Raw genomic sequence first — 57,671 nt, forward strand, 5'->3', positions numbered from 1 at the left:
TCAGCTACTCAGCTACTCAGCTACTCAGCTACTCAGCTACTCAGCTACTCAGCTACTCAGCTACAAAAATATTATCAAAGCTGAAACTTTTATATATTTTATTATAAATAATAAAGCCAATATTCACATTTAAAATGAATCAAAAATAAAAATAACAAAAAACTACCTTAATAATTAATAAACAATATTGCAAATACCGGCAGCAGAATTTCCTCTTCCTTGCGGCACTGCTATTATCTGTTACTATAACCTTCCGCAAAGCCATCATCACAATAAAGTAAAATACATGTTTTTAATTTGTTTTATTTCTTCCTGGTTAATGGTTGGTTTTATTTTATCGCATTATTTTTTCACGGATGAAAAACCCGAGGCGTATAAGGAGTGCCCCTACGAATGAGCCTGTCTCTGTCAGAACTGCCTGGCGCGTTAAAAAGACTTAACCGGCAAAGAAATCGTTACCTTCACGAGCAAAAAAGAAGATTTCGGCTGGTGCTGTCAGCCATGCTTCTGCGTAGCGCCAACAAGCATGAAAAAATCCCTCAGGCGCCGCAGCGCGTGGTTTTTCCTTTTATTAACCTTGGGATTGGCGATGCGGTATGCCATACCGGATTATGGCGAAAATTAAAGGATTTGGGCTACAGAGTACAAATCATCGCCGAGACCAGAAGCGAGGTATTTTTTAAAGGGCTGGACTGTGTCGATGACGTGTTTATCGTCGATGTCAATCATATTGACCGGCTGGAGAAAATCGATAGCGATATCGTTATCAGCATGTACTCCTGGATGCAGCGCAAGGAGCTTCTGGAGATAAAACTGCTGTCGCGGATTAATTATAGCTATGCCATCAGCATCGGTGGCTGGTTGAAGCGTCCTTATCATATCACGCTGGATTTAGCCGATAACTTTCATATTACCGATCCGCAAAAACAGCTGCTGGCAGCGCTGGGACATCCATGTAATACACTGCGCTATTGGCTAAACCCCTCGTCTTTTAGCGATGCGTTTATCAAAGACTGCCTGCAGAAATATGCTAAAAAAACCCTGATTGTGCTGAGTCCTTTCGCCAGCGTGAGCGAAAGAACCATGACGCGACAGCAAATCTTCGATCTTATTGCAAAGCTGCAGCATAGTGTGGATTGCAACATTTTTATTACGGGTGAGAAGCACCAGCTGGCGACGCTTGATCATGCCTCAGACAATGTTTTTATCTGCGCCTTCGATTCCTTGTGGCATACCCTCTCGTTGGTCAATAAGGCCGATCTCGTTATCTCGGTGGAAACAGCTATTGTCCATGTCGCCTGCGCGCTAAATAAAAAACTCGTCAGTATCTTTTATTCTACCAATATAAATTATAACGATGCGTTACAGAGCAATACTATCTTCAAGCCCATTGGAGAAAACGTACGGCAAATAATCGTTAACAGAACCACCCTTCCTTTCGATACGGATAAAGTTCTCCAGGCGTCTTTAGCTACGCTGGCCGCCGATCGTCTCGCTATTAATCCTGCTGGTTCTGGTAACTGTTCATCTGAACCGCTTGAGCCTGCCATCGTGGCGGGCTCGTGACTTTTGCTTAAAACCCAGGCGAAATGGAACGTATTTCCGGTGCATTATTTGCCATTCGCCTGTTTAAACGCCAATGCGTTCAATTTGCCACCATATGTTGCAAAGACCGGTACAGGGAAAAACGTGTTGAGAAATGAAGGCCTTGAGGCGCAGCCACACTTACGGTAACATACGCAACTGGATGAACGCCCCCGTTTATCCTGCCGCTGTCTCCTTAGTTAAATGGATATAACGAGCCCCTCCTAAGGGCTAGTTGCAGGTTCGATTCCTGCAGGGGACACCATGTACACATCTCGTGTTATGTACCGAATTCAACAAAACCCCTTGTAATCAGTGATTGACCATTCGCCCTGGCTATGTGACATCAACTGATGTTTACCCACTTCAATGTGAATCAATAAGCGCCTGGGGCCTAAGTGAGAGCTTGTCCTGTTCAATGGTTCCAAAATGCCCTTAAAGTTACCAGCACCTTTGAATCAATAGCCTGTATCCCCGCTGGGGCAGCGATGTATTAAATCAGCCTGTTGCTGAAAGGCTCTTTATCCTACACCCTTTTAAAAACGACGGCTTACAGGGGATTTTCATGATGTAATACCTTAAAAATTAACGTTAAAAGCATACGGGGATTCAAAGTCATTTGAGTCCTGACTACTCAACCTGAAATCTTGTAAATGATCATGCACGATGAAAAAAGCCACAGCATCAACAATGAAAAAATAGCTTTATAAAATAAAATCTTAGCCCCGTACCAACGCTCAACCAGAGAGCGAGTGCTCCCCTTTCTTTTTGCCCACAAATGCGCAATCCCGTTATCAAACTCAATGAGGTCGTTTTCACTCTCAATGAGCTGAAAAAGTCGTTCATCCAGCCATAGACGCCAGCAGTAGTAATGAGTCAGCAAAAAGAGTCCCATCAGCAACACGCAATCGGCTGAAAACAAAAGGTTAAAAATCAGTGCTAACGGCGGCAGCGTCAGAGCAGCGAAATAGCGCCAGCTCGACAGATGAATTTGCATGATTTTTCTGGTCATGGTGATACCTGATGACATTGCAGCTCCCTGCTGAATCTTTCCAGAACCTGGATATGAGCGGGCGTCAGTACCACCTGAGGGCGCCGGGATTTGATTAGCGCCACAGCCTGCGTTACAGACCTGGCATGCCCTTCATTCAGCAACCAGGCCGCAACAACGGTTGCGCTGCGGGATAAGCCTAAGGCGCAGCACACAAGGACACTTTTATGTCCTTGCCGCAACCGGCGGAGCCTGGCGACGGCCTGCCGGATACTCTGAATTTCCGGTGCAACTAAATCCATCATCGGATAAGCTTCCCAGCACTTTGTCCTGCAACTGATTTTATGAAATTCAGCCGTCAGGTCGAGGACAGCGGCCTGCGCCACGGTATTGTCCGGAAACCGGCCCAATGCCATGCCGTCATAAATAACGTTGCTCAGGGCTATTCGTCGGGAAAACCATTTTTTTGAAAGCCATGCCCCGGCTAAACAGGGAAACAACAGCCAGCGGGCAGAGAGGCTTAACTCGCCGTTTTTGTCTTTCTGGAACACCGACACGCCGAGTCCGGCATAGCCCGCTGCCACCACCAATAATGCCACAGCAGGCCACAGCAAAATGAAGCCCTGTGAGCGCCATAATGCCGCCAGTAAAAACACCATCCCACCAGCACAGTATTTCATGGCGAGCAGCAAGGCGTGAGCAGACGGGCGCCGCCATCGCCAACGGCCTTCAACCGGAATGACATAGCTAATCATCACCCCGACAACAAACCCGCTAATTACATCAATGACATGGTGCTGCCAGGTGGTGATTACAGACGCAGCTATCAGTAAAAACCACGCACCAGAAAGCAGCCCTGCGCCTTTTCCCAGATGCTGACGAAAACGCAGCCATAGCAGCCATGTCAGGATGATATGCAGCGATGGAGCCTGGTTATAAGGCAAATCAAATTGTTCGAGCTGTTGAAACAGCCAGCCAAACATCCCCTGCGTTTCCGGGCGAATAAAGGTGTATCTCAGCGGGAACAGAAGAAAGCCTAAGCAGGCAATTAGCGATGCGGCAAGCAGCCGCCAGCCATGGCGAGTCAGTTCCTGCTTTGATGTACAGATAAACAGCGAAATACCATACAGCAGGTCTATGCTCCAGTAAGGCACAATGGTCCACGGCATAAACGGGATGGCATGTTCCCAACCCAAGACCACACTCCCCACATCATGACGCGTGGCCGTGAACTGATTCACCTGCCCATAGCTAAAGAAAAAAAGCGGTCCCAACAGCACCAGCCAGCACAGCCCCTGTTTCCAGAGGCTGCATTTGTTCTGCATTAGCGGCGACTCAACCATGCTGCTTTCTCACGGCCAGTGAGACGGTGAAAATACCAAATTCATCAATCGCCTGATGACATTTCTCGAAGCCCGCCTGTTCCACCAGCGTATCCATTTCTTTTTGACTACGCACACGCATCATCCGCGGAATGCCGTTCTGATGGCTGGTTAAGGTATAAGCGATGGTTTTTAACTGCGGGTGCCAGGGCTGCCCGGTGTAGACCAGTACGCCGCCAGGTGGTATTGCTGCAGCCAGCCCGGCGAGTGAGGCTTTAATCAAGGCGTTATCCGGGAAGAGTTCGTACAGCCCGGAAACGATCCCCAGTGTCGGCGCGGGATCAAGCGTGGCAAGAGAGTCATAGTCAAAGGCATTACCCTTTTTGAACTGAGCGAGGTGGCTCAACCTACGCCCTTCAATCAAGGCCTGCCCTTTTTCAACGTTCAGGTCGCTATAATCGCGCAGTAGAATGCTTTCGATATCCTGATGTTTTTCCAGTGCGTCGAGCACATAGCGCCCGTGCCCAGCCGCGATATCCACCACACGTACCGGCATATCACTCTCTTTCAGCCTTGTGACCGCCTGCTCTATGACCTGCTGGATATTGACTTTTCGTACCCGGATCCCCTGCCAGCCGATACTGTTGAGGTAGTGCCGGTCAATCATGCGCCCCAGAATACCTTTGCCTTCCGCATAGTTACGGTACACATAATCCAGCGTACTGCCGGAATCAAAGCCCGTTTCATAGCCTAGCCGCATACCTTTTGAAAGTCTGCCGATCGTTTTCATGCCATAGTTCAATGAGGAATAGAACATGCCCTCCAGCGAGTGTGCTTTGGGCGGTGCCTGCAGCTCACGGTACGCGTCGCCGCTCGGGCTCCACTGGTCTTCATGGCTGTAATCGAAGGTGTAAGGCTGAACCGCGTAGAGTTTGTCGATAAAGGTTTTCATTTTATCGAAGGCCAGGGCGCGATCTTTTTCGCCCAGCGTATCGTGATAGAAGCCAGGCAAAATATGCTGCTCTTTGATAACGCTGCGCAAACCGGCGTAGAACTGTTTTTGCGGCTTCGCATGCACAACAAAATCATCGCCAGAGATAAGCAACTGAGTCGGCAGTGTAATGGCGGCAGAGTCGGAAACAATGCGCTCAGCCGTTTTGTAGAGATCGAGAAGAATATTCACCGCGATTGCCCGCGTGATGAGTTTATCCTGCTCAAAACTGGCGACACGCTCCGGATCGTGGCTGAGGAATTTCCCTTTCACGTAGGAGTTAACGTAGAACAGACCTCGGAGCCGCTGCATCAACCCAAGGCCCGTACGAGCGAACGGCACATACAGTTTGACTTTAAAAGCCGGAGAAGCCAGCACCATTCCCCGAATTTTCGGCGCATAGTCGTGAACCCAGGTGGATACCAGAACTGCTCCCACGCTCTGCGCAATCACTACGATATCCTCGAGGCTGACCTGCGCGTCCTTCGCCACAAAACTCACAAACTCATCCACGTCCAGAACGGAGCGGGCCAGGCCTGGACTGTAACCACGATCGCCCGGAGACTGACCGTGACCGCGAGCATCCCAGGCGTAAAAATGCGTATCGGGCATGACCAGCTCATCGACAATGTGCTGCAGCCGTCCGGAGTGTTCATGTCCACGGTGAAACAGCACAATCACTTTTTTACCGTTACCTTTCATTGCTGGCCAATGGCGAAAATAGAGCGACTCTCCATCGCTGGTTACGAATGTATTTTCCTGAAATAAACGTGCTTCCTGACTCATGGGACTTTCCTTGTCGCCTGCTGTTGTAATGTGACGAAACGAGTGAATAACGATTGTTTAAACGTGACTTTAGACGCGTCGTAAAAAAGCGGTTCGTCAATGAAGATGTCGATAAAAAACGGGACGGGGATTTTCTGCCCTTTGCCCATCGAACGGTCCAGGCCGTGCATGTAAACGGGGATAATCGGCACCTCCGGACACTGCTGGCTTAAATGCCAGATGCCGGATTTGATCTCTGAGAATTTCCCCGGCTCGCCGCGCGTGCCTTCAGGGAAAATAATCACAATTTTCTTTGCTGCCAGCGCATCAATACAGGCCTGTAGCGGATTTGCCTGATGGGCTCCGCGATAAACAGGAATGATGCCTATGACCTTCAGGGCAAACCAGCCAACCACTTTGTTTCGCAGGAAATAATCTGCCGCCGCCACGGGCTGCACGTTCACCAGCGTTGAAAGTGGAAACAACGTGAAAAGCGTCAACACATCCAGATGGCTGTTGTGGTTCGCCACGATAATTGCCGGGCCTTCCACAGGCAGCTTTTTTCGACCAGACACGCGAACGCCCAGCCAAATCCAGACTACGGGGTACGCGATGCACAGGGTAAAGATCCAGCGCAGTAAACGGTTCATCTGCGCCCCTTATACGTAGAAGTAGTAATAGAAGTGGAAGAACAGCGGCGCGGTGTAAATCAGCGAATCCAGGCGGTCAAGAATACCCCCGTGCCCCGGCAGGAGTTTCCCGGAGTCTTTCACGCCAAAATCACGCTTGATGGCCGACATCACAACATCGCCACAGAACCCGCCCAGACCGATAATCACTCCAGCCCCTGACGAATGGAGCCAGTTCATGGGTGTGAGCTGCGGACCCAAAATGGCAGCCAGTAGCGTAGTGGTCAGCACGCCCCCCAGCAATCCGGCCAGCGTTTTATTCGGGCTGACCTTCGGCGTGACCTTGATTTTACCCAGCGATTTCCCCCACAGGTATTGCGCTATGTCGTTAAGCTCGGTGGTCGCCACCAAAAATATCACCAGTAATGCGCCAGCTTTAGTATCCACGCCTGGCAACATCATCAGGAAAGCTACATGGCTTAAAGCAAAGACCGTAGTCATCATGCCCCAGTGCATGACGGATGCAGAGTGCACGAATCCTTTCGTATCGCCTACCAGCACCATGCGGGCGGGCAGGAATAAAAAGACGTAAATCGGAATAAAGATAATAAACATGCCATACCATGACATGCCCACCCAGATATATTGCAGCGGGATCGCGGCATACATCCACAGCAACGGCACGCTGTCGGAGCGGCGGGTAGGTGCCAGCGTTAAATATTCCTTCAGTGACAGGAAGCTGAGAAAACCGAAGAAGGCGAGCGCCAGCCCTTTGGGTGAAAGCATAGCCAGCGAAAATAAGCCAACAATAACCCACCAGCTATTGATACGTTGCTGAAGCTCAAGCCAGTCGCGCTGCGGGCAGCATTTTTTTAAGACGCAGAGGATAACAGTCGCCAGCAATAAAATGCTGAAGAACCCGCCGAGGCAGTAATACAATGTGTACAGAGAATCAGGCATTTTTGACCACCAGCACGCTATGGCAACGATTGATCGAGGTCCAGGCCAGAAGCACTGCCGAGGCACTAAAGACGATATTGGTCACGATGCTGTACTGCGGCCAAAGCGCGATAAACAAACCTAAAGCCCCCAAAACAAAGGCACGGTCGCTTTTACCCATCGGACCACGATAATTTCGGCTACCCGTCAGCGTCTGGGCGATGATGCCGCAGAACTCCGTCAACCACGACAGCAACACCACCAGCACAACCAGCCACGGTGATACCCCGGTTAAAAATGCAAATGTCAGATAAAGCGCTGCATCAGCTATGATATCCCCGACCTCATTAAGAATGGCTCCGAGCTGACTCTTCTGATTAAACTCTCGCGCCAGCATGCCATCTATCGCATTCAGTGCCATACGAATAAACAGAAAGATAGGTAGTAAAATGTAAAGGCGGGGGTCGGGAAATAGCATCAGCCCTGCGCCAGGTATTACCGAGAAGACTGCCGCACTGACGGTCACCTGATTGGCCGTTACGCCCCGGACAAATAACACGCGGACTAAAGGCCGTAATAAATCCTGAAATTTTGGTTTAATATCGTAAAGAGTCATATTGTAATTTGATAGTCCATTTATCAGAAAAAATTCACCATCTGGCATTTTAATGTTTACTGCCAATGATAAAATATAGTGAAAACACCGCATACTTTAAATATGGTAGCTATGGCGTCAGATGTCATCACCATCAATTTAATGGCGCGCAGGTATACCTGCACATTTCCTCATTAATCCTCCTTGACAGTTCTTTCATTACTCAAGCCGCTGAACTCTCCCACAAAAATAATGGATAACTATTAATGCAGTAGAATAATGCCGTAGACAGATAAAACAGCGACACCGCCAAGAAGGTACAGTGGAGACAGCACAACGTCCGTTGCCACTGCAGCCGGATAGAGAAGTCGTTTCGCGGAGAGAGTATTGCGGGTATAGAATTTCACCTTAATCGGATGGTCAAACCGGAAGACATCAGCAGGAACATGCGCTTTTTGATGTATGGTTCCCTGCAGACCAGAGAGTTTGATTTCGCACTCACCAGCACCTTTATTATTACCGGTGCAATACCACTCTGATAGTTTTAGGATATTTAAGATTAGCATTTTCTCAGCCTGATCCCGATAGCTATATTTCAGGGTAACCTCCCCGCTGAACTGATTTTTTCTTTATTCAGCGTGAATGTACCATCTTCAGATACCCTGACTCTGGCCTTATCAATTTTACCAGACACCAGTGTACGCAAAAAATCACTCGCGCCTGAGGTAAGGGCATAATCAAAATTATTGCCAATAAAAACCCAGCTATAATTTTCTTTTCCCGATTCGGTGATGGTTGCTGCAGTGATCACATCATTGTTATACAACGTCCGGCCATTTTCATGGTGTTTTATGTCATTTTTCAGGTTTTTTGTTGCACAACCCGATAAAGCCAGCACGGTCAGTACTAACAAAAGAACATTATCCATTTTTCTTACAAAATTATTCAAAATTATTCCTTTTATAAACAGTATTAATATCTCAGAACTATCGATTGACGCCGATAACCCCTTATCCGGCCTTGATCGCCATATAAAAGAGGAACGCATATTGGCTGTCGGGTTTTCGCATTTCCGGATCCGTGATTTATTTCGTTATTTCGGGATTTTTTCCTGTCAGCTATTGACTGTTTCGCCAGGTAAATACGCAATGACTAACAGGCAAAAAAATAACGATTACTCATTCCGGTTCCGCTATGCAAGGAGCGCTAAAATCAACCAAGCCTGATTCTTACTGACAAATGAAGCCGCAGCGGGCTGTCTGGCCTGCAATTTTTTGAGAAACTGTGATTTTACTGACATAGTGTTATCTTGCCTTACATACGAGTTGTCGTGTCGAGATACTGCTGTTGCTTAAGATGTCGCAGAAGAACCCGTCCTTCTGGTGCAAATTCTGTTGCATAGCGCACAAGGCCAATACTCTTGAGCTCGACATCAATGGCATAGCGCAGCTCGCCGGGGACGTTCTACGCCAGCAGGACAACAGTTATTTTTTTCAGGCGTGGCCGTATTTGGCACGCGGGTGTGGTAGTAATATTCCGGCGCTTCATGACGCATCATTCCGCCTTTGTGACGAAATCTGGTCGTCGCTTTCACTCTAATCAAGCTCAATCAATTTTGCATTTCTTAATGGTTACCTTTAATAAAAGAAAGCTTTTTAAGACATATATCCTGTTCTTGATCAACCATTTTAAAGTGATTATACCCTGGCTGTATTATTAGCTTTGCAGAACATATATTTGATTTCGATGACAAACGAAAACCTACCCCACCGCCACCATTTGAATTATACTCAAACCGCCCACCGGTTGACCAACCAATACTTAATTCATAATTATCCATTATTATGGATGAAAAAGAGCTTTTTATCCTGACCTCTTCTCCCGACTCGATTATATCAGGACGATCCCTTATTATTTCATCAACTTCCTCAGGAGTTGGTTCGATACCGTAAACACTCTCATTGATGTACAAATACACACGTTCTTTCGTTGTGTTCTGAACGATGACTACCGGCCTTACAGGAATAAAAAAAAAGCACAAGAATTGCAATAAGAAGAAAGATGAATGTTAATATCGCTTTTTTTTCATGGCATCTACGGCTCGATTTTTTTAGGGTTTTTATTATTCCAGCACCAGTGCTTCTGCTTAGAAACTGGAAGTGATTCTTCAGCTGTGCTATCCAAAGCATTCAGAATATCCTGAGTGGTTAGTGTATCTGCCATTTTCCCATGCCGATGATACAACGAAAAACCAATTTTCATGCTAGTCACATCATCCAATGTATCATTTCCGACAGCTCCTGGGGTCATGTTTTGCTCCCATATCGAGCCCGACAACAATAAATTTTCCTTAAACCCAACACTAAGACCGACATACCCATAGTGGATATTTGACCAAATATCATAAAAATAATCATAATGTTTATATTTATGATAATAAGACTTAGATGGAGTATTACCAGGGAGGGGTCGCGCAACAGCTACTGAACCAAACATATCACGAATTTTTGGCTTATGATCCCACACGGAACCTGTTTTCACTGTTTGATACCAAACAATTATAGCTTCAGAAAGATGAGGCTCAGGACGAGGAGCTAATTTCGCGTAAAAAGGTAGATTATTCCATTATTTTAATGTGTTTTTCATGGTTTCATCATCGATATAACCTCTTATAACATTTGCAATCCGACCTCTGACATTGGTTTTAATTTCATTGAGTATATAGTCAGCAACCTTTATAGCGCCGTCAGTATGACGACAATGCAGTTTACTCTTAAGATCTGACGACTGCCCGGTAGTCGTTACTGGTGGAGTAGTTGCTGATAAAGTGGCTGTAGCTGCCGTTGTTCCCTCAGCAGAATTTGCACTACCCCCACTCTTTTCATACGTATCATCCATCATCGACGGAATAAACTTCGCTTTACAAGGACAAGTACTGTAGCTGTCGAGAGTCCCGGCCATCCGCCTGTCGTGAATGGTATCGTTGTCGATGCCACCAGCTATCCTGAAAAGCCCGGCATGTTTACCGCAGGTCACGCTATCCTGTTCCCGAGCTACAGGTTTATCAAACAGCGTGTGATCCTCTGCGCCCGTGGTGATTTTCCCTCCGCAGGTCGTTTTGTCGCCCTGCACCAGATAAAAGCCTTCTGCTGCCATATTTTTTCCTTTAGCTGAATTCTGTCCATGTCACCCGGCATTCGCAGCCACATCCGGGCCACGTTCAGGGTGAAAGCTTCGTGCATCGCACACGCCAGCAGCGCGTCGGCATTGAAACAGAACGAAATATGGCTTAAATCGATACGGTTCCAGTCTGCAAGCTGACTGCAGTTAAAACGCAGCGTGACAACCGAACGGCCATCGATATCGATCACCAGGCTGGCCCGCTCCAGCGACAGCGGCTGAAGCGTTATCTTTTTGGTGGTGGTGTACCGGCAGCGTGTGCCTTTCTCCCCGATCGGCCGCGAGTTCACCTCGAAACCTTTGTCAATGCGCATCTGCTCTTTCATTTCGCGCCAGTCAGGAGTGAACTCCACCACCGACATTGACGGAATGGTGCGCAGATAATGCGGCCACAGCAGGCTGACCAGCCCTTCAGTCAGTTCCGGCAGGTCATCATCGAGCTTCTCACGCAGTCGTCCCATCAGAAAGGCAAAGCCTTCAAACAGGCGCTCCACGTACGGGTCACGCGCACCCGCTTTATCAAGATTGAGCATTGCCGCCTGCTCGGGGTGAGCACGAGCAAACTCTTCACCGGCTTCCAGCAGGTAGCGCATTTCGGCGTCGTAATAACGCAGGGTTAAATCATCCATAATAGTTTCTGTTTAGTTAATTACTGCGTGATGAGCGATTAAGGGAATTCCAAAAACCGACAGGCGACTTCAAATAAAAAAGGTCGCTCATCAATATGGTTTACAGGAGAATATTTCTTTTACATAACAAGTGGTTGTGCCTGGCATCCAGCCCGATGGAATTCCATTGCAGCGTACATATCCTCTGCTAATCAGCTCTTTGGGATAGAGAATGGAGTACAACAGACCCAGTATTACGATAGCAATGCAACCCCATTTTAAATAAACGATATAGTAATCCATCTTCTTGAAAGCAAACTCTTTTCCCCTGAAGAGAACCAGAATAAAATAGGCCAGTGGGAATAGCATCACGAAAGGCAACACAACCAAAGCAACGGTTAACCATGAAAAAACAATTTCATCACCAAAGCTGGAATATTCTTTAAATATACCTTTTCCAAGATAAAAGCTCAGAGCTCACGACCCAAGAATGATCACTATAGCGAAAAATTCACGAATTCTATCTTTCATGCTGCCTACCCGAACTGAAGCATAATTTTTTATCGACCACATACTTTCTGGCCGTTCCGGGTGTCCATCCAGATGGCACTCCTGAGCAAAGAATGTAACCTTTGCTTTTAAGTGCTGACAAATAGCCAAACGAAATAGTACATGACAAAGCAAAAGCAAACACACACATACACTTGAAATGCGGCATAATTTTATTCACTTTTTTAAGTGCGTATTCTTGCTCATATCGGAGCGAAAGGTAAAACCAGTATAAAGGAAACACAAACATAATTGGTATTGATATAAGACTTAATGACATCCACGAAAAAATAATTTCATCATGAAACTTGAGGAAATCAAAGACCTCGCTCAACCAAAAATAAAACGACAGGATAGAAACAACCAACAATATAAGAATTGAAAAAAAAGCATTGATTTTTTTCGTCATATGTTAGTATATCCTCTTTGTAATATCGTCAATTGAGTTTCTCAAAAACCCTCTAATTTCTGACTCTATAATTTTCTTGCCTTTAATTAACATCTTCTCTGCAAACATAGCACCTAAGTCCCAAAAACCATCTTCCATTTCTCTGGCTTTTTCAGCAAATTCTTGTTGAGCCGCATCAATGTACTCAACTACTTTGTCTGTCACACCAAACTTCTGGTCCAGCTTATTTAAACCCCAGGCAGCAAAAAATCCAACGCCAATGACTATTACAAGGTTAAATGCAATCAACGGGGTTACTACGACACTTCCAACAACAAATGTGACTACTGATACAATACCGATTTTCATTACATCAGTAGCCAGAGATCCTATAAATTCAGCTAAAGATTTCTCATCGTTCAAAATGAAATCAAGAGTCCTGTAAGCGGCTGCAACATAAAATGTCAGCCGTGCTCCTTCAACAACAGATTTTGCAAACCCATATTTACCAATTCCCAAATCAACAATCTTTGGATTTTTAGCCGCAAACACAGGCGCATTCAATATCTTCCTTACACCAGGATAACCACTTATTTTTATCAGTTCTGTACCGTTGCGGTTTACATATGTTGTTGCTTTTATGCTGAAGCTTCCCAATTGGTTGATCAACATAGATGCAGTCACAACATCCTTGATATTGGTTCCATAATTAACAACTATTTGTCCGGGGTCACTTTCTGTTATTGCTACCCATCCGTGTTTCCATGCCCCCCACGAGGACAATATTTCGAAAGCTTCTGGAAGAGTGAGCAGCATCACATCCTGATTACTTTGCCTTAGCATAGCCCTCAAATTACCATCGGGAAAATCATGAGTATTTCGTAAAACTGGATAATCAGGTACAAATCCAGTTGGCTTTTGCTTACCGGTCAGATAACTCGGCAATTCTGGCGAAGTTTGCACAGGTGTTGCAAAACCTGCTGCTGGTTCTGCAGCGGAAGCTCCGCTACTCTTCTCGTACGTATCATCCATCATCGACGGAATAAACTTCGCCTTACAGGGGCAGGTGCTGTAGCTGTCGAGGGTTCCGGCCATCCGCCTGTCGTGAATGGTATCGTTGTCAATGCCACCGGCTATCTTGAAAAGCCCGGCATGTTTACCGCAGGTCACGCTGTCCTGTTCCCGGGCTACAGGTTTATCAAACAGCGTGTGATCCTCTGCGCCCGTGATGATTTTCCCTCCGCAGGTCGTTTTGTCGCCCTGCACCAGATAAAAGCCTTCTGCTGCCATATTTTTTCCTTTAGCTGAATTCTGTCCATGTTACCCGGCATTCGCAGCCACACCCGGGCCACGTTCAGGGTGAAAGCTTCGTGCATCGCACACGCCAGCAGCGCGTCGGCATTGAAACAGAACGAAATATGGCTTAAATCGATACGGTTCCAGTCTGCAAGCTGGCTACAGTTAAAACGCAGCGTGACAACCGAATGGCCATCGGTATCGATCACCAGGCTGGCCCGCTCCAGCGACAGCGGCTGAAGCGTTATCTTTTTGATCTGCGAACATTGCGTCAGGATCTGGCAAGTCGCTTTCAGTCTCTTTAATTTGTTCTCTGTCTTTATTTGCGAGTGCCTGTTGTACTGATTATATATAGGCCACAGCCTTGTCAGTCACACTAAAGTTTCCATCCAGAAAATTTAAAGTAATGGCAGCTACAGCTCCAACTTTTTTTTAAATTTATATACACACCCAAAAAAACCATTAAACAGCGTTTTTATAGTCTGACGTCCAGGTATTTTTAAGGCCAGATAATCAATCAGGAGGTTATTGACTGCAAAGTTGGATGTTTTTTACGTATCTTGTTGCCATGCCAGGCACCCAGGCTTTCGGAGCACCTGGACAGGCAACATATCCTTTATCTTCAAGCTTATTTGTAAAATAAACTTTAAATCCAATCTGAAAGGCGACAGTAATAAAGAACACTGCAATCATGTACTTAGTTAAATACCTTTGCATCTCAATTGAAACTCTGCGCCCCAGAAAAATAGGCCATAAAGAAAAAAAGGCGACAGGAGTCAAGATAAACACAGCAGAAAAACCATAAACAAAAAAAGATGAGAATGATAATTCAGATGGAAATGCAAAATACTCTTTAAGCGTAGTCAAGGAAAGTACCCCTCCCCCCAAGGTCAAAGGCACATAAAGACACAGCATACCAAAAAACATTCCAACCCTACTTTTAAATGGAAAGCCCTGCATCAAAACCACTCCTTTTCAAAATTGTATAATGATTGCCTTATGTATTTTTTTACCTCATATTCAATAACCATTTTCCCATGAGCAAGCATACCATCAACATACATTGCGCCCAAATCCCATAAGCCTTTCTCCATTTTCTTTGCTTTCTCAACAAATTCCTGCTGCGCCGATTCAATAAGAGAAACAACTTTTTCTGTAATTTTATATTCATCATCTAATTTATTGAGTGCCCATGCGGATAATGCACCTGCAACCAGCACAACAACTATTGGTGCTGCAATTGTTGAGAATACTCCTACAGCGTAAACACCAGTTCCCCAAGTAATCGCTGATGAAACACCGACCTTAACCACATCAACAGCCCACTTTCCAATGAATTTCGCTAAGGTAGTCTCATCATTGAAAATGAAATCTACAGAATCAGCCACAGACACATAAATCAAACCAAAAAGAAAACCTTCTTTTATCGCGTTATTGAGTCCGTACCTCCCTATTCCATACTTGATCATTTTAGGGTTTTTTGCGGCGAACACTGGTGCATTTAGTATTTTCCTGGCCCCCGAATAACCACTTATTTTTATTAGCTCTGTTCCCTTGTGGTTAACATACACGGTTGCAGTTATACCAAAACTACCTAACTGGTATAATATTTTCGAGGTGGAATACGCGTCTTTTATGCTCGTGCCATAGTTAACAACAAATTCACCGGGTTTGCTTTGGGAAATAAATGACCACCCTGACTTATAGAATCCCATAGATGTCAAATACTCAAACACTTCCCCCAATGTAAGTAACATTACGTTATTGTTATTCGCATTTAACATTGCTCTCAAATTACCGTCAGGTAAATCATGCGTATTCCTTAACACAGGATAATCAGGCACAAACCCTGTCGGTTTTTGTTCACCTGTCAAATAACTCGGTAATTCAAGAGAGGTCTGCGTCGGGGCGGCCGTAAAGCCTGCTGCCGATTCGCCAGCGGAAGCTCCACTGCTCTTCTCGTACGTATCATCCATCATAGACGGAATAAACCTCGCTTGCAGGGGCAGGTGCTGTAGCTGTCAAGGGTTCCGGCCATTCGCCTGTCGTGAATGGTATCGTTGTCACAGCAGTTCATTGAGAGGATAAAGATCGATGTTTTTTGCTCAGCCTGTTAAAAATAAAAAAAGAAATAACATATATTATTATAAACGCAACATTTAACACACCGTAGAACAACCAGGCTATGGAATAGGTTTCGCCAACAAGATAATCCAGATGAGAGCCAATTAACGCTGGTTCATAAGTATATTTTATATCCATAAATGAAAGAGAAAGTACACCTGTACTGACAACTAAAAACAGCGCTACAGGCAGAAAAACAAACAGTAGCTTCTTAATCATTCTCTACTCCCTGGGATTGGGTGAATGTGGTCGGAGCATAGCCGCTTGATCCCTTCCCTGCGAGCCCACTTCCCTTACCTATCGTACCGGCTGTCTCGTTACCACTGCCAGCGCCTTCAATTTTCTTATAATCAGAAGAGTTATGATACTTAGCTATAAATTCATCAGTCATTCTTATCACTCGCATATCAGCAGGATTTTTGGATAAATCCATCAGATAGTCATTCAAAGATGAGGGGATTGCAAAATCCTCACTGTAGCCAAATAAATTAAGTAATTTCACATCGAACATTTCTGTACCTGCCTTTTTAAGGCCTGTCACTGTTGTTGTCGTACAATTGTTGACAGCAAGATTATAGATATCAATGATACGACCATTTTCTTTTATATCAGGGTTAGTGTTCTCACCATCAGGACGAACATCACTGGACGCCCATAAAGAACTAAATATTGATAACGTGTCTGTTTCATCAACGTCTAGTATTTTATAAACTGACGATCCCATTCGATAGAGTTCTTTTGAGTAAAACGTATCAGCTTTTTCACCGGAGTATTTAATTAATACGCCCTCGCCAAAAGGGCTAAACCCTTCCTGATCATACCTACCATATGTAAACACATAAACGGTGCTATTGACGTGAATTGAAACGAAGACATGCCCTGCTCCCTGTGTTTCTGTCCAAAGAAAAACACCATTACGCAATTCATTTGGTTCCGCAAAACACATTCCCGCAAAGTCACTTTGAGCAGCATGGGTGCTATCTATAGCATTGTTAAGCAGCTGCGCCGCATTTTTCGCTAGTGAATTCGTGGAAGGTGATCCCGCCCCCCCATTTTTCTCATACGTATCATTCCACATAGACGGAATAAACTTCGCTTTACAAGGACAAGTACTGTAGCTGTCGAGAGTCCCGGCCATCCGCCTGTCGTGAATGGTATCGTTGTCAATGCCACCGGCTATCTTGAAAAGCCCGGCATGTTTACCGCAGGTCACACTGTCCTGTTCCCGGGCTACAGGTTTATCAAACAGCGTGTGATCTTCTGCACCCGTGGTGATTCTCCCTCCGCAGGTCGTTTTGTCGCCCTGCACCAGATAAAAGCCTTCTGCTGCCATATTTTTCCCTTTAGCTGAATTCTGTCCGGGTTATCCGCAAAGCACCGCACTGCTTGCCGGATCGAGCGCAATCAGACCGGACAGAAGCTGGTCCATCTCCGGCTGAAGCTGTGATTTATCGGTTTCACTGCGCGTGGCTTTTATGGGCAGCAGTCTGAGGCGACGCAATTTCACTTCAAATAGCAGTGCCTGTGTCCACTGCGTAAGGGTGATTGACTGTGCGGCGCTGTCGAGTTCATCCAACAGATGCAGGGCCAGTTCATTTTTGCCCTTTTGCTCGGCCACACCGGCTATCAGCAGACGCAGCAGCCATTTGTCTCTTATAGAGTCGGTTCCTGGCCGGGTCTGCAGCCAGTGGAGCGTGGCATCCAGGCCTTCGCTGTCTGCTTTCTCCAGCGCTTCCGGCTCAAGGGCCAGAATATCGCCTGATGGATATACCACTGCAAATCCAGCCAGAGGTGATTGGCGCCACGCGAGAAAGTGCTGTCCGCCTGCTCCAGAATCTCCAGCCAGCTCTGCTGCAGATAGAGGCATTTGAGCATGGGTCTTCTCCGGTCGGACTGGTGCCACTTACCGCAGCAAGCCAGGGCTGCCAGCTTTCCGTGCGTGTGCCTGTTGCTGTCGTTAGTCTGACAGGCAGCGACCAGATTTTGCAGAGTGCTTATTATTCGACTTCATCCATGTCACTGTTTCCGGTATTGGCCATCAGCGCCTGAGCGGTAGCCGCGCTGTCGACACTGAATATCTGATCCGGTAACGTGAAACCGTGCAGATCCAGTAGCGCCAGCGGACCTTTTCCAAGTTGTGAACGCAGTACCCACTGCAGCGTGCGACCATCTGGCGCGGTGAAACTCATCATCCACTGGCTACGGTTAAGCTGCTGGCGCTTGCCCTGATCCAGCCAGCGAATAAAGCCCCAGGCCCCGCTGTAATCCCCGAACAGACGCGTTCCGGCATTGACCGTGATCCAGGTCAGCATAGTCCCCGGCTTGTAAGTGTCTCCCGGCCAGCGGAAGCTTTGCCAGTCGGCCATCTGGTTGAAGTAGTGCAGCTTTTGTCCATCAATAGTCAGCTGAGTTTCCACCACCTGTGGTACAGGACGCGCCTGCAGCTCAAAGCGGATGCCCTGACTGCCATCGGTGAACAGAATGTCTGACAGCTGGCTCAGCTGGTTAATGGCCCGCAGGAAGGCCGGGTTAAAGGTAAGCCCCTGGCTGTTGACCTTATCCGGTACCCACTGGCTGCCCTCTTTGTGCAACACACCGCTGAGTTCCGTGGTCAGGAAGCGCTCTATACGTCCGCTGTCCTTACGCACAAATTCAGCCATCATGGGTAAAGAAGCATCACTTTTGCTGGCCGCAAACGGGAAACGCCCGTCAAAAGCAGTTTGCCAGTTCGCGACAACCGAGCGGCTCCATTTATCATTCAGACTGGCTGCCGACGGCTGAAGCACAGTCTCCCAGGCCTGGGTCAGCGGCTGCACAAACATCGTGTTGCCAAAACCACTCCACTCTTCGCCAAGGCTTGCCGAAATCAGACTGCCGTATTGCTGAGTGTCTGTCAGATCCACGCTTTTGCCCTGGAATACGGTCTGCGCCAGGATCTGCATCATCGCCTGCGGATCTGAGGCGCTGGCCACCTGTTGCAGTCGCAGACGCACGCGGGTGATACGGGTCAGATACGTCTGCAGGCTCAGGGAGGTGTCAGCCGACATGACGTTACTGCCTTTATTCTTACCCAGAAGCTGAAGCAGTGGACCAAAGGTTTCATCCAGCGGCCCCTGCGGCCCTGACGCAGACTGCTCAATCGTGGGTTTATCTTTTCCGCCTACGAGATCTTTAGCCGATTTGATGATGGAATCCGAAAGACTTTCGCTTTGCTGGCCGGTCTGCCCCTGCCAGGCGAGGGTATTCATCAGGGCAATCAGTGGCGACTGCCGGACATCACTCATCAGCGTCAGCTGGTCGGTAACGTCAGCAATGTTGTTTGCCTGGTTAAGTCGCAGGCTGTTGAGGAAGCTCAGCCAGCTGCCGGCAAAGTCGGTGAAGTAGCGTTGCGTCAGACGCGCCTTCAGGGCTTCCGGTGACAGGTCAGCTGATATGGCCTTATGGGAATCGCTCAACACCCAGTCAATTTCATCCCGGCGGGAATTTGCAGCCTTTGCGATAGCCTGCTGGATGCCCCCTTCCCACGCCTGGCGGGTAAACATGCCTGGCACCACTTCCTCGGTGGTGAACAGTCGCCGCGCATCGGTACCGCTGGTCATGTCTTCCAGAGACACATCGGCAAAGTTACGACGTACCGATTTGAGCATGTTCTCATACAGGGTGCTTTCGGCGTTACGCCGTCCAATTTGCTGCAACAGTACCTGGCGGCTCTGACTCACCAGCTGCGCATCCGGCCTGATTTTCCACTGTGGTTGCTCAGGCAGTTCGGTGATGTAGAAGGCCCACAAGTCCGGCGACAGGCTTTGCCAAAGGCCGGTTGAAATGCCCATCCGCGTCGGCTGCACGGCTTTCATGGTCTGGGCGTAATACGCGCCGTCGACTTTATCCGGACGGGCCATCATTAACCAGGCTTTCAGTTGGTCATAGCCCGGCTTCGCCAGCTGTGCCCGCTGGTCGCTGCCGGGTACAGAGCCTGCCAGCGCGCTGAGCTTTTGCGTAAGCGCCTCGTTCGCCGGGTCACGTATCAGGCGGTTGTTTGCCACACCGTACCAGGGCAGCAACGCATCGAGCAGTTGCTGGTTATGGTCAAGACCGAAGCGCTGGTACCAAGGGGCACCATCCTCAATATGCTGCTGCAGGCGGCCGGCGTCATTACGCAGCATATGCAGAGCCGTCAGCTGGTAATCCGATACGGAAGAATGCTCCACCAGAGCATGCGCCTGCTGCGCCACAGAGACAATCTGCAGACGGTTGACCGCAAACGACAGCAACGTCCCCGCCCCCCAGACACCGATAATGGCCATCAGTGTCCAGGCCAGCGTCTGTTCCCGCGCCATACCGACACGGCGGCCACGCACGCGGGTACAGTCATCAACGATCCCCTGCCAGGTCACCGGCAGGGTCAGCGCATGGCGTTGTGATTCCGGGATATATTTCTCAGCGTCGGCAGGTGCAGCACCGGCTGTTTCTCCTGCGATAGCGGCGGGTTTATTCTCCGGCAGGCTAAACATCAGGCCACGCAGCGGAACGCGCTGTTGGGAGGCTGCCAGCCATGGCACCAGTTGCTGAGTCCAGCGGGCGATACCGCCGTCTTTGAGGTGCTGGCCCAGGCGCAGCAGGAAGTCGTGGCCGTTGTTCTCAGCGACCTGACTCATCCCCTGCGTTCGCAGGGCTGGAAGCATCAGCTCAAGCTGGTGGGTAATTTCGTCAGGCTTAGCACGCAGCGGGAAACTGGCACCTACCGTCTGTTCAGTGCGTTTTGCCTGCGACCACTTGCTGTCGCACAGTTGCCACAGCCAGACCGGGGCGGAATAACGGAGCAGTCCACTGATTTTTTCCAGTGCACGCAAATCGTTATCGCTTATCTGTGGTGTCAGGTTAAACGACTGTGGCATCACTCGAACAATACCGTCCAGTGGCCGTCCGCGACGCAGTTTGCGTAGCGCGGTGTATTTTTCCTTGTCCGGTTCAGTAGTCAGGCTCCCGCCGTAAATCAGCACGGTACGGTTGCCTTCAAGCCACTGCTGCTGTTGCAGGCCGGGTACCAGCTGTTCAATCGCAGCTTCGTCACCGGTAATCAGCAACAGGCGGGTTTTACGACGCCAGTAAAGGCCAATACGGGAGCGGAGATGCCCCCGAATCCTGTCACACATGGCCACCGCAGGATGAACAGGCGCTTTATCATTTTCCCGTTTCTTTTTCTCATCATCACCGTTGGTATTGTCGACAAGCGCATTAAACTCCTGCTTACCGGCACTACGTACTGCCGCCAGAAGCACCACTGATACGATTAGGGCACAGCCTGAAATACATCCGCCAGCGATAAGCCAGTAAATTTGCTGCTGACTACCGTCTTCAATCCCGGCAATATCCGGATGCTTCCAGACCATGAACGTCATAACGGCTAACAGCAAAAAGAAAATCAATGCGACAGCAAGATAGCGGCCTTCCGTAGTCTTCGGTGCTAAAGGTAGCTTCACGGATCCATCTCCTGTCGGGAAGCAATCGGGGTAATGAGCGTGCTCCACAGCACATTCTGTGTGGTATCTCCGCAGATAATCATCTGTGGTGACTGAGTTTGTCGGGCGATTTCAGTGGCGGCAGCGATAGCCAGCCAGGGGGCTGCGGCTCCGGCATGTCCCATGGATATATCGAGCGAAATGACGGCTTCGTCCTCTACAGACTGCGCAGGGTGAGCATTCTGGCACTCGATAACCTCTGCGCGCTGCTTACCCGTAAGACCGGCAAGCCATAAATTTTTCACGATATTTTCTTTGAGCGGGACGTTCCAGGCGGCCATGTTCATCCCCTCGCGCAGTTCACCTGATGGAGCAGGATCCGGCCGGTGCAGCAACGCGAGAGGCTCGAGCGCCTCCTGGGTCAGGCGGTTGCCAAGAAGCAGAGCAACGGCTGCTTCAGCAGTATTGTTTGAAACAACCGGGTCAATCTGGAGGCCAACAATCAATAACATGGCTTTATCTTTAATGCGTTCATTCAACCAGCGGTCAATTACACTGAGCCCACTCCCTTCACCATATTCAACAGAAAGAGTAATATTGTTCTTTTGCCAGGCCTCATCCCAGTAATGGCGAATACTCTCCAGAGGCAGCGATGTTGTTACATCAAAAAATACTACCAGTGGTACTTTGTCAGGGATTCGTGCGAAAGGAATGCCAGTAATCAACTTCGAAAAAATATTCGTTATTACGAATTTTAGCGAGTCCTGCGGGCTAGAAGAAATTTGGCTCATCCTGGAGCTTTCATTACCATCCCGGTCGACCTGCGAAACAATAATACTATCGTTATTTTGCATGGCAATAGCTGTATCTTTCTGAGCAACTAATGAGTGGCCGGTAATAAATGTTGCATTCAGCACCTGCAGTGCACGACGTGCATTACGGGTTTCTCGAAGAATCCATTGTTCTCGCTGTTTGTCGAAAGCATTTGCTTTGCTATCCTGCAATGCCCACAGGAGCAGACAAGAAGCAAACGGAACACTCCACAAAACAACAGGCACACCTAAAGAAATTTTCCAAAAATACAGATTTTCAACATAACGCCCAAATATACGCATTAATATAACACTGACCGAAAGCATGGCAACCAGAGCAATAAGCCAACGAGAAAATTTTAGAGGCTTAGGTCTGGGATAGCGTTCTGGTAAATATTTAAGTGTATATGGCATGATTATCCTTTGCTTACTTAATTATCTAAAACAATCAAAATCATCTATACTTTTTGAATTGCCATGATTTATATCCAGTGCATAATTCAAAATCATTATCGCTTAAAGAATCGAATGCTGAGCTAATTCCAATAAAATCCCCATTAGCCAGATCTATAAAAAACCTTGGTTATTATCAAGATATGCAAGGGCTATAGACCTCAGATAATTCACATCGAAAACACCATCACTAACACTTTTCTCTATATTTTTATAAGAGCGTTAAGATTAATTAGTATTATATTGGTAGTTTGAGAGTTCTCTTCATTTATCTTTTTGGCTTCTCCCATATGACTATTTTTGAACCGTCACATTTAACTCTATAACCATTAACTATGGTATCCAAATATATTTTTTTAACTACTGACTTTTATTTTATACCAATTGCGTCATCTTCAATAAGTTCAACATCAACCGAACAAGCATTAAATGAAATCACAGAAAGCAAAACGATCGCTATAAACCACCTCACCCTCTCTCCTTAAAAATATCACTAAGCTAAATGGCTCCTCTGTAGATTTATGACTTAAAACCACACGATTTAATTCACTTTTGTTGTGAAAATAGAATCCCATTTTCCCATCATGTATTTCAGAAGAGATTTGTCATTCTTGAGATTGAAATCAGGCACTGGAATCTTCTCCCCACCGAATCCTTCACTACCGACAATAATATGCTCTTCTCCCCTTAACGAATATTTTACACTATCTTTAAAAGCAAAATATTTTACAGTTACAGGGTCAACCCCACCAACACACCCTATTTTGTAGGCAAATAAAATGGTTCCCACACCATCAGAAAATTTTTTATTCACCTCGACAGAATCAGGTAAAATATCTAATTTTATATCTTCGTCGCAGTTTCTGACAAAATCCTTAAGGTTCCAATCGTTACTGTTCCCTGTGACTTGTTTAACAAGTAAGGCCACTCCACCGTCTTTGCTATCAAGTTTTTTATCTATAATTAGAACATGTTTACCGGAATTATCATTCCATACCTTTTGGAAGGATTCAGAACTTGCAAAAGCTGATTGGGATAATACAAACGTAAAAGTAATAATTAGGTTCCAAATCACCACTGTTGCTACTTTCATTTTGGCCTGCCAGGTTTACTAAATACTTAATCAAAACAGATTTATTCCAGAACAACCGTTGACGCTTTATGCCAGTTACTGGTCATGTATTTATATAATAGGATGTTATTTTTCAAATTAGTATCAGGCACCGGTTTAACATTATCATCAATCACCCCATTAGGTGTAATCATCCGTTCTTCTCCTCGAAGAGAATGTTTCACACCATTTTCGTAAGCAAAATATTTTACAGTAACTGGATCAAGACCACCCACACAACCTATGGTATAAGAAAATAACACTGCATCAAATGAGCCATTGATTTTTTTAATCTCGAACGAGTCCTTAATCAAAGCCATGTTTATATCAAGCGGGCATTTATTTACATAATCGACAAGACTCCATATCTTTTTGTCTCTTACATATTCCGAAGCGGTAATTCTTGCATTTTTAATGTTGCCAAAATTTTCTTCGTTAATATCAATTTTCACCTTATGAGTACCATCCGGGCGATCAAACTCCTTGGTAAGGGTAGATGCAAAACCACTAATTACAGGTAAAGCCACCAAAATTAAAGTAAGTGTTATTTTTAGAATCATCTTGTACTCTCACGTCCAGTTGTTTTGGAATGAATACCAATCATTTCATTGAGCTCATTTACATCAAAGGTTTCTAATTCTTTATGTGCGTTTGACTCGTAATATCCTTTGTATGCCACTGGTAAAAAAAATCTCAAACCATTAAAGGGAGAGAATTTTATCGTGTCACCTTGATTCCCTCCCAAGCAAATTAATGCTCCCGACTTCGATTTGCCATATACAAAAGTTGCGTGATGTCCTGATGATGCGGCACAACCGTAAATAGGTTTTTTGATCTCAAAAAAATTGCCCCTATCTCTAAAAAAAGAAATTGCACGATACGGGTCTGGAACTGTTTTATGATACCCACTCTCTTGAAAACAATAATTTACAAAAGACGAACACCAGGCATTTAATGTTCCAACTAGATTTTTTAACCATCCATGACCTATTAATGCATGGTAATTACTAGTGATACGGTTTTCCTTAGTCCCATGCCATTTTTTTGCCTCACTCAGTGCTATATTCATCCATGGAGCCTCTCTCTGATCATGAGGGAGTAACGCAATCGGATTACCAGAATTTTTTCCTCCAACCGGTTCTAGCGCTTTCTTATGAGTATTGATTTCGCTATTTTTTTTCTGTTGTTTACTCACTTTTTTTGAGGTTGGTGGATTAACTGCTGATTTTTTGGTCTCGCCCGCAGTGTTACTACCATTTTTGTCTATAGAAATTGATTGTCCCGGGTATATTTTATTAGGATCTGATATATTATTCTGCCGCGCAATATCTTCAACATTCACACCATTTTTTTCTGCGATCTTCGCCAAAGTGTCCCCTGGAGCAACGGTATAGATCGAATGACTATTAGCATTGACACCATATATCGTCAAATGCTGACCTGGAAAGATCTTACTCACATCTTTTATATTATTGTTTTTGGCTATTTCATCAGCGTTTGACTTATAACGTTCGGCAATTTTCGAGAGAGTGTCACCTGACATGACTATGTACTCAATCGGCTTCTGAGTGCTCTTCTCACGTGGAGCTTCGGGAGTCTCGGAAAGTGTTTTTGCAGAGAATTGCGAAAATTTTCTTGTAAGCAGTATATTTTTCGTTTCATCCCCAGCAACACCTGAATAAACAACATCCTCTTTTCCAGCAGAATTCATATATTTGACAACAATAGCCATTCCTTGTTTCGTATGGATGATTGTCTTGAGCTTGCCGTAAGCATCTGTTTTCCACTCGTAGCTAGTGCTTCCTAGTGTCACTTTAAATGGCACATCAGCAACTGGTCGAGAGCCATCAGAAACAGTCACATTTGTCACATACACCCATTTTTCAGTGCCCGGCTTCAAGCCACCTTCCTTTTTGCTAATTGCCTTGATTACCTTACTGAATTTTGTATCGTCAAGATCTCCTACTTTCTCCCCCTTGGCGACCCCGCTTTCAGACATGATAAAATCGGCATAAGCTTCAGGGTTATTACCATCACTCCACGGTGCATATTTTTCCATCATTTCTGGAATAGTATAATCATTATATTTTCTTTTAAGAAGAGATCGTTTTGCATTATCACCAGCTTCTATGCTAGAAAATATAGCAAATGAATGTTTTCCTGGATTGTAGACAACCCCAACACCGATTTTTCCTTGCTGGTTTTTTACAGAAATGAGATTCCCTGGGTTATTGAATCGCCAATTCAGTGAGCCCCCAGTTTTTAACAATCTTGTGCCACTCGATGACTCATATTCTACCGTTTTCGTCGATGCATGATAGATAGCATTTATAAAGCGCATTTTAATTAATCCTCTCTACTATTTGCTCGCAACTTCAAACCTGGCATCATCTAATAAAACTGGCGTCATGTGATATCCGGTCTCGGCAAGAAATATTACACCATCAATAGTGACACTTTTCCCAAGAAGATTTTTATTTACTTTATACTCATTACTATCATGCATTATCAACTGAACGTCCTGATTCCAGTTTTGATTGTCAGTATCTGCGTCTATTACACATGTGAGTGGCTGTTTTAAATGCAATATCCACTCATATAGTTTCTCATCATTGATTTTATCCTCTCCCCAGCCAGGAGGGCCGTAGTATAATTCTTCGCTAACAACTCCTGTGAGACTTACTTTATCCCCTTCCTTTAGGCAAGTTGCAGATGCACTAAAGCCAGAAAGCACGATTATAAAGCAAAAAATAGACTTCCAAATTTCCTTTAACATAGTTCATCCTGTCGTAGTTAAATTTAATAGTTTTGCAATCATTGATTCAGTTAGCGCAGAAGTATGACTTTCAGCTGTCTCGGTATCATCCGAATCAGTATCAGGCTCCAGTGATTCTATATCTTCCGCACTATCTACCTCAGCCTCTGCAACTGATGTTGGAAGCTCTTCTTTAACCCAGGTTTCTCGCCCTATGATTAAGTTTAATGTATCGCTTTCAGGAAGCACTATTTTCGGGAAGCGACCTGAACTGTCTACTGTGCCGGTCGACAGGATTTTCCCATTGCTGTCAGTAATGTTGTATGGCTGATTTGTCATCCAGTCCATACTTTGAATGACACTATCGGCACCAGGGAAAGCAAAACGTAAACTTTGTTCGCCAGGTTCCATTACAGGAAATACAGGCAGCGTGACCTTTTCTGATGCGCTTGCCTTACGCCCATAGTGTCCTGCTTTCGTACGATATTCACCTGCAGTAGCAGATTCAATCGCACTTGCATCAATCCTGATATAGCTTCCACCACCATTCAGAGTCAGCTTCTTCTTCGCGATGATTTTGATCTCATCCTCAGTGCTGGTAATACTGAGTTCCCCACGCGCCACCAGTTCCATCAAATCATTCTGCGCCTGTATTTTTACCGGCCCCTGGTTCGCGATGAGCTTGATCCCCAGCTTCCGAACAAACACGCTCAGGGCATTACCCACGCCGATGAACAGATTTTTCACCACGCTGACGTCTGCATTTTTACCGGCAGTGGCTATCAGGTTTTGGCCAGCAGACATCTGCAGATGTTGTCCACTGGTCATCGCCATACCCTCCGGCGCGCTGAGCAGCAGCACCGATTTTTTGAGGCCCGTCAGCTGCTGTTCCAGCAGCGTGACCTGCGCCTGGAGATCGGCCGGGTTCGCGGTCGCCTTCTGCGCGTCATCGGAGATGGATGTCATCTGCTCCCGGGCATTACCCAGATTGCTGACCGCCGGCTGCATCTCCAGCACCTGGCCCTGCGCTTTCGTCTGGCCATCAGCGCTGATGAACATCCCTTTCTGTGCCCGGATGGCTCCCCAGCTGTCGGTTCTGAGCTCAAAACCCTCACCGCGCTTCTGCTTCTCAGCATCCACTAAATGTCCCAGATTCAGCTGACTCTTGCCGCCGTACTCGGTGGAGACCTTGATATGCTCCTGATCACGACTGTCATCAAGGCGGATTTTGTTGTTCGCCGGGGTGCGCAGGACGTTACGTTTGTAGTTTCGGATAGTGACATGGTCGCCGTGGGCCGAGTCGTGCAGCACGCCGGAGATGTACGGCCGGTCCGGGTTACCGTCTTCAAAGCCAATCGCCACTTCGGTGCCCGCCAGCAGTGGCAGGTGCAGGCCGTAAGTATCGCCGGCATAGGGACGTGACTGCCGGACCCACAGGCTCTCGAACCCGGTCTCCCGGTTATCACGGTCAAACAGCATGTTGACGCGGTAGCGGCCGTCTTTATCGATATGGCCGTAGGTATCATTTTCGATGGTGCTGGTGACGCGGGCCGGTAATGTGCCGGCCATCACCGGGCGTGAACCGGGCTCAGGACGATAACAAAAGTCGGTGCTGTCCGGGATACCGTCAAACCTGACGCCGAAGTCCTCATCACGCCGCGCATGGCTGTGCATCGCCGTGATGACCACGCCATGAGCAAACACGTCGGCCACTTCGTACCCGCCGGTGACTTTCAGAACCTGACCCGGAGAGAGCGTCGGGCAGCTGGTGATGGCATGGGTCTGCGTCTGGCCATTCAGGTAGCGCTCATGACGAATACGGGCATAAAACACCCCGGACTCCGGTGCCGGATGGTGGTCATGGGTATCACCCGCCGTCAGATAGTTATCCGCATAGTGATAGGCCTCACCGTAGGTGGTGGCATCCCCGCGGGTGGCATCGACCCGGGTGTTCATGTCATCCGTGGCCTGACGGTAGTTGTAATCACGGGTGCAGACCTGCTTCTGTACCACGTTATGGTGGCTCTCCATGCCCCAGACCGGGTCCACGCCCTCCGAATGCTGTCCTGATGGCGGAACCGATGGCAGCGTCAGGCCTTTTTCATACCCCTGCTGACCGTCGTAAAACTCCACGACGTCGATGTTCAGACGCGTATCAGTGGTAAAGCGGAACCAGATACCCACCTCACCCAACAGGCGGGTGATGAAGTGCAGGTCGTCTTCACCGTACTGCATCACCTGTTCACGCTGCGGGTATTCACGACTTAGCGAGAACAGAAAATCCTGACCGCGCATGTTGTGACGCTCGCGCAGGACTTTTTCCACGATTTGTGGCACCGACATGTCCTGGTAAATGGCGTTCTGGTGTGAACGGTCAAGCAGGGCCAGGCGTGGCCGGAGCGTCAGGGCATAATGCGTCTCATCTTTTGAGGTACTGAGACGTTCAAAGCCCGTAACCACGCCCTGAATTACCCGCACTGGCTGCTGCACTTTAATACCGTAACCCCGGTCAACCGGGGCCTGCAGCGTCAGGGAGGAGGCTTTCATCAGCATCATTTCTTTGCTGATGGCATGGTTACCGCTGGTAAATTCAATACGGTAGCTGAACGGCGTGCTCAGGGCTTCATCGCCTTCAAACGCCAGCACATCAAGCTCCGAACTGCACTCTTTTACCGCCAGCTGATGGTGGTTGTGGCTGAATCTTATCGGGGGATTACTGCTCATGGTATTCCTTCACATCGGCAGAGAAATTATGCTCTAGAAAAACAGACATGCATTAAGTCAGTTACTATTTGATATTTATCGTATATTGCTTATAAAAGTCTTTACCGGAATACATTGTGCCAAGAGTAAACCCAGAAACAGTTACGCGATAATCACCTGACTTTTTCGGGATCCCAGATATGATGATGCGATGGTAATCTTTGTTTACTCCATCCTCTCCACCAAAACTATATTTTATTTCTTCCGGATTCCATGCTAACCCTGAGTCGTTCGGGATTATACTCACCGATACGCTGGATTCATTAACAGCCCCGCCTTTTATTTCAATGATATCTTGGTACTTGTGATTAACTGTTGCAACTTTAAGATCATTTTTTTCGGGCAGGATTGTTGGGTAAGTACCAGAGCAACCAGATACAATAACAATCAAAACACAGATAAAATATTTCATTTAGCGCAGTGGTTTAAATACCACTGCCTCCCAAAATGTGCTTGCGGACATATTCCAAATCTTTGTTTAACTTAATTTGATTTTTTACTGTGCCCCCATGAAACTAGATTAGTTTTGGGCTTAGCTTACTTTAAAACATTAACTTCATATTTTCTTTCAAAATCTTGCCCTGCACTAGCGACGACACCGCCTCTGATGCTGATTGTTATAACCCCTTGTGATTTAGGCTTACCTTGTATGGTAAAGTTATTATATATATATTTTGTATAATATTTTTTTTTAGAAAATACTAACTTCAACCCCGAGTTTGATGGATGAATCTCATAACTCAAATCAACAACCGGCCCTGTACCTCCGGAGATAGTAATTGGAACATAATATTCCTGACCAATATGTCCGTCTGGCAACTCATTGGGCTCGAATATAATATTATTGCTACATCCAGCCAAAAACAAAGAAAAAAGAAAAAATGCGAGATATTTATTCATTCTAATCATGGTATTTTTGTAAATACCATCCCCCCAAAGGTATGGCTTAGAAATTCACCTAACGTTAATGATGTTCGGAGTGAATTATCTTTAACTTCACCCCATGAAAAAAGCCGCAACGAAACAAGTTCTTCTAAATTCGTTTCGTTATTAATTCGTTGTCCATCAACTAATTTTAACTCTCCATCCCAAACTATCCAGTGATCTTTGAATGGAACATCTGCACCTTGCAGGAGCATGCTCGCAGAGATCAAGCTTAGGATATGAACATCATTACTAACTAATGAGTTTAACTTACAAATATCACTTAAATTGCTATGATACATGCTTATATTACTGAATATTTTATGCGCACCTGCATTCAACATCCACTTTTCAATATCACCCCACAATGTAATTGCGGAGACTTTATCCCCGACTGATTCATATTTTAACAGATTATTAGACGAATCACGCAAGCTTGCCATGGTAATCCAATCAATTGCGGAAACTCGAGGATGGCTCATTCCTGCGAACAAATCTCTTACTTTCATTGTATTAGCGCTTGGCTGAAGTAAAAAAGATCCCAGCATTCCTTTACCATGATTCCATAGGTCCCAGACTAGTTGCTCATAAACATCATATCGATCCATCATTAAACAATAATAAAATGCTGCTGGTCCACATAGCATCGAGTAATACTGGTTAGGATAATATTCTCCTTCCGGACCTAATAGAGAAGCAGCCTTTCGGGCATCAAGCTCATTCTTTACAATATTTTTTGTAAAAGGGTCCAATGGATCTCCAATTGGGTGTTCCAGGGAGACAAAAAATCTTGGCAGGCAAGTAATTTGCACATTATGTATGTTATCCTTACCGCTATCATCAACGGGTTTTGTCTGAGCTTTAGTCTCAAAATAACAGACATTTTCCCGTTTACTTTTAGAATATGCTTGCCCTGATGCCATTTCACCAAGGGTGTACATTTTTTTAGCTGGGGATGAAAGCACCGAAATCAGCTTACCGCCGTGTTTGCGGTATAAGTTAATTTCTAAAATGTAGATCACTGACAAATCATCATCGGTCTCATTCGTATCATGAGGCTGAGTATAATAACTCGGACCTATTGGTTGTTGCGTCACTGACAGCAGAACATGCTTTTTATTATTGGCATCCGTTTTATATACATTAAGATCGTAAAACAGATTGGATACCGGAACATTCGATTCAACTTTTGTATAGGTCTTATACTTAGGCATTAATAACTCCCGGCATCATATGCAAAAAAACATCCTGAGTCTGTGCAGAAGTAAACAGCTTCGTATACCCCTCACCATCACTAACGCCTTCCAGCACTGAGCCATCTGCCAAAAATGCCCTGTAAGGAGTATTCAACATTGGTATTCCATTATCATCAGCACACAAATAACGAATATTGTGGCTGCCGTCGTCGATAGCATTGGCTAAAGGTGAAATATCAGGCTTATGCTGCGCTCTCGTCTGTCTGGCGTAGTGTCCTGCCCTTGTCCTGAAATCACCCATTGTCGCTGATTCAATGGCATTAACATCCAGAGTAATGTAACTCCCACCACCATTTACCGTCAGCTTCTTCTTCGCGATGATTTTGATTTCATCCTCCGTACTGACGATACTGAGTTCCCCACGCGCCACCAGTTCCATCAAATCATTCTGCGCCTGTATTTTTACCGGCCCCTGGTTCGCGATGAGCTTGATCCCCAGCTTGCGAACAAACACGCTCAGGGCATTACCCACTCCGATGAACAGATTTTTCACCACGCTGACGTCTGCATTTTTACCGGCAGTGGCTATCAGGTTCTGGCCAGCAGACATCTGCAGATGTTGTCCACTGGTCATCGCCATACCCTCCGGCGCGCTGAGCAGCAGCACCGATTTTTTGAGGCCCGTCAGCTGCTGTTCCAGCAGCATGACCTGCGCCTGGAGATCGGCCGGGTTCGCGGTCGCCTTCTGCGCGTCATCGGAGATGGATGTCATCTGCTCCCGGGCATTACCCAGATTGCTGACCGCCGGCTGCATCTCCAGCACCTGGCCCTGCGCTTTCGTCTGGCCATCAGCGCTGATGAACATCCCTTTCTGTGCCCGGATGGCTCCCCAGCTGTCGGTTCTGAGCTCAAAACCCTCACCGCGCTTCTGCTTCTCAGCATCCACTAAATGTCCCAGATTCAGCTGACTCTTGCCGCCGTACTCGGTGGAGACCTTGATATGCTCCTGATCACGACTGTCATCAAGGCGGATTTTGTTGTTCGCCGGGGTGCGCAGGACGTTACGTTTGTAGTTTCGGATAGTGACATGGTCGCCGTGGGCCGAGTCGTGCAGCACGCCGGAGATGTACGGCCGGTCCGGGTTACCGTCTTCAAAGCCAATCGCCACTTCGGTGCCCGCCAGCAGTGGCAGGTGCAGGCCGTAAGTATCGCCGGCATAGGGACGTGACTGCCGGACCCACAGGCTCTCGAACCCGGTCTCCCGGTTATCACGGTCAAACAGCATGTTGACGCGGTAGCGGCCGTCTTTATCGATATGGCCGTAGGTATCATTTTCGATGGTGCTGGTGACGCGGGCCGGTAATGTGCCGGCCATCACCGGGCGTGAACCGGGCTCAGGACGATAACAAAAGTCGGTGCTGTCCGGGATACCGTCAAACCTGACGCCGAAGTCCTCATCACGCCGCGCATGGCTGTGCATCGCCGTGATGACCACGCCATGAGCAAACACGTCGGCCACTTCGTACCCGCCGGTGACTTTCAGAACCTGACCCGGAGAGAGCGTCGGGCAGCTGGTGATGGCATGGGTCTGCGTCTGGCCATTCAGGTAGCGCTCATGACGAATACGGGCATAAAACACCCCGGACTCCGGTGCCGGATGGTGGTCATGGGTATCACCCGCCGTCAGATAGTTATCCGCATAGTGATAGGCCTCACCGTAGGTGGTGGCATCCCCGCGGGTGGCATCGACCCGGGTGTTCATGTCATCCGTGGCCTGACGGTAGTTGTAATCACGGGTGCAGACCTGCTTCTGTACCACGTTATGGTGGCTCTCCATGCCCCAGACCGGGTCCACGCCCTCCGAATGCTGTCCTGATGGCGGAACCGATGGCAGCGTCAGGCCTTTTTCATACCCCTGCTGACCGTCGTAAAACTCCACGACGTCGATGTTCAGACGCGTATCAGTGGTAAAGCGGAACCAGATACCCACCTCACCCAACAGGCGGGTGATGAAGTGCAGGTCGTCTTCACCGTACTGCATCACCTGTTCACGCTGCGGGTATTCACGACTTAGCGAGAACAGAAAATCCTGACCGCGCATGTTGTGACGCTCGCGCAGGACTTTTTCCACGATTTGTGGCACCGACATGTCCTGGTAAATGGCGTTCTGGTGTGAACGGTCAAGCAGGGCCAGGCGTGGCCGGAGCGTCAGGGCATAATGCGTCTCATCTTTTGAGGTACTGAGACGTTCAAAGCCCGTAACCACGCCCTGAATTACTCGCACTGGCTGCTGCACTTTAATACCGTAACCCCGGTCAACCGGGGCCTGCAGCGTCAGGGAGGAGGCTTTCATCAGCATCATTTCTTTGCTGATGGCATGGTTACCGCTGGTAAATTCAATACGGTAGCTGAACGGCGTGCTCAGGGCTTCATCTCCTTCAAACGCCAGCACATCAAGCTCCGAACTGCACTCTTTTACCGCCAGCTGATGGTGGTTATGGCTGAATCTTATCGGCAAGTTGATGCTCATACGTTCACTCCTTGTGTACGGCCAGACTCCAGTCCGATACCCTCTTTCTCACTCGAGCTAAGGCGTACGACCGAGGTTTCTGTTTTGCAGCCATGTGGGTCAGCAACTGCTGACTCAGCACCGGCAGAATTTGTTGATTGAGCAGACTGTTGACGTTGCGTGCGCCGGTATCCGGCAGCAGGCAGGCGGCGGTCAGCGCGGTTTTACCCACGCCAGGCTCGCCAACCAGGATCGGGTTGTTCTTACGACGAAGGGAAAGAATGTCCACCCTCTGATGGTCTTCCCCCTGTTCGGGCAGCGTCAGCAGCCAGTGCTCCGGCAGGATTTCTGCATGGGTGCGGGTTTGACACAGGGAGGCAGTCCCTTCCATCGCACGGGCGCAGTAGGGATTAAGGCGTCGAAGAAGGCTTGCCGGGTTTTCCATGAGATTCTCTCTTTATCGGTTCCTGGTCACGCTACCGCCCCTCGCTGTTTCCCTTTGTTCAGGGGACCAAAGCGCACAAGGTCAGGCTGGCAGACAGTTTGTCGGTTTCTTTGCTGAAAGCCCGCGTACTGCAGACGTTCAGCAAAACAGCAGAAAGGTATCCCCTCCGCTTAAAAACGAGGATTACGCTAAAGAGTTCGTGTCGCAGGAAGGCGGCAAGTTCGTAAGTCTCCGGGAACATAGATAACTGTATGACCGGAGCGAGCCAACGCACCTGCGGCGCGAAATATGACGCGTAATCAGGCGGTGGCGCGTTCGTTCCAGGAGTCGGAATGAATGATGTTGCCGTCTTTGTAGGTCCAGGTGATTTTTTCGTAACGCAGCTCGATCTGCTCAAGGTGGTTATGCTTCTCGTAAGCAGGATCCTTGATGTCGTGCATCACCGGGTTTACTTTCACCACTTTCACGTTTTCCAGTTTGGTGTTGAAGTACTCCACTTCCTGGCCCGAGTTGTTGATTTTGTACCACTTGAATTCCGCAGATTTCAGGGTCTGACCGGTGGTCACCGCCTTATACAGATACGGGCTGGACGAGTCGATTTCCCTGGTGAACAGGAACGGGGTGTGGATACAGGTACCGGTCAGCTTGCCGGTGTTATTGTTGGTCGGGATGTACAGGTTATGCTCCTGCGCCACCACTTCGATGCTGCCGCCACGCTCCTGAACGTCCACAGCCCCTTTGATGTCCGCGCCGCCGTCGTCTTTCAGCCAAAGATAAACAGGAATTGCCATGTAATTACTCTCCATTGTGTTGTGATGCGTCATCATCCTGCGATGACGCCAGGGTTTTGCCCGATATCTGACAGGCGTTGGCCTGCGGTACCAGACTGATTTCGACACGGCGGTTGAGTGCACGGCCCTTCGGGGCGTCATTGGTTGCGATCGGACGGCTTGCGCTATAGCCCTGCACCGCAAAACAGCTTTCCGGCACATCGCCGGTGTCACGCATCCAGTCGCGTACCGCTGCGGGATTTGTCGGGAAACCTGCTCCGGGGAGAATTCATTTATGCTCCGGAATGTCAGACTGACGTTGTCTTCGCAACCGTCACCGGCAAGCGTATTTTTAACGGTCAGATTTATTTTTGGGGAATATTCAGAAAGAACTGAGTCAAAGTTATTTTTGTTCAGATTAACTTTTTTGCGCTCAGATAGTGGTGCAGACTCCCGGCCGTTGCTGAAATCGCCCGCAACCAGTAATTTCAGGGGGAGCTTGGTTTTCTTGCTCGCTCCACCCGTATGCAAATCAAGTTTTAAATTAATACGTGCCTTGGGTATTTCGCACTGAAAGGAAGAGTCAGACATGGCTGTCCCTGTTCTATGAAATTATAGAAACGGTCAATACCAGTGAGAAATTAACAAAAAAGGCAAACCCTGCCAGAACAACATCCCGGTTCTCATCATCCGACAAGAATCAACACCCCGGAATTAAAAGCGAGCGCATTCCATTCACCAGCATATCGACACTATATTTTTTGGGCTTTTATCTGAAATCGAAGATTTTCGGACAAGACCTTATAGCCGGAGTGTAAGAATGTTTGCGCATGACTAAAAACAAAATAATGTAACTAAATATTACATAGAAAAGGTTTAACAAAATTAGATCATCTTTATGATTTGTATGAATTTTATTGCATAGCCCTTTCAGACCTTATGGAATAAGGGTGTGCAACAAAAGATCAATTTAACTTAGGGATAAAACCGTATAAAACCTCCTTCAATCACGTGAATTTTTGATTTTGTATTTTTATCAAAAATGAGAGCCAGGACGTGACTGAGCATGTACAAAACTGATGAAATATACAGAATTTCATACATTTTTATTATTCACTTGAACGAGGCTTATTTATTTTTATCAAAACAATAACGTCAGCCAGCCGGTACAAATCCAACTGTGTAGACCCACGGCCAGCGTAAGATTGTCGGTGGCGAAGGATGACGAGCCTGCAGGCGTTGACGCGAATACTCACTCATACGCAACCAGACTTCAAAAATACATTGCAGCTTTGCCTTAAAATACTCAATCAACTACGGCATAGCAAAAACGTACCTTTATAATTTTACAAGACAGATAAACCGCGTTGTACAGCAATGCCGGCACATAAAGTTATTCCCTTTACTACCGGCATTTCTTTGCTGAGCCCGCCTTTATTTATGATCCCGTCGATAAAGCTGCCACTCGTCGATGCGCTCGCCGCCAGGCAGCGTGCAGTAGCCTCTCTGGCCCTGCGCCGTTTTCACGATCTCTGATGTACCGCCCTGCTCAATACACCAGGCCGCCGCCGGGTTTTTCATGTTCAGCGAGGCTGGTTTACTGACATTCTGCGCACAGCCGGTTGCCAATAAGGCACAGATAAACAATAAATTATTTCTCATTATCACCTCTGTTCAGATGGATCCCATTGCGTCTCATTATCAGTCAGATAACAATAGTAAGCGCTATAGTTTAAGGTGTTGTACGTCAATCACCGCTCACTGAGTTAACGATTAACGCCAAAGGATTGGGATTGATACTCGCCTCAGCGCCTGCAACGGCCGACTAACGACAAGGAATGCTCTATGCGAACCGCCACTTTTACCCTGCGTCTTACCCGGAACGTCAGCCAGTTCCTGCTGCCGGATCTGCGCGCGCTGCTGCCGCCGGAAAGCGTACAGTTTTTTTCCAACGAGCTGGATGAGGAGTGGCACTACACGCTGCTCTGTCTGCAAAGCGACCATACCTGCTCGCTGACGGTTTCCGCTATCCTGGTCTGGCATCAGCTGAAGAAAATCCATGTGATGCGCTACCGTTCACCGCAGCTACAGCAGGAGCTTGCTGACCCTTCCTCTGCGGAGCTTTACACCCTGCTACAGGTACCGGGCGCGGTGCTTTATCTTTCCTGACGTCTGCACCGCCAGGATTTGACGCCGTTATTCTGCGGTATTCCACTGATTGGTTTTTACGCGCCCGCCGTAAAATCACCATAAAGTCACTGGAAAACCGTACCGGAGTCCCCCCTGATGCCAGATAAAGATCCTGTTGTTGAACGTCTTACCGTCGAGCTACTTGCGCTCAGGCAGATCGTGCAGATGCTGATTGCCTATGGCAACGTGCCGACCGGCGGCAAGCTGAATAAATACCTGCAAAAAGTGGCCGATGATACGGAACAGCGCGAGGATCACCGCGGGCCGAACAAAGCCATTGCTGAGGCTATCCGCAGCTATATTAAGTAGGTTCCTGACCTCGCCAAGGCGAGGTTTTTTTTTGCCCTTACCGTTTATCCTCTTTGATTTTGTTACATTTTCCCTCCAGCAACGTTAAGCGCTTTCAGCCAGGCTTACCGAATTGATGTATTGCGACCAGTAAGGGAATGTGATGACCAGACCAGACTACCGCCTGTTGGCTTCCGCCACGCAGAATAAAGATACCGCTTTCAGCCAGCAGGAAAGAGCGGACGCGCATCTTGAAGGGCTGCTGCCGCCTGCGGTGGATTCGCTGGCAACGCAAATGCAGCGTGTGCTGGAACATCTGGACAACAAACCCGACGATATTGAGAAGTATATCTATTTGCAGGAGCTGGCTGACCGCAACGAAACGCTGTTTTACGCCACGCTGATGTCCGATCCGGTTACTTTTATCCCGCTGGTTTACGATCCGACTATCGCCGACGCCTGCCGAAAATATGGCCATATCTATCGACGTCCCAAAGGCATGTATCTGACCCGGCAAATGAAAAGCCGACTGAAAGAAGTTTTGCGTAACTGGCCGCAAAAAGAGGTGCGCTTTATCTGCGTGACCTCTGGTGGCCGCATCTTAGGGCTGGGCGATATTGGCGCCAACGGCGCGCCCATTCCGGTGGGCAAGCTGCAGCTTTATACCGCCTGCGCCGCCGTGCCGCCTCAGGGGCTGCTGCCGGTGCATCTGGATATCGGCACCGGCAACGAACAGCTTCGGGACGATCCGCTTTATACCGGCCTGCGGGAAGCAAAGCTTGACCAGCAGGCGCTGGACGAGCTGCTGGATGAATTTGTCGCCGCCGTCAACGACGTATTTCCCGGCTGCTGCATCCATTTTGAGGACTGGCAGGGCGACGACGCCATCCGCTATCTCCAGCGCTACCAGCAGCAGGCGCTGGTGTATAACGATGATATTCAGGGCACTGCCAGCGTGGTGCTTGCGGGCCTGCTGACCGCGCTGGAGACAACCGGCGGCAGGCTGGCGGAACAGCGCGTGCTGTTTGCCGGTGCAGGTTCGGCAGGCACCGGTATCGCCAATATGCTGGTTGACGCTATGGTGCAGGAAGGTGCCGATCGGAAACAAGCGCAACAGGCAATTACGCTGTTTGATAAACAAGGACTGATTACCGCTGAGCGCGACGACCTGAATACATCGCAAAAAGCCTATGCGCACGACATGCCCGCAGAAAGCGATCTGCAAAAAGTGGTTGAGCGCGTTAAGCCCACCATGCTGATTGGCGTCAGCACTCAGGGCGGGCTGTTCAGCGAAGGCGTGGTAAAAGCGATGAGTAAGCTGAACGACCGGCCAATCATTTTTGCACTCTCCAATCCCACCGAAAATGCGGAATGTACCGCAAAACAGGCCTATGAATGGAGCGACGGCAAGGCGCTGTTTGCGGCGGGCGTGCAGTTCGGAGAAGAAAAAATTAACGGTGAAACGCGCTATCCCGGCCAGGCGAATAATTTTTATATTTTCCCGGCGGTCAGCCTGGCGATTTACGCCGCCAGACCGGCGCGCGTGGACGACAAGCTGTTTATCGAAGCGGCCCGCCTGTGCGCACAGCAGGTCAGCAAGGCGGAGCGGGAAAAAGGCAAGCTCTATCCTTCCCAGGCCGATATCGTTAAAACGGAAATCGCCATAGCCAGCGGCCTGATACGCTACCTGTTTAAGCACGGTTTGGCCGGTGTTGAAGAGCCGCAGGAGATTGACGACTGGCTGCAAACGCTGATCTACAGGCCGGATTACGCCTGATAAAGATCGCGTAACCCTTTATCCTGAAGCCATCGCCCTTCTCCATAAAGCGATGCAGGAACGAAAATAAAAACCCGGCACGATGCCGGGTTTTTATTAGTTAGCGTCAGGCCACTCTGAACGCGGAGATATCCTGCGCCAGCTGGGCGGCTTCCGTGCGCAGCGCTTCGGTGTTTTCCGCCGTCTGCGTCACCAGCAGCAGGTTCTGCTGAATGCCGCGCTCCATCTGCGACACCGCCAGGGTGACCTCGCTGATGCCTTTGCTCTGTTCGTCGCCCGCTACGCGGATTTCACCCACTACCTCTTTGACTTTCAGCACGTCGTTCACCAGGCCCGCCAGCTTTTCGCCCGCGCCTTCCACCAGCCGACTGCCGGCCAGCACCGTGGTGTCGGACTCGCTAATCAATGCTTTGATCTCCTGCGCCGCAGCGGCGCTGCGCTGCGCCAGAGCACGCACTTCCGCCGCGACCACGGCAAAGCCACGCCCCTGTTCGCCCGCCCTGGCCGCTTCCACCGCCGCGTTCAGCGCCAGTATATTGGTCTGGAAGGCGATCCCATCAATCACGCTGAGGATTTCGCCCACGCGGCTGGAGGACGTTTTGATCGAAGCCATAGTAGCAATCACCTGATTCATTACCTCGCTGCTGCTGCGGGCGATCTGCGCCGTCTGCTCCGTAAAGGAGTCCGCCAGACGGGTATTTTCCGCATTCAGCTGTACCGTGGCGTTGAGCTGCTCCATTGCCGCCGCGCTCTGCTCCAGCGCCGCCGCCTGATCGCTGATTTTCGCCGAGAACGCCTGGTTGCCTTCCGCCAGCGAACTGGCGCTGGCGGCCACGTTGACGCCGCTGGCCTGTACGCTGGTGATCACGCCTGCGATTTTATCGACGAACTGGTTAAACGACACCGCGATTTCGGCGATCTCATCTTTACCGACCGTGGCCAGACGACGGGTCAGGTCGCCGTCGCCGTTGGCGATTTCATCCAGCGCCGCGCGGGTTGACTCCAGCCTTGCCGCCAGACGACGGGCAAACAGCCAGACCAGCACAAGCAGAACCACCAGCGCCGGGATCAGCACGATAAAGATATCCTGCAGGATATTATCCGCCAGCGCGGTGACTTTCGCCTGCGGCGTTACCAGGCCGATAATCCAGCCTGTGTCGGGCATCCTGAACAGCGTAACCTGCGCCTGCTTATTCAGTACGCCATCCTGAATGTGATTCAGGGTAGTCATGGTTTTATTTTCCGCGATGCCCTTCAGCACCGGTGCCAGCCAGGGTTTTTCCGCCGCCAGCGCGCTGAACTTCTTCAGCGCCTTATCTTTACCGCCGGGGAAATAGAGCACGTTGCCCGCGCCATCCAGCGCAAAGGCGTAGCCGCCGGTCAGATTGCCGTGGCTCTGCATAAAACCGGAAAGATTATCCAGCAGCACGTCAAAAGTCGCCACGCCGGCAAACTTTTCGCCCTGCACGTAAGGCACGCTACAGGTGACCATATTCACCTGGGAAATCGGATCCTGATAAACTTCCGACCAGCTGCATTTGCTGCGCGACGCTTCCCGGGCAGAGGTATACCAGCTCTCATTATGGTAGCCCGCGCTGCCCGGCTCGTTGTAGCCGTCTGACCAGACCAGCGCGCCGCCTGCGCCACGAGACCAGAAGAAGCTACGTCGAGCAACGCCTTCGGTAAAGGCGTTGGGTTCCGGCCAGATACCGCCGCCCGCAATGCTTTTATCGCCCTTGCTGTCGATAATCTGCGGCAGCACGCTTTTCACCAGCGTCTCCTGGTGCGGCAGCACTTCCGCCAGGCGCGCCATGCTCACCACTTCACCTTCAATGCGCAGCAGTTGCTGATTCAGCTGGCCCACGATGTTTTCACCGGTTTGCTGGATCAGGCTGTTGCTGGCCTCGACCACGCGCGGCTGTCCGCGCAGGGTAATAGCGAACCAAACCAGCAGCATGGTTAACAGCAGCATCGAAATGCCGCCAAAGATCAATTTCCCTGACAGACGAACTGGTATCCCCGGCATAATGTATTCCTCAAAACAGAACAGTGGCAAAACGGCGCCTGAATAGTTGAATTGCGCGATATTTCGTCAGCGCTTACGCGGATTATCGGCAAAGCTGGCTAAAACCTGAACGCGCCTGCCGGGTGATAACGCCCATAGCGCAGCATAAAACCCTGAGGAAAATCCGATTTGATTTTGCCACAGCGGCCAGGCTACCCTGACGCCGCGCAGAACGTCTGCTTCTGCGTCATAACGCGCTGTTTTCGCGCGTTCTGGACTGACCTGATTAGAGGGAACTAACCATATGCACCATTTTATTCTTGCGCAGCTCAACGCGTTCGCTGTGCCCTGGGCGCCGCTGATTGCGCTCGTGGCCGTTCTGGCCGTCATTCTGCTGATTTCCCTGATAGCGCACGGCCTGTTACACCGCGTGCTGCTGCCTCTGCTGCGGCGTATGGCGGAAAAATCGAGCCGTCAGTGGCCAAAATCGCTGATAGATAACAAGCTTTTCAGCCGCTTTGCGCTGCTGATGCAGGGCGTTTTTCTGCAAATCCAGCTGGAGCTGTTTCTCTCCGGCCTGGAACCGGCTTACAGCGCGCTGATGATCCTTAGCGAGGTCTGGATCATGGTATTCGGCCTGCTGATGTTCTTCTCGCTGCTGGATATTTTTCTGGAGCTGTCGGAGAAAAGCGCCATGGCCAGCCAGATGCCGCTGCGCGGGATTTTCCAGAGCCTGAAGCTGATTGCCGCGCTGCTGGTGGCGCTGATGATTATCTCGGTGCTTATCGGTAAATCGCCGCTGGTGCTGCTGACCGGTCTGGGCGCGATGACCGCCGTGCTGATGCTGGTCTTTAAGGATCCCATTCTGGGGCTGGTGGCCGGGATCCAGCTCTCCGCCAACAATATGCTGAAGCTGGGCGACTGGCTGGATATGCCGAAATATGGCGCGGACGGCTCGGTGGTGGATATCGCGCTGACCACGGTAAAAGTGCGCAACTGGGATAACACTATTACCACTATTCCTACCTACGCGTTGATTTCCGACTCCTTTAAAAACTGGCGAGCAATGTCGGAGTCGGGCGGCCGCCGCATCAAACGCAGCATTAATATCGATACCACCAGCATTCACTTTCTGAGCGAAGATGAGGTAGCCAGACTGAAGCGCGCTCAGCTGCTGACGCCCTACCTGGAAAGCAAAATGCAGGAGGTTTCGGCCTATAACGCCGGTCTGGATACCAGCACGCCGCTGAACGGCCGCCGCATGACCAATATCGGCACGTTTCGCGCCTGGCTGGAGGCCTGGCTCAGGGCGCATCCGCACACGCATAAAGGCATGACGCTGATGGTGCGTCAGCTGGCGCCGGGCGCGGACGGCCTGCCGCTGGAGATCTACGTTTTTACCAACACCACTGTCTGGCTGGAATATGAAAGGATCCAGTCCGATATCTTTGACCATATTTTTGCCGTTCTGCCGGAGTTCGGTTTGCGCGTGCACCAGACGCCGACCGGCAACGATCTGCGTAACCTGCGCATCCAGTCGGCGGAGTAACGCCTCGGACGGGCGCAGCCTTGCGCCCGTCGCTTAGCCTGTTTTTGTTCGCCTGCACCCGTCGTTTCGCCGCTGCTCTTGTCTGCCTGCCTCCGTCGTTTCGCCGCTGCTCCTGTCTGCTTGCGCCCGTCGTTTCCCTGCTTTCGCTGCATTTTACGCCGCCGTTCATTCCGCCTCAGCGGCATTTCATTCCTGAATGACGGCAGTTCATGCCCTCTTCGCCCCGCATTGCTAAAACCCGCCGTATTCTGTGCTTAATTTATTACTCTTTCCGGGAGCATCCCCATGAGCACACCAACCGTCAGTTCTCGCGTTCGCTGGCTAACCCTGGCCGGCACCATTATTACGCAGTTTGCGCTGGGCTCGGTTTATACCTGGAGCCTGTTCAACGGCCAGCTCTCCCACAAGCTGGAGGCGTCGGTTAGCCAGGTCGCCTTCTCTTTCGGCCTGCTGAGCCTGGGGCTGGCCATCTCCTCTTCGCTGGCCGGAAAGCTTCAGGAACGCTTTGGCGTGCGCAACGTAACGATCGGCGCGGGCGTGCTGATGGCTTTCGGCTTCTGGCTGACTTCGCAGGCCGACAGCCTGTTTATGCTCTATCTGAGCGCGGGCGTACTGGTTGGTCTGGCCGACGGCGCGGGCTACCTGATGACGCTTTCCAACTGCGTGAAGTGGTTTCCCGAACGCAAAGGCGTGATTTCGGCCTGTGCGATTGGCGCTTATGGGCTGGGCAGCCTGGGCTTTAAATTTATTTGCAGCTATTTGCTGAGCGTAAACAGCCTGGAGCACACTTTCCTGATCTGGGGCGGTATAGCGATGGCGATGATTATCGCCGGCGCGCTGCTGATGAAAGACGCGCCGAAACAGCAGGCGGTAGCAGGCGACGCCGCCAGCGCTCGCGACTTTTCGCTGACCCAGGCGGCGCGTCTGCCGCAGTACTGGATGTTAGCGGTAATGTTTCTGACCGCCTGCATGAGCGGGCTGTACGTCATTGGCGTGGCCAAGGATATTGGCGAAGGCATGGTTAATCTTTCCACGCAAACCGCAGCCAGTGCCGTTACGGTTATTGCTATTGCCAACCTGAGCGGTCGTCTGGTGCTGGGGATCCTTTCCGACAGGATGGCGCGTATTCGCGTGATTACGCTGGCGCAAATCGTTTCGCTGGCGGGCATGGGCATTTTACTGTTCAGCCATATGACCGAAACCACCTTCTTTATTTCCGTAGCCTGCGTGGCCTTCAGCTTCGGCGGCACCATCACCGTTTATCCTTCGCTGGTCAGCGACTTTTTCGGTCTGAACAACCTGACCAAAAACTACGGCCTGATCTATCTGGGCTTCGGCATTGGCAGCGTGCTGGGTTCGCTAATTGCTTCGCTGTTTGGCGGCTTTATGGTGACCTTTAGTCTGATTATGGCGCTGCTGGTGCTGTCGCTGATTATGTCGCTGACTATCCGTCTGCCGCACTGTCCGGCTAAAGCCGCAGAAGGGCTGCGCCAGGCGCAGCCGCTGTAGTTGACTCTTCTTACTTACCTTATGCCTGCCGGAAAAGCGGTTCCGGCAGGCCCGCAACGGCGACCTCCACGGCAAATACATCGCCAGACTGCGGATAAGCCGCCAGCTCCTCTGCGCTTCGATCTTCGCGTGAACTCGTAATATAGAGCGTTTTCAAATCTGGCCCGCCAAAAGCGACCATCGTCGGCCAGCGCACCGGCAGCGGGATCTCATCCACGATTTCGCCGGTGACCGGATTAAGACGAATGACCCGCGAGCCGTCAAACATCGCCGACCAGTAGAACCCTTCGCAGTCTACCGCTGCGCCATCGGGCAGGCCGCCTTGTTCCTGCACAAAATGCCGAATGACTTCACGCGGGCCGATATCGCCCTTGTCATCGACCGGATAGCGATAAAGCACGCCGTTGGGCGTGTCGGTGTGGTACATCCATTTATCATCAGGCGAAAAGGCCAGCCCGTTGGAAATTTTGATGTCTTCCGCCTCGACGGTCAGGCGCAGATGCTCGTCCAGGCGACAGAGCTTGCCGCCGTTGCGATCCTGCGGCTCCCACAGGCTGCCGCACCAGAAGCGCCCGTGTCGGTCAACGCGGCCGTCGTTAAAACGGCTGAAGGCAGCTTCACCAGGATTGGCCGCCACGCGCCGGGTGATGATGCCTTCTTCATCCAGCAGGCAAACGCCGCTGCGCAGCGCCGCCACGAAGCCGCCCTGCTCGTTCAGGCCAAAACAGCCGATATGTTCCGGCACCGGCATGATTTTATGCTCGCCGCTTTGCGGATCGAAGCGATGCAGCGCAGGCGCCAGAATATCGACAAAGTAAAGCGCCTGTTCGCGCACTGACCAGACCGGGCACTCGCCCAGCTCTGCCTGGGCCGCCAGCACATTTTTAACCTGATAACGCATAGCATGTCCTTGTCTTGAAAAATTGCCTTAAGTCTATCGCATAAATCCTTTTCTGCCGTTATTAACGCAAATTTTTCATTCGACCGGATAAAGAAGTCTATTTAAGAACATTCTGTGTTAAAAGTGGGTCTTTTAAGCCTTCTCTTATTTCTTTCTGGTGGAATAGATCGCAAAATTTCCATACTGAATTATTTGGAAATATTTACTCTAATAACTCTACAAAAGCGGCATTATTCCTCCACTTTTGTTTTGTAGAGTGTTAGCTATTGGAAAGCGAGAGAGTAAGAATAATGAAACTAATTAGATCGATTGCGCTTCTGGGCGTAATAAGTATGCTGAGCGGCTGTATTATTCATGACGGCTATCGCGGCCACCACCACGGCGGGCCGGGCTATCATCACGGCGGACACCATGGCCAGCACAGGGGCTGGTAAAGAATTATAAATGGGTGAAGTTCTTTCATCCTGAAAGCGGGCAAAGCCTGCACACGGCAATATAAAAATAAAATGCAGTCTTCAAGGCGGGTAATTACCCGCCTTCTTTTATTAGCTTTTAATGCTGTAATTACACTGATACCAGGCTTTCATTAACCCTGGCAGTCGACTTTCCTGCGGCTTTATCGGCTCGACTTTATCAAAGCCGCGCTCTGCGCAATAATGCTCAACGTCCTGCTCCATGGCCGTTTTGTTTACCGTATCGGGATCGAAACGATAAAGCACGCTATTTACCGCAGGGTCTTCTGCTACCTTTTCAAAAGCGCCGGGCTTGTGGGAAGTACAGCCAGCGGACAGCAAAACAGCAAGCGCCAGCGCGCCAATTATTTTTTTCATCTTAACTCCTTTCTTTGCCGACGCATCTTACTTAAGCGGCACGGCGATACCATCGGAAAAAACCGCTTTTGCACTTCTTTAACCTTGATGCAATATTTTACCGATTGAATCGATTCAGGCTGCCGTGTAGCGTGAGGCGAAAATGAATGCCAATATACATCCAGACACAGCGACATGTCTGCGCAACACCAGGAATTTTATTTATAATTACAAAGATTTATGCCCGCGGCGAGCGGGCTTTTTTTTGCGCTAAATTCAGGAAGCGGACGCTATTATATTCGCTGCGCCCGTTGAGAAATTAACCTGAAGTGCCGTTATTAAAAGGCGTGCGCTCAGTCGGCGCGCACGTCGACCAGCACCGGGCAGCTGGCACGCTCAATAACGGCAGCGCTGACCGATCCTTTCAGCAGGCGATTAAAGGAAGAGAGATGGCGGCGGCCCATAATAATCATCGCCGCGCCAATCTGATTGGCGTGGGCCACGATGGTTTCGGCGGATTCGCCCGCCAGCACCCGCCCCGTGGCGCGAACGCCGCGGCCTTGCAGCTCCGCCAGCGCCTGGCGAACGGCGGCTTCCGCCGTGTTTTGTTCGTCCAGCGCGCTGCCGAAGTCGCCGGGATCTTCCCCCGCCTCAATAACGTAATCCGCCGTCGTGCTGGCATAGCTGGCGTCGACACAGCACAACACCACCACGTCCGCATCAAGCGCGCGCGCCTGCTCTGTCGCCAGGGAAACCACCTTGCGCGCCAGCGCCGAATTATCCACCGCCACTAAAAGCTTTTTCATTTGCCGCTCCTGTCAGTCACGTAAAGTCGCTTTGCCAATTTCATCCACCAGAGCCTCTTTGCACTTCAGGATCTCTTCGCGGAAGAGCGCTTCGTGCTTTTGAAAACGGGCAGAAGGCACCAGCAGGCTGATGGAAAAGCGTCCCAGTATGGTATCTATCGCTACCGCCATGGTGGAGATCCCTTCCAGCGTCTCGCCACGATCGTAAGAGAGACCGGTGCGGCGGATTTCCTGCAGTCTTTCCATCAAATCGGGATACGCTTTGACGGTCAGTTCGGTAATCGCTTCGTAGGCATCACCTACCCACGCCCTGGCCTCTTCGTCGCTGTCCAGCGCCAGCAGCGCGCGGCCGCCGGAGGTGCTGTAAAGCGGCAGGTTCAGCCCGATGCGCGGCACCACGCGCAGCTCGCGATCGGCGACCACGTAATGCACGATAGCCAGCTGTAATCCGCTGGCGCGGGCCAGCGACACTGTTTCGCCCGTGGCGTCGCTCAGCGCCTGTAGCCACGGCTGCACAATCGCCACTACATCGGTGTGCACGCTGGCGATCAGCCGCAGCAGCGCCGGGCCAAGACGTACGCCGCCCGCGCCGTGACTGCGCACCAGCTGCACCGAATCCAACGCGCCAACGATACGCTGCACGGTTGAGCGAGGCAGATCGACGGCCTGAGCGATTTCGCCCAGGCTCATGCCGTTGGGGCTGTCGCCCAACGCGTCCAGAATTTTTGCCGCGCGCGAGATAACCTGGATACCGCCGGTACGCTCCTCGTCGCGTAAAGCTGCAGGTTCAGACATGAGATCTCCTTCCTTGTTGATGGCGATACTGTAGCACTCTTTTCCCCTCTCCGGCAGGCTGTATCGCATTGCAATACAGTCAATCACCATGTAATATCTGCCGCCAATGTATCACAATGCAATACAGTGCATCACTTCATCTTTTCTTGCGGAGCACCGGCTATGAACGCTCAACCCGCAGCCCCGGCCACCCACCCTTTTACCCTGCGTCTGGCGCTGGGTCTGGTGGGCGTGCTGATTGCTGCGCTGACCTCAGGACTTAACGATCGCGTAACCGACTTAGCGCTGGCCGACGTTCGCGCCGCTATCGGTTTTAGCTACGATCGGGCGACCTGGATTACCTCGGCCTATCAGGCTGCCGAAGTGGCGGCGATGATGGTCGCGCCCTGGTTTGCGGTGACCTTCTCGCTGCGCCGCTTTGCGCTGGCCGTCGCGTTTGGTTTTGCGCTGGCCGGCATACTGCAGCCCTTTGCCGCGACGCCAGGGCTGTTTATCGGCCTGCGTGTTATCCAGGGCCTGTTCGGCGGCGCGCTGCCGCCGCTGCTGATGACGGTAGCGCTGCGTTTTTTGCCGCCGGGCATCAAGCTTTACGGGCTGTCCGCCTATGCCTTAACCGCCACTTTCGGCCCCAACGTGGCCGCCTCGCTGGCGGCTTTCTGGACCGATGCCGTCGGCTGGCAGTTTGTGTTCTGGCAGATTGTGCCGCCGCTGCTGCTTGCCGGCGTGCTGATTGGCTGGGGATTGCCGCAGGATCCGCTGCGCCTGGAGCGTTTTAAGCAGATAGATTTGTTCGGCATGCTGACCGGCTGTAGCGGCGTTGCGCTGATGGTGCTGACGCTGTCGCAGGGCGAGCGGCTCGACTGGCTGCAATCGCCGTTGATTACCGGCATGCTGTGCGCGTCCATCGCGCTGCTGGTAGCGTTTTTAATCAACGAGTGGTCGCATCCGTTGCCGCTGTTTAAATTGCAGCTGCTACAGCGTAAAAATTTAACGCACGGGCTGCTGGTGCTGGCTGGCGTGCTGCTGGTGGCGCTTTCCGGCTCCGCCCTGCCTTCGGCTTATTTCGCTCAGGTGGAAGGGTTCCGCACCGTGCAGTTTGCGCCGCTGGCGCTGGCTATCGGCCTGCCGCAGCTGCTGATTGCGCCTTTTATGGCTTTCCTGCTGAACCTGCGCTGGATCGACTGCCGCTGGATGCTGACCTGCGGCGCGGCGCTGCTCAGCGTGTCGTGCCTGATGGGCGCGCAGCTGACCGACGACTGGGCCAGGCAAAATTTCTGGCTGATCCAGTTGCTACAGGCTTTTGGGCAGCCAATGTTGATTCTGCCGGTGTTGATGAGCGCCACCAGCGTGATCCTGCCGCCTGAAGGGCCGTACGCCTCGGCGATGTTTAATACCGTGCGCGGCTTTTCCAGCGTGGCGGCCGGCAGCCTGGTAGAGAATTTTCTGACCCACCGGGAAAAGTTTCATTCACACACCCTGGTCGATCAGCTGGGCAATCGTCCGTGGCTGATGACGGCGGCGAACAGCGCCGATGCCTCGGCGATGAAGCCGCTGCTGCCGGACGGTTCAGCCAGCTCGGCCGAAAATTTAGGTCATTTCGCCACGCTGCTTAAGCACCAGGCGGTGATCCTCAGCATCAGCGACGCCTACCTGCTGCTGATCGGCTTCGCGCTGCTGCTGGTGCTGCTGACCGCCTGGCTGCCTAAACGTGTCTGGCCGCCGCAAACCCTTATTCAAACTCAAACTAAAGCCGTGAGATAATAACAATGTTCACACCTGCAAAAAGAACCTTAACGCTGGCCGCGCTGCTGCTGGTACTGCTGGGGATCGCCTTTTTCGTCTGGTCGGCCATGAGCCGCCATCAGGCCCGTACCGATGATGCCGTAGTGACCGCCGACTACACGGCCATCGCGCCGAAAGTTTCCGGCTATATTCGCACCGTTAACGTCGGCGATAACCAGCAGGTAAAAGCGGGCGACGTGCTGGCGACGATTGACGATCGTGACTACCGCGTCGCGCTGGAAACTGCCGAAGCGAACCTGGCGGTCAGCCAGGCGAAGCTGGCCAGCGTTCAGGCCCAGCTTGAGCAGCAGCAGGCGACCATTGCGCAAAACGACGCCGCCGTCGCGGCCAGCCAGGCGACCCTGAACTATGCCGGGCAAAATGCCGAACGCTATCGCCGCCTGCTGAAAAGCGGCACCGCCACGGCAGACGAGCAGCAGAAAACCAGCGCATCCATGCAGGAAGCGGCGGCGCAGCTGCGTCAAAGCCAGGCCGCCGCGCTGGCCGCCCGGAAAGAAGTGGGCGTGCTGGAAGCCAGCCTGCGCCAGGCTAAAGCGGATATTGCCGCGTCAACCGCCAGCGTCGATCAGGCTCGGCTGAATCTTTCTTATACCGTTATTACCGCACCAATCGATGGCGCCGTCGGTCAGCGAGCGGCACGCCAGGGCGCCTGGGTTGCCGCCGGGACGCGTCTGATGGCCGTGGTGCCGCTACAGCAAACTTACGTGGTGGCAAACTTCCTGGAAACGCAGCTGGCTGGCGTAGAGGCCGGTGCTGGCGTCACGCTGAGCGTGGACGCGCTGCCTGGCGTCACGCTGCGTGGCCATGTGGATAGCATAGCGCCTGCCACCGGCTCGACGTTTGCCGCTATCGCCGCCGATAACGCCACGGGCAACTTCACCAAAGTGGCGCAGCGTTTGCCGGTCAAAATCCTGCTTGAACCGGGCCAGCCCGATCTGGCGCGCCTGAAGGTAGGTATGTCGGTGGTGCCGGAGCTGGCCCGCTGACCGGACGCGGGCGGTTTATTCAACGCCCGCGCCTAAGGCAGGATCCTGAAAAAAAAGATAATTCCTGGAAATGCCGGCTTTATTTTGCCGCCCGGTGCGGGTAAATTAGCGGGCGATCCTGTGACGAAAGCTGACGGCCCGAGCCGGAAAACGCGGCGACGCAGGTTCCGGCTATCATCGCTCAAAGGAGTTTTTTCGTGAAATATGCATTAATGGGCATTTCGTTTCTGTTGCTGGCCTGGGCAGGCACCTTCTATCTGATGCTGTAGTCCGCTGGCTAACGAAGAAGGCAGGCGCCTGGCCTGCCCTTAACAGTTGTTCTTAACTACCCTGGTCCGCCTCACTTTTTACCGTTCCCGGCAGAATACCGTCGGCGCGGAACATCGCTTTAATCCCTCTTACCGCCTGGCGAATACGGTCGCTGTTTTCAATCAGCGCAAAGCGCACGTGCGTATCGCCGTAGTCGCCAAAACCGATACCCGGCGAGACGCAGACCTTCGCCTCCTGCAACATATGCTTAGCGAATTCCAGCGAACCCATATGCGCATAGTGGTCCGGGATTTTCGCCCAGACATACATCGAGGCCTTGGGCGTTTCCACCATCCAGCCCGCCTCGTGCAGCCCTTTCACCAGCACGTCGCGGCGGCGCTTGTACTGCTGCGCGATATCCCGCACGCACTGCTGATCGCCCTCCAGCGCGGCGATGGCGGCAACCTGCAGCGGCGTAAAGGTGCCGTAGTCGTGATAGCTTTTGATCCGCGCCAGCGCGGCGACCAGCTCTTTGTTGCCGACCATAAAGCCGATACGCCAGCCCGCCATATTGTAGCTTTTGGAGAGCGTGAAAAACTCTACTGCCACGTCGCGAGCGCCCGGCACTTCCATAATCGAAGGCGCTTTCCAGCCATCATAGACGATATCGGCATAGGCCAGATCGTGGATCACCAGCACGTTATATTGTTTGGCCAGCGCGATCACGCGCTCGAAAAAGTCCAGCTCGACGCACTGCGCAGTAGGATTGGACGGAAAGCCAAGGATCATCATTTTGGGTTTGGGATAGCTTTCGCGAATGGCACGCTCCAGCTCGTTAAAGAAGTCCACGCCTTCCACCAGCGGCACGGAGCGCACCTGAGCGCCCGCGATAACCGCGCCGTAAATGTGGATGGGGTAGCTGGGATTCGGCACCAGCACGGTATCACCATGATCGAGCGTAGCCAGCATCAGGTGCGCCAGCCCCTCTTTCGAGCCGATGGTCACAATCGCTTCTGACTCCGGGTCGATATCCACCTGATAGCGATCGGCATACCAGCGTGAAATTGCCCGACGCAAACGCGGGATGCCGCGCGAAGTCGAATAGCCGTGCGTGTCCTCTCGTTGCGCCACCGAGCAGAGTTTTTCAACGATATGGGGCGGCGTAGGGCCGTCCGGGTTGCCCATGCTGAAATCGATAATATCTTCGCCGCGACGGCGCGCCGCCATCTTCAGTTCGGCAGTGATATTAAAAACATAGGGCGGAAGGCGTTCAATACGGGAAAATCGGCGTGCGGAGCTGTTGTCAGCCATAAAGACCTCTGAGTACGTTAGCGCCCGGAACCGTCCGAGCGACGCTGACCAGAAAATGGTCGAAGAGCCAACATAGCGCAGAGTTCGCCAGGCTGTCGAGCCGAATTAATCAGATTCCAGCTTGCCGAACAGCCAGTCGTCAACCCACTCGCCGCGCAGCAGATAATTTTCCCGCAGCGTGCCCTCAAGCCGGAAGCCGTTTTTTTCCAGAACGCGTCGCGAAGGCCAGTTGCCCTCCACCACCTGCGCGGTCAGCTTGTGGAAGCGACACTGGCTGAGCAGGTAAGCGGCCATCGCGCCAAGCGCCTCGCTGCCGTAGCCCTTGCCGGTATAGCGGTTCAGCAGCGAGTAGCCGACTTCGGCCTGCCGCCAGGGCGTCCATTCCGCATTCGCGCCTATCAGCCCTATCGCTTCGCCGCTTGCCCGCAGCCGCACAGTTAAACAAAGCATATGCAGGCTGGTTACCTGCCAGGGCTGTAGTCGGGTCTGAAAGCGCTGCCGGATATCCGCCAGCTGCGGGACGGCGCTGATAAACTGCATACTGACGGGATCGCTGTGCACCTCGTGGAACAGCGACCAGTCTTCCGGCTGGAGCTTTTCCAACAGCAATCTTTCGGTCGTTAATTGCATGATACATCCCCTTTTTGTTACCAGGGTTTCCCCTTTTCACCCAGGCTTTGCAGCGAGGCTACCTTGATACCTTACGCACGGCTAATCGTAACAAAATTGATCCAGACAGGGATTGACTGAAATCGGCGCGCGCTTGCCTGGCGCATCCCGCTCGCTTTCCTTATTATGTCGCTACTGTTTCTCCGCCAGCCGAGGCGCCCGTGCATTCGATGTTTGAGATGTTGCTTGCGGTATTAGATCGCGCCGCTCTTATGCTTATCTGCCTGTTTTTTATGACACGCACCCGTCATTTTCGTCAACTGTTACAGAAAGATGAGCACTCACGTCAGGAGCTGGTGGCGGTAACGGCTATCTTCTCGCTGTTCGCGCTGTTTGGCACCTGGAGCGGCATCAACGTTGACGGCTCGCTGGTGAACGTGCGCACCATCGCGATTATGGCTGGCGGTATCCTGTTTGGCCCGTGGGTCGGTATTGTGACCGGCGTGGTGGCCGGGCTGCACCGTTTTTTAATCGATGTCCACGGCGTCACCTCGGTGCCCTGCCTGATCACCAGCATTATCGCGGGCGTTGCCGCAGGCTGGATTAACCTGAAGGTCGCCAAAGCGCGGCGCTGGAGCGTCGGCATTATCGGCGGCATGCTGTGTGAGTCGTTAACGATGATCCTGATCCTGGTCTGGGCCAGACCTTACGCGCTGGGCCTGGCGATCGTCGAAGAGATCGCCGTGCCGATGATCCTGGGCGCGGTCAGCATCGGCCTGATCGTGCTGCTGATCCAGAGCGTCGAGGGCGAAAAAGAGGCGATAGCCGCCCGTCAGGCCAAGCTGGCGCTGGATATCGCCAATAAAACGCTGCCGCTGTTTCGCCAGGTCAACAGCCGTTCGCTGCGTAAAGTCTGCGAAATTATTCGCGACGATATCAGCGCGGATGCGGTTGCCATCACCAACAAAAATCAGATCCTGGCCTATGTTGGCGTTGGCGAGCAGAATTACCGCGAAGGCGACGACGGCATCAGCCCGACCACGGCCAGAGCTATCGCCAATGGCGAAATCATTATCCGCAACAACGATGAGGCGCACCGCACGCCGGAAATCCATTCAATGATTGTGATCCCGCTGCGGGAGCTGGGCGAAGTCACCGGCACGCTGAAAATTTACTATCGCCACGCGCACCGCATTACCTGGTCGCTGCGGGAAATGGCCATCGGTCTGTCGCAAATTATCTCCACGCAGCTGGAAGTTTCCCGCGCCGAACAGCTGCGTGAAATGGCGAATAAGGCCGAGCTACGCGCGCTGCAAAGCAAAATAAACCCGCACTTTCTGTTTAACGCGCTGAACGCCATCTCGTCGTCGATCCGCCTGAATCCCGATACCGCCAGGCAGCTGATCAGCAACCTTTCGCGCTATCTACGTTACAACCTGGAGCTGAACGACGACGAAATCATTGATATTAAAAAAGAGCTTTATCAAATCAAAGATTATATCGCCATCGAACAGGCGCGTTTTGGCGATAAGCTGACGGTCATTTATGAAATTGACGAAGACATCAGCTGCTCGCTGCCCAGCCTGCTGATCCAGCCGCTGGTGGAAAACGCCATCGTGCACGGCGTACATCCCTGTCGCGGCAAAGGTGTGGTCACCATCAGCGTGCAGGATGCGGGCGAGCGGATACGTATTGCGGTGCGCGATACGGGCAACGGCATCTGCGAAGAGGTGATCCAGCGCGTGGAGCGCAACGAGATGCCCGGCAACAAGATTGGCCTGCTCAACGTGCATCACCGCGTCAGGCTGCTTTACGGCGAGGGGCTGCATATTCACCGTCGCCATCCGGGCACCGAAATTGCTTTTTATATCACCAAAAAAGGGGCGACTCTGCCCGAACGTGTTTCACTGACGGCTTAGGGCCGCATTCACCGGGAAAGCGATGTGAAAGCCATTATTGTCGAAGACGAATTTCTGGCGCAGCAGGAGCTGAGCTGGCTGATCCGCCAGCACAGCCAGCTGCAAATCGAGGCCACGTTCGACGACGGGCTGGACGTGTTGAAATATCTGCAAAACCACCAGCCGGACGTCATCTTTCTGGATATTAATATTCCGTCGCTGGATGGCGTGCTGCTGGCGCAAAATATCAGTAAATTCGCCCATCGTCCGCATATCGTTTTTATCACCGCCTATAAAGAGCACGCGGTAGAGGCCTTCGAGCTGGAGGCGTTTGACTATATCCTTAAGCCCTACCATGAAATGCGTATTATCACCATGTTGCGCAAGCTGGAAAATACGCTACAGCAGGCCGCTTCCGGCGGCACAGACAGCCCGCGTAGCCAGGTGCATACCATTAACCTGACGCGGGACGAGCGCATTATCGTGACGGATATCAACGATATTTATTACGCCGAAGCCCATGAAAAAATGACGTTTGTTTATACGCGGCGGGAGGAGTACGTGATGTCGATGAATATCACCGAATTTTGCAGTCGGTTGCCCGAAGAGGCTTTTTTCCGCTGCCATCGTTCTTACTGCGTGAATCTGAGCAAAATCCGCGAAATTGAACCCTGGTTTAACAATACCTATATTCTGAAGCTGCGCGACCTGGAGTTTCAGGTGCCGGTCAGCCGCAGTAAAGTGCGGGAGTTTCGCCAGCTGATGCGGCTGTAAAAAAGGCCGGAAAACCGGCCTTTTTTGCTTACAGAATGGTGCCTAACGTCTGACGCAGATGCGCGCCCGCGCCCAGCAGGCCAGGCTTTTCATGCGTAATCAGGTAGACAGGAATATTCTGCACGTAATCTTTAAAACGGCCCTTGTCTTCAAAAGCGGCACGGAAACCCGAGGCTTTAAAGAATTCCAGGAAGCGAGGCACGATGCCGCCAGCGATATAGACGCCGCCGAAGGTGCCCATGGTCAGCGCCAGGTTACCGCCGAAACGGCCCATGATCACGCAGAACATCGCCAGAGCGCGACGGCAGTCGGTGCAGCTGTCGTCCAGCGCGCGCTGAGAAACGTCCTTCGGCTTCAGGTTCTCCGGCACGCGGTTGTCGGCTTTGACAATCGCGCGGTAAAGGTTGACCAGGCCCGCGCCGGACAGCACGCGCTCGGCGGACACGTGGCCCAGCTCTTCGCGCAGCACTTCCAGGATCAGATCTTCCTCTTCGCTGTTGGCGGCGAAATCCACGTGGCCGCCCTCGCCCGGCAGGCTCACCCAGCGTTTATCCACATGAACCAGATGCGCCACGCCCAGACCGGTTCCGGCGCCGTAGACGGCGACCGGTTTGTCTTTAACCGGCGTCGTGCCGCCAAACTGCATCACGTCCTGCTCCGTCAGCATCGGGATCGCCATCGACACGGCAGTGAAGTCATTGATGATCTCAAGATGATCAAAGCCCAGATTCGCCTTCATCTTGCTGGTGGAGAAAGCCCAGTCGTGGTTGGTCATATCCACCCAGTCATCGGTGATCGGGCAGGCGATGGCGATGCAGCCATCCGTGACATCCTGCTGCTGCTCGGCAAGATAAAAACGGATGACTGCCTCAAGGCTATCGTAGTCTGCTGTGGAGAACGTTTTGGCTTGTGAGATGGCACCGTTCTCGACTTCGCACAGTGCCAGGCGCGCATTGGTGCCGCCTACATCACCTACCAAAGCATACTTAGTCATTATTGTTTTGCTCCGCTTACGTCATTTGTACACACTATAAATTTCCCCCACTCAAACAACAACGCCCAACCCTCACGGGCGAACGTAAAATCGCGCTGCGACCGACTACCTTACCTGCACTGGCCGCAATTTCCCACGGGCATCAATCTGAATCTGGCGTCTGAATCCGTTATCAGATTTTTCAGGACGCGTTGCGCTTGTCCAGCGCCGCCGTTACCGCCTGCAAAAGGGGCGGCACATCCAGCTGCGGCAGCATAACCTCCACCAGCGAGAGACGCGAGGTCTGTTCAATCACTTTTACCACTTCCTGCAATTGAGCGCTCTCTTCTACTCGCCAGCTTTGCGCCTCGCCGCGCGTGCTCAGCGCCTGCGGCAGCTGCGTCCAGTTCCACTGAGCAATGTCATTGTAGCGCTGATGCTCGCCGTGAATAGCCCGCTCAACAGTATAGCCGTCATTATTAAGAATAAAGACGATCGGTTTCAGGCCGTCGCGCAGCATCGATCCCAGCTCCTGGATGGTCAGCTGGGCCGCTCCGTCGCCGCAGAGCAAAATCACGCGCCGCGCCGGACAGGCGAGCTGTGCGCCCCAGGCGGCGGGCAGCGTAAAGCCGATCGATCCCCACAGCGGCTGACAGATAAAGGTAACGTCTTCAGGCAGCCGCAGCGCCGCCGCGCCAAACGCGGCCGTGCCCTGATCGGCCAGCACGATATCGCCGGGACGCAAAAAGTCCTGCATGATGCGCCAGAACGCATTCTGACTCAGTGCGCCAGCGGTCAGCTCGGGCAGCGCCGGCGGCAGCGCCTGCACATCGCGCCAGCCTTCGCCATAGCGTGTTGCCAGCTGATGCAACACGGCAACGGCATCCTTCATGGCGATCTGACTGAACGTCTGTGTACCAACCCGGCAGCGATACAGGCCAATATCAATATTACGTAGCGGATCGATATGCTGGGTGAACCCGGCAGTGATGGTATCCGTCCAGAGCGTGCCGACGGTGATCACCACGTCGCGCTGTTCGATATGCCGCTGCGTATCGCCCGCGCTGGCGGCGCCTGAGTAGGTGCCGACAAAGCCCGGCTGCTGTTCCGGCAGCACGCTTTTGCCCATCAGCAAGGTTGAAAAAGGCAAAGCCGTTGCCGTTACCAGTTTATGCAGCGGCTCACGCATTGCGGCGCGATCGGCAAGAAAATCGGCCAGCAGCGAGACGCTTTCAGCTTCCGCCAGCAGGGCTTCCGCCGCCGCGCTGAAGGAATCCAGAC

Annotated in this window: 49 protein-coding genes, 1 tRNA gene and 9 pseudogenes (1 of these 59 running past the window's edge); 13 read left to right on the plus strand and 46 right to left on the minus strand. The window is 51.0% G+C overall.

The window, feature by feature from the left end:
* Positions 1-393 precede the first annotated feature (393 nt).
* Positions 394-1,566 carry a glycosyltransferase family 9 protein gene (locus tag AB6T85_RS12470; protein ID WP_369895731.1) on the plus strand — a complete coding sequence of 391 codons (1,173 nt, stop codon included), beginning with the start codon at positions 394-396 and terminating at the stop codon, positions 1,564-1,566.
* Positions 1,567-1,774: 208 nt separating this feature from the next.
* Positions 1,775-1,849: transfer RNA gene (locus tag AB6T85_RS12475), tRNA-Arg, on the plus strand.
* Positions 1,850-2,218: 369 nt separating this feature from the next.
* Here AB6T85_RS12475 and AB6T85_RS12480 read toward each other — a convergent pair.
* The 37 genes and pseudogenes from AB6T85_RS12480 to AB6T85_RS12660 form a co-directional block, all read right to left on the minus strand.
* A complete protein-coding gene (locus AB6T85_RS12480) occupies positions 2,219-2,614 on the minus strand; it encodes a hypothetical protein (RefSeq protein WP_301253488.1) in 396 nt (131 codons plus the stop codon).
* Positions 2,593-3,918 carry a phosphatase PAP2/dual specificity phosphatase family protein gene (locus tag AB6T85_RS12485; RefSeq protein ID WP_369895732.1) on the minus strand — a complete coding sequence of 442 codons (1,326 nt, stop codon included), beginning with the start codon at positions 3,916-3,918 and terminating at the stop codon, positions 2,593-2,595. Before AB6T85_RS12485 ends, AB6T85_RS12480 begins: the two co-directional genes overlap by 22 nt.
* Positions 3,911-5,674: a bifunctional alpha/beta hydrolase/class I SAM-dependent methyltransferase gene (locus tag AB6T85_RS12490; RefSeq protein ID WP_369895733.1), complete on the minus strand. Its 1,764-nt coding sequence runs from the start codon at positions 5,672-5,674 to the stop codon at positions 3,911-3,913. The genes AB6T85_RS12485 and AB6T85_RS12490 overlap by 8 nt, the downstream gene beginning before the upstream one ends.
* Positions 5,671-6,303 carry a lysophospholipid acyltransferase family protein gene (locus AB6T85_RS12495; RefSeq protein WP_253459645.1) on the minus strand — a complete coding sequence of 211 codons (633 nt, stop codon included), beginning with the start codon at positions 6,301-6,303 and terminating at the stop codon, positions 5,671-5,673. Before AB6T85_RS12495 ends, AB6T85_RS12490 begins: the two co-directional genes overlap by 4 nt.
* A 9-nt stretch (positions 6,304-6,312) precedes the next feature.
* Positions 6,313-7,242 (minus strand): phosphatidate cytidylyltransferase, encoded by a 930-nt coding sequence (locus AB6T85_RS12500; RefSeq protein WP_253459642.1) that lies wholly within the window; start codon positions 7,240-7,242, stop codon positions 6,313-6,315.
* On the minus strand, positions 7,235-7,837 hold the full coding sequence (locus AB6T85_RS12505; protein WP_253461259.1) for a CDP-alcohol phosphatidyltransferase family protein: 603 nt from the start codon (positions 7,835-7,837) through the stop codon (positions 7,235-7,237). The genes AB6T85_RS12500 and AB6T85_RS12505 overlap by 8 nt, the downstream gene beginning before the upstream one ends.
* Before the next feature lie 242 nt (positions 7,838-8,079).
* Complete coding sequence (locus tag AB6T85_RS12510; RefSeq protein ID WP_369895734.1) at positions 8,080-8,382, minus strand: YidX family protein; 303 nt, start codon at positions 8,380-8,382, stop codon at positions 8,080-8,082.
* Between the two features lie 29 nt (positions 8,383-8,411).
* The gene (locus tag AB6T85_RS12515) at positions 8,412-8,765 is read right to left on the minus strand and encodes a YidX family protein (RefSeq protein ID WP_369895735.1); all 354 of its coding nucleotides are present in this window, start codon (positions 8,763-8,765) and stop codon (positions 8,412-8,414) included.
* A 365-nt stretch (positions 8,766-9,130) separates the two neighbouring features.
* Positions 9,131-9,319, minus strand: a pseudogene (locus AB6T85_RS12520) (type VI secretion system baseplate subunit TssE); the annotation flags it as partial.
* Between the two features lie 121 nt (positions 9,320-9,440).
* Positions 9,441-9,866 carry an immunity protein TsiR gene (tsiR, locus tag AB6T85_RS12525; protein WP_502092368.1) on the minus strand — a complete coding sequence of 142 codons (426 nt, stop codon included), beginning with the start codon at positions 9,864-9,866 and terminating at the stop codon, positions 9,441-9,443.
* 44 nt (positions 9,867-9,910) lie between these two features.
* A pseudogene (locus AB6T85_RS12530) lies at positions 9,911-10,972 on the minus strand (polymorphic toxin type 44 domain-containing protein).
* A 20-nt stretch (positions 10,973-10,992) separates the two neighbouring features.
* Positions 10,993-11,625 (minus strand): annotated as a pseudogene (locus tag AB6T85_RS12535) (type VI secretion system baseplate subunit TssF); the annotation flags it as partial.
* Between the two features lie 90 nt (positions 11,626-11,715).
* The gene (locus AB6T85_RS12540; RefSeq protein WP_369895872.1) at positions 11,716-12,078 is read right to left on the minus strand and encodes a DUF1240 domain-containing protein; all 363 of its coding nucleotides are present in this window, start codon (positions 12,076-12,078) and stop codon (positions 11,716-11,718) included.
* 46 nt (positions 12,079-12,124) lie between these two features.
* On the minus strand, positions 12,125-12,562 hold the full coding sequence (locus AB6T85_RS12545; RefSeq protein WP_301289674.1) for a DUF1240 domain-containing protein: 438 nt from the start codon (positions 12,560-12,562) through the stop codon (positions 12,125-12,127).
* A 3-nt stretch (positions 12,563-12,565) separates the two neighbouring features.
* Entirely contained in the window at positions 12,566-13,831 is a 1,266-nt protein-coding gene (locus tag AB6T85_RS12550) for a PAAR domain-containing protein (protein WP_369895738.1), read from the minus strand.
* A 20-nt stretch (positions 13,832-13,851) separates the two neighbouring features.
* A pseudogene (locus AB6T85_RS12555) lies at positions 13,852-14,091 on the minus strand (type VI secretion system baseplate subunit TssF); the annotation flags it as partial.
* A 271-nt stretch (positions 14,092-14,362) separates the two neighbouring features.
* Entirely contained in the window at positions 14,363-14,797 is a 435-nt protein-coding gene (locus AB6T85_RS12560) for a DUF1240 domain-containing protein (protein ID WP_369895874.1), read from the minus strand.
* Positions 14,797-15,902, minus strand: a pseudogene (locus tag AB6T85_RS12565) (PAAR domain-containing protein); the annotation flags it as partial. The gene AB6T85_RS12560 and the pseudogene AB6T85_RS12565, both read right to left, overlap by 1 nt.
* Positions 15,903-15,910: 8 nt before the next feature.
* Positions 15,911-16,180 (minus strand): hypothetical protein, encoded by a 270-nt coding sequence (locus AB6T85_RS12570; protein ID WP_253459621.1) that lies wholly within the window; start codon positions 16,178-16,180, stop codon positions 15,911-15,913.
* The gene (locus tag AB6T85_RS12575) at positions 16,173-17,294 is read right to left on the minus strand and encodes a PAAR domain-containing protein (protein WP_369895739.1); all 1,122 of its coding nucleotides are present in this window, start codon (positions 17,292-17,294) and stop codon (positions 16,173-16,175) included. Before AB6T85_RS12575 ends, AB6T85_RS12570 begins: the two co-directional genes overlap by 8 nt.
* A 30-nt stretch (positions 17,295-17,324) precedes the next feature.
* Positions 17,325-17,845 (minus strand): annotated as a pseudogene (locus AB6T85_RS12580) (type VI secretion system domain-containing protein); the annotation flags it as partial.
* Positions 17,846-17,958: 113 nt separating this feature from the next.
* A complete protein-coding gene (locus AB6T85_RS12585) occupies positions 17,959-21,441 on the minus strand; it encodes an ImcF-related family protein (protein ID WP_369895740.1) in 3,483 nt (1,160 codons plus the stop codon).
* Entirely contained in the window at positions 21,438-22,646 is a 1,209-nt protein-coding gene (locus AB6T85_RS12590; RefSeq protein WP_369895742.1) for a KPHS_23130 family T6SS system protein, read from the minus strand. The genes AB6T85_RS12585 and AB6T85_RS12590 overlap by 4 nt, the downstream gene beginning before the upstream one ends.
* A gap of 580 nt (positions 22,647-23,226) precedes the next feature.
* Positions 23,227-23,778: a M949_RS01915 family surface polysaccharide biosynthesis protein gene (locus AB6T85_RS12595; protein WP_369895743.1), complete on the minus strand. Its 552-nt coding sequence runs from the start codon at positions 23,776-23,778 to the stop codon at positions 23,227-23,229.
* Positions 23,779-23,819: 41 nt separating this feature from the next.
* The gene (locus AB6T85_RS12600) at positions 23,820-24,356 is read right to left on the minus strand and encodes a M949_RS01915 family surface polysaccharide biosynthesis protein (RefSeq protein ID WP_301253478.1); all 537 of its coding nucleotides are present in this window, start codon (positions 24,354-24,356) and stop codon (positions 23,820-23,822) included.
* On the minus strand, positions 24,353-26,137 hold the full coding sequence (locus tag AB6T85_RS12605; protein ID WP_369895745.1) for a LysM peptidoglycan-binding domain-containing protein: 1,785 nt from the start codon (positions 26,135-26,137) through the stop codon (positions 24,353-24,355). The genes AB6T85_RS12600 and AB6T85_RS12605 overlap by 4 nt, the downstream gene beginning before the upstream one ends.
* Before the next feature lie 18 nt (positions 26,138-26,155).
* A complete protein-coding gene (locus tag AB6T85_RS12610; protein ID WP_301253295.1) occupies positions 26,156-26,572 on the minus strand; it encodes a DUF4431 domain-containing protein in 417 nt (138 codons plus the stop codon).
* A 3-nt stretch (positions 26,573-26,575) separates the two neighbouring features.
* A complete protein-coding gene (locus tag AB6T85_RS12615) occupies positions 26,576-29,275 on the minus strand; it encodes a type VI secretion system Vgr family protein (RefSeq protein WP_369895747.1) in 2,700 nt (899 codons plus the stop codon).
* Between the two features lie 64 nt (positions 29,276-29,339).
* Positions 29,340-29,726 carry a hypothetical protein gene (locus AB6T85_RS12620; protein ID WP_369895748.1) on the minus strand — a complete coding sequence of 129 codons (387 nt, stop codon included), beginning with the start codon at positions 29,724-29,726 and terminating at the stop codon, positions 29,340-29,342.
* Positions 29,727-29,851: 125 nt separating this feature from the next.
* Positions 29,852-30,214 (minus strand): hypothetical protein, encoded by a 363-nt coding sequence (locus AB6T85_RS12625; RefSeq protein WP_369895749.1) that lies wholly within the window; start codon positions 30,212-30,214, stop codon positions 29,852-29,854.
* Between the two features lie 5 nt (positions 30,215-30,219).
* Positions 30,220-31,452: a hypothetical protein gene (locus tag AB6T85_RS12630; protein ID WP_369895751.1), complete on the minus strand. Its 1,233-nt coding sequence runs from the start codon at positions 31,450-31,452 to the stop codon at positions 30,220-30,222.
* On the minus strand, positions 31,445-33,964 hold the full coding sequence (locus AB6T85_RS12635; protein ID WP_369895752.1) for a type VI secretion system Vgr family protein: 2,520 nt from the start codon (positions 33,962-33,964) through the stop codon (positions 31,445-31,447). Before AB6T85_RS12635 ends, AB6T85_RS12630 begins: the two co-directional genes overlap by 8 nt.
* Positions 33,961-34,163, minus strand: a pseudogene (locus AB6T85_RS12640) (ClpB D2-like domain containing protein); the annotation flags it as partial. The pseudogene AB6T85_RS12640 and the gene AB6T85_RS12635, both read right to left, overlap by 4 nt.
* Before the next feature lie 524 nt (positions 34,164-34,687).
* Complete coding sequence (gene tssD, locus AB6T85_RS12645) at positions 34,688-35,179, minus strand: type VI secretion system tube protein TssD (protein ID WP_369895876.1); 492 nt, start codon at positions 35,177-35,179, stop codon at positions 34,688-34,690.
* A 4-nt stretch (positions 35,180-35,183) separates the two neighbouring features.
* Positions 35,184-35,411, minus strand: a pseudogene (locus AB6T85_RS12650) (OmpA family protein); the annotation flags it as partial.
* 59 nt (positions 35,412-35,470) lie between these two features.
* Positions 35,471-35,749, minus strand: a pseudogene (locus AB6T85_RS12655) (type VI secretion system contractile sheath small subunit); the annotation flags it as partial.
* A gap of 843 nt (positions 35,750-36,592) precedes the next feature.
* Positions 36,593-36,820 carry a putative hemolysin gene (locus AB6T85_RS12660; protein ID WP_369895753.1) on the minus strand — a complete coding sequence of 76 codons (228 nt, stop codon included), beginning with the start codon at positions 36,818-36,820 and terminating at the stop codon, positions 36,593-36,595.
* 183 nt (positions 36,821-37,003) lie between these two features.
* Here AB6T85_RS12660 and AB6T85_RS12665 point away from each other — a divergent pair, with 183 nt between their 5' ends.
* From AB6T85_RS12665 to AB6T85_RS12675, 3 genes are all read left to right on the plus strand, one after another.
* Entirely contained in the window at positions 37,004-37,327 is a 324-nt protein-coding gene (locus AB6T85_RS12665; protein WP_369895755.1) for a hypothetical protein, read from the plus strand.
* 117 nt (positions 37,328-37,444) lie between these two features.
* The gene (locus AB6T85_RS12670) at positions 37,445-37,657 is read left to right on the plus strand and encodes a hypothetical protein (protein WP_125290841.1); all 213 of its coding nucleotides are present in this window, start codon (positions 37,445-37,447) and stop codon (positions 37,655-37,657) included.
* Positions 37,658-37,799: 142 nt separating this feature from the next.
* Positions 37,800-39,413, plus strand: a complete 1,614-nt coding sequence (locus AB6T85_RS12675; RefSeq protein ID WP_369895756.1) for an NAD-dependent malic enzyme — start codon at positions 37,800-37,802, stop codon at positions 39,411-39,413.
* 106 nt (positions 39,414-39,519) lie between these two features.
* On the opposite strand, the gene AB6T85_RS12680 is transcribed toward AB6T85_RS12675, so the two are convergent.
* Positions 39,520-41,439, minus strand: coding sequence for a methyl-accepting chemotaxis protein (locus AB6T85_RS12680; RefSeq protein WP_253459572.1), 1,920 nt, complete (start codon positions 41,437-41,439; stop codon positions 39,520-39,522).
* A gap of 283 nt (positions 41,440-41,722) precedes the next feature.
* On the opposite strand from AB6T85_RS12680, the gene AB6T85_RS12685 reads away from it, so the two are divergent.
* Positions 41,723-42,967 (plus strand): mechanosensitive ion channel family protein, encoded by a 1,245-nt coding sequence (locus tag AB6T85_RS12685; protein WP_253459568.1) that lies wholly within the window; start codon positions 41,723-41,725, stop codon positions 42,965-42,967.
* A 285-nt stretch (positions 42,968-43,252) separates the two neighbouring features.
* A complete protein-coding gene (locus AB6T85_RS12690; RefSeq protein WP_369895759.1) occupies positions 43,253-44,476 on the plus strand; it encodes an L-lactate MFS transporter in 1,224 nt (407 codons plus the stop codon).
* A gap of 19 nt (positions 44,477-44,495) precedes the next feature.
* Here AB6T85_RS12690 and AB6T85_RS12695 read toward each other — a convergent pair whose 3' ends face one another.
* Positions 44,496-45,377, minus strand: a complete 882-nt coding sequence (locus tag AB6T85_RS12695) for an SMP-30/gluconolactonase/LRE family protein (protein WP_369895761.1) — start codon at positions 45,375-45,377, stop codon at positions 44,496-44,498.
* Positions 45,378-45,667: 290 nt separating this feature from the next.
* On the opposite strand from AB6T85_RS12695, the gene AB6T85_RS12700 reads away from it, so the two are divergent.
* Positions 45,668-45,811, plus strand: a complete 144-nt coding sequence (locus AB6T85_RS12700; protein ID WP_253461313.1) for a hypothetical protein — start codon at positions 45,668-45,670, stop codon at positions 45,809-45,811.
* A 111-nt stretch (positions 45,812-45,922) separates the two neighbouring features.
* On the opposite strand, the gene AB6T85_RS12705 is transcribed toward AB6T85_RS12700, so the two are convergent.
* From AB6T85_RS12705 to AB6T85_RS12715, 3 genes are all read right to left on the minus strand, one after another.
* On the minus strand, positions 45,923-46,207 hold the full coding sequence (locus AB6T85_RS12705; protein ID WP_253459560.1) for a hypothetical protein: 285 nt from the start codon (positions 46,205-46,207) through the stop codon (positions 45,923-45,925).
* 332 nt (positions 46,208-46,539) lie between these two features.
* On the minus strand, positions 46,540-46,992 hold the full coding sequence (locus AB6T85_RS12710; RefSeq protein ID WP_301253307.1) for a universal stress protein: 453 nt from the start codon (positions 46,990-46,992) through the stop codon (positions 46,540-46,542).
* A gap of 12 nt (positions 46,993-47,004) precedes the next feature.
* Positions 47,005-47,787, minus strand: a complete 783-nt coding sequence (locus AB6T85_RS12715) for an IclR family transcriptional regulator (protein ID WP_253459558.1) — start codon at positions 47,785-47,787, stop codon at positions 47,005-47,007.
* A gap of 162 nt (positions 47,788-47,949) precedes the next feature.
* Here AB6T85_RS12715 and AB6T85_RS12720 point away from each other — a divergent pair, with 162 nt between their 5' ends.
* The 3 genes from AB6T85_RS12720 to ypdK all read left to right on the plus strand — a co-directional run bounded on the left by AB6T85_RS12720 (position 47,950) and on the right by ypdK (position 50,845).
* Positions 47,950-49,548 carry an MFS transporter gene (locus tag AB6T85_RS12720; RefSeq protein ID WP_369895764.1) on the plus strand — a complete coding sequence of 533 codons (1,599 nt, stop codon included), beginning with the start codon at positions 47,950-47,952 and terminating at the stop codon, positions 49,546-49,548.
* A gap of 5 nt (positions 49,549-49,553) precedes the next feature.
* Entirely contained in the window at positions 49,554-50,576 is a 1,023-nt protein-coding gene (locus AB6T85_RS12725) for an HlyD family secretion protein (RefSeq protein WP_301253310.1), read from the plus strand.
* Positions 50,577-50,773: 197 nt separating this feature from the next.
* Positions 50,774-50,845: a membrane protein YpdK gene (gene ypdK / locus AB6T85_RS12730; protein ID WP_125290871.1), complete on the plus strand. Its 72-nt coding sequence runs from the start codon at positions 50,774-50,776 to the stop codon at positions 50,843-50,845.
* 52 nt (positions 50,846-50,897) lie between these two features.
* Here ypdK and alaC read toward each other — a convergent pair whose 3' ends face one another.
* Both alaC and AB6T85_RS12740 read right to left on the minus strand, forming a co-directional pair.
* A complete protein-coding gene (gene alaC, locus AB6T85_RS12735) occupies positions 50,898-52,136 on the minus strand; it encodes an alanine transaminase (protein ID WP_253459549.1) in 1,239 nt (412 codons plus the stop codon).
* A gap of 105 nt (positions 52,137-52,241) precedes the next feature.
* Positions 52,242-52,766: a GNAT family N-acetyltransferase gene (locus AB6T85_RS12740; protein WP_253459546.1), complete on the minus strand. Its 525-nt coding sequence runs from the start codon at positions 52,764-52,766 to the stop codon at positions 52,242-52,244.
* 218 nt (positions 52,767-52,984) lie between these two features.
* Here AB6T85_RS12740 and AB6T85_RS12745 point away from each other — a divergent pair, with 218 nt between their 5' ends.
* Both AB6T85_RS12745 and AB6T85_RS12750 read left to right on the plus strand, forming a co-directional pair.
* Positions 52,985-54,664, plus strand: a complete 1,680-nt coding sequence (locus AB6T85_RS12745) for a LytS/YhcK type 5TM receptor domain-containing protein (RefSeq protein WP_369895878.1) — start codon at positions 52,985-52,987, stop codon at positions 54,662-54,664.
* A 24-nt stretch (positions 54,665-54,688) separates the two neighbouring features.
* Positions 54,689-55,417, plus strand: coding sequence for a LytR/AlgR family response regulator transcription factor (locus AB6T85_RS12750; RefSeq protein WP_253459540.1), 729 nt, complete (start codon positions 54,689-54,691; stop codon positions 55,415-55,417).
* Positions 55,418-55,445: 28 nt separating this feature from the next.
* Here AB6T85_RS12750 and glk read toward each other — a convergent pair whose 3' ends face one another.
* Both glk and AB6T85_RS12760 read right to left on the minus strand, forming a co-directional pair.
* Entirely contained in the window at positions 55,446-56,411 is a 966-nt protein-coding gene (glk, locus tag AB6T85_RS12755; protein ID WP_125290855.1) for a glucokinase, read from the minus strand.
* A gap of 181 nt (positions 56,412-56,592) precedes the next feature.
* Positions 56,593-57,671 carry the 3' portion of an alpha-keto acid decarboxylase family protein gene (locus tag AB6T85_RS12760; protein ID WP_253459537.1) on the minus strand. Its footprint extends 568 nt past the window's final position, so only the last 1,079 of its 1,647 coding nucleotides appear in the window; its start codon lies off the right edge, out of view; its stop codon occupies positions 56,593-56,595.

It is taken from the genome of Erwinia aeris (assembly GCF_041224955.1).
Classification (GTDB): domain Bacteria; phylum Pseudomonadota; class Gammaproteobacteria; order Enterobacterales; family Enterobacteriaceae; genus Erwinia; species Erwinia aeris.

Bases quoted from the DNA above. Each gene is read 5' to 3' on its own strand.
- AB6T85_RS12595 (WP_369895743.1), bottom strand. From the start codon at position 23,778: ATGAAAGTAGCAACAGTGGTGATTTGGAACCTAATTATTACTTTTACG.
- AB6T85_RS12495 (WP_253459645.1), bottom strand. From the start codon at position 6,303: ATGAACCGTTTACTGCGCTGGATCTTTACCCTGTGCATCGCGTACCCC.
- AB6T85_RS12485 (WP_369895732.1), bottom strand. From the start codon at position 3,918: ATGGTTGAGTCGCCGCTAATGCAGAACAAATGCAGCCTCTGGAAACAG.
- AB6T85_RS12690 (WP_369895759.1), top strand. From the start codon at position 43,253: ATGAGCACACCAACCGTCAGTTCTCGCGTTCGCTGGCTAACCCTGGCC.
- AB6T85_RS12675 (WP_369895756.1), top strand. From the start codon at position 37,800: ATGACCAGACCAGACTACCGCCTGTTGGCTTCCGCCACGCAGAATAAA.
- AB6T85_RS12490 (WP_369895733.1), bottom strand. From the start codon at position 5,674: ATGAGTCAGGAAGCACGTTTATTTCAGGAAAATACATTCGTAACCAGC.
- AB6T85_RS12560 (WP_369895874.1), bottom strand. From the start codon at position 14,797: ATGCAGGGCTTTCCATTTAAAAGTAGGGTTGGAATGTTTTTTGGTATG.
- AB6T85_RS12470 (WP_369895731.1), top strand. From the start codon at position 394: ATGAGCCTGTCTCTGTCAGAACTGCCTGGCGCGTTAAAAAGACTTAAC.
- AB6T85_RS12745 (WP_369895878.1), top strand. From the start codon at position 52,985: ATGTTGCTTGCGGTATTAGATCGCGCCGCTCTTATGCTTATCTGCCTG.
- AB6T85_RS12620 (WP_369895748.1), bottom strand. From the start codon at position 29,726: ATGAAATATTTTATCTGTGTTTTGATTGTTATTGTATCTGGTTGCTCT.
- AB6T85_RS12630 (WP_369895751.1), bottom strand. From the start codon at position 31,452: ATGCCTAAGTATAAGACCTATACAAAAGTTGAATCGAATGTTCCGGTA.
- AB6T85_RS12720 (WP_369895764.1), top strand. From the start codon at position 47,950: ATGAACGCTCAACCCGCAGCCCCGGCCACCCACCCTTTTACCCTGCGT.
- AB6T85_RS12545 (WP_301289674.1), bottom strand. From the start codon at position 12,562: ATGACGAAAAAAATCAATGCTTTTTTTTCAATTCTTATATTGTTGGTT.
- AB6T85_RS12740 (WP_253459546.1), bottom strand. From the start codon at position 52,766: ATGCAATTAACGACCGAAAGATTGCTGTTGGAAAAGCTCCAGCCGGAA.
- AB6T85_RS12590 (WP_369895742.1), bottom strand. From the start codon at position 22,646: ATGCCATATACACTTAAATATTTACCAGAACGCTATCCCAGACCTAAG.
- glk (WP_125290855.1), bottom strand. From the start codon at position 56,411: ATGACTAAGTATGCTTTGGTAGGTGATGTAGGCGGCACCAATGCGCGC.
- AB6T85_RS12635 (WP_369895752.1), bottom strand. From the start codon at position 33,964: ATGAGCATCAACTTGCCGATAAGATTCAGCCATAACCACCATCAGCTG.
- AB6T85_RS12695 (WP_369895761.1), bottom strand. From the start codon at position 45,377: ATGCGTTATCAGGTTAAAAATGTGCTGGCGGCCCAGGCAGAGCTGGGC.
- AB6T85_RS12480 (WP_301253488.1), bottom strand. From the start codon at position 2,614: ATGTCATCAGGTATCACCATGACCAGAAAAATCATGCAAATTCATCTG.
- AB6T85_RS12550 (WP_369895738.1), bottom strand. From the start codon at position 13,831: ATGGCAGCAGAAGGCTTTTATCTGGTGCAGGGCGACAAAACGACCTGC.
- AB6T85_RS12510 (WP_369895734.1), bottom strand. From the start codon at position 8,382: ATGCTAATCTTAAATATCCTAAAACTATCAGAGTGGTATTGCACCGGT.
- AB6T85_RS12710 (WP_301253307.1), bottom strand. From the start codon at position 46,992: ATGAAAAAGCTTTTAGTGGCGGTGGATAATTCGGCGCTGGCGCGCAAG.
- AB6T85_RS12700 (WP_253461313.1), top strand. From the start codon at position 45,668: ATGAAACTAATTAGATCGATTGCGCTTCTGGGCGTAATAAGTATGCTG.
- AB6T85_RS12500 (WP_253459642.1), bottom strand. From the start codon at position 7,242: ATGCCTGATTCTCTGTACACATTGTATTACTGCCTCGGCGGGTTCTTC.
- AB6T85_RS12680 (WP_253459572.1), bottom strand. From the start codon at position 41,439: ATGCCGGGGATACCAGTTCGTCTGTCAGGGAAATTGATCTTTGGCGGC.
- AB6T85_RS12625 (WP_369895749.1), bottom strand. From the start codon at position 30,214: ATGAATAAATATCTCGCATTTTTTCTTTTTTCTTTGTTTTTGGCTGGA.
- AB6T85_RS12610 (WP_301253295.1), bottom strand. From the start codon at position 26,572: ATGTTAAAGGAAATTTGGAAGTCTATTTTTTGCTTTATAATCGTGCTT.
- AB6T85_RS12605 (WP_369895745.1), bottom strand. From the start codon at position 26,137: ATGCGCTTTATAAATGCTATCTATCATGCATCGACGAAAACGGTAGAA.
- AB6T85_RS12685 (WP_253459568.1), top strand. From the start codon at position 41,723: ATGCACCATTTTATTCTTGCGCAGCTCAACGCGTTCGCTGTGCCCTGG.
- AB6T85_RS12570 (WP_253459621.1), bottom strand. From the start codon at position 16,180: ATGATTAAGAAGCTACTGTTTGTTTTTCTGCCTGTAGCGCTGTTTTTA.
- AB6T85_RS12615 (WP_369895747.1), bottom strand. From the start codon at position 29,275: ATGAGCAGTAATCCCCCGATAAGATTCAGCCACAACCACCATCAGCTG.
- tssD (WP_369895876.1), bottom strand. From the start codon at position 35,179: ATGGCAATTCCTGTTTATCTTTGGCTGAAAGACGACGGCGGCGCGGAC.
- AB6T85_RS12660 (WP_369895753.1), bottom strand. From the start codon at position 36,820: ATGAGAAATAATTTATTGTTTATCTGTGCCTTATTGGCAACCGGCTGT.
- AB6T85_RS12725 (WP_301253310.1), top strand. From the start codon at position 49,554: ATGTTCACACCTGCAAAAAGAACCTTAACGCTGGCCGCGCTGCTGCTG.
- AB6T85_RS12665 (WP_369895755.1), top strand. From the start codon at position 37,004: ATGCGAACCGCCACTTTTACCCTGCGTCTTACCCGGAACGTCAGCCAG.
- AB6T85_RS12600 (WP_301253478.1), bottom strand. From the start codon at position 24,356: ATGATTCTAAAAATAACACTTACTTTAATTTTGGTGGCTTTACCTGTA.
- AB6T85_RS12670 (WP_125290841.1), top strand. From the start codon at position 37,445: ATGCCAGATAAAGATCCTGTTGTTGAACGTCTTACCGTCGAGCTACTT.
- AB6T85_RS12705 (WP_253459560.1), bottom strand. From the start codon at position 46,207: ATGAAAAAAATAATTGGCGCGCTGGCGCTTGCTGTTTTGCTGTCCGCT.
- AB6T85_RS12575 (WP_369895739.1), bottom strand. From the start codon at position 17,294: ATGGCAGCAGAAGGCTTTTATCTGGTGCAGGGCGACAAAACGACCTGC.
- alaC (WP_253459549.1), bottom strand. From the start codon at position 52,136: ATGGCTGACAACAGCTCCGCACGCCGATTTTCCCGTATTGAACGCCTT.
- AB6T85_RS12715 (WP_253459558.1), bottom strand. From the start codon at position 47,787: ATGTCTGAACCTGCAGCTTTACGCGACGAGGAGCGTACCGGCGGTATC.
- AB6T85_RS12505 (WP_253461259.1), bottom strand. From the start codon at position 7,837: ATGACTCTTTACGATATTAAACCAAAATTTCAGGATTTATTACGGCCT.